Raw genomic sequence first — 57671 nt, 5'->3', positions numbered from 1 at the left:
TGCAGCGCGTTGGATTGCCCGCTGATGTAAAATGGCGGTTTCCACATGAATTTTCCGGTGGTCAGCGGCAACGTATTGCGATTGCCCGCGCTTTGGCTGTTAACCCCAAACTGTTGATTTGTGATGAGCCGACCAGCGCCCTGGACGTATCCGTTCAGGCGCAAATTTTGAATCTGCTCAAATCACTGCAGAATAATTTAGGACTTGCATTTTTGTTTATTACCCACAATATCGCTGTTGTAGAATATTTGGCTGATGAGGTTGCTGTGATGTATTTAGGAAGGATCGTTGAACATGGACATATTGATGAGGTAATTGGTTGCCCCAAGCACCCTTACACTCAGGCACTGCTGTCGTCTGTTCCGCAGATCAAATCCGATCCCAATCGGCAAATTATCCATTTAGAAGGGGATTTACCGTCGCCAGCCGCGCCGCCTGCCGGCTGTCATTTCCACCCACGTTGCCCTAAAGCGATGGCCATTTGCCGAGAAACCTATCCGCCTGTCAGTGCATTCAGTACAACGCATACTGCCCATTGTTTTCTTTATCCACAGGAACAAGGTTCTGAGAATTATGAGCATTAATAACGAAGTGGCGCGCCGCCGGACATTCGCCATTATTTCACACCCGGATGCGGGTAAAACCACGCTGACCGAGAAACTGCTGATGTACGCCGGAGCCATTCATATTGCCGGCAGTGTTAAAGCACGCAAAGCAAGCCGGCATGCGACTTCGGATTGGATGGAAATTGAAAAGCAACGCGGCATTTCGGTCGCCAGTTCGGTCATGCAAATGGAATACCGCGATTGCGTCATCAATCTGCTCGATACGCCCGGTCACCAGGATTTCTCGGAAGATACCTATCGCGTACTCACCGCCGTCGATGCGGCATTGATGGTCATTGATGCCGCCAACGGCGTGGAAGCGCAAACCTTGCGCTTGCTGGAAGTTTGCCGCGCACGCAACACGCCGATAGTTACATTTGTGAATAAAATGGACCGGGAAGTCCGCGAGCCGCTGGATCTGCTTGACGAAATTGAACGCACACTCGGGATGTCTACGATACCCTTTACCTGGCCTGTCGGCATGGGGCGCAACTTCCGCGGGGTATGCGACCTGCAAAACAATTGCATGCGATTATTCCAGCCCGGAGCGGATCGGGTCGGCAATGAAGAGGAAGTAATCACGGATTTTGATGATCCGAAAATGCACGAACGCTTTGGCACCGATCTGTCCACCGCATTGCAAGCCATGGATTTAATCAAAGGCGCCTCACCGGCTTTTGATCACACAGAATTCCTTGCCGGCAAACAAACGCCGGTTTTCTTTGGATCCGCGATCAACAACTTTGGTGTCCGGGAAATCCTCGATGCTTTGGTCGATCTGGCACCCCCGCCAGAATCCCGCAACGCCATTCAGCGTGAGGTACTGCCGGATGAAAAGAAATTCTCTGGTATGGTGTTCAAGATTCAAGCCAATATGAATTTGGCGCATCGTGATCGCATTGCATTTGTGCGAGTTTGTTCCGGACATTTCAAACGCGGTATGAATTTAAAAGTCGCACGCAGCGGTAAAGATATCCGCACCAGTACGGTGGTATCCTTTTTATCCCAACGCCGCGATATTCTTGAGGAAGCTTATCCCGGTGACATCATCGGCATACCCAATCACGGCACGCTGCAACTGGGCGATACCTTAACCGAAGGCGAAATTTTACAATTTACCGGGCTGCCCTTTTTTGCACCGGAAATTTTTCGCACCGTGGAAATTGCCGATCCGCTGCGCAGCAAACAACTGAAATTAGGCTTGACGCAATTGGGTGAAGAAGGCGCCATTCAAGTATTCCGGCCGCACTTGGGAAATATGTTGTTACTCGGTGCTGTCGGCACATTGCAATTTGAAGTGGTGACGCATCGTCTGCAACACGAATACGCCGTCGCGGCGCGCATTGCGCCGGCCAAATACCAGTTAGCCCGCTGGATTACCTGTGACGATCCGCGCGAATTGCAGCGGTTCATTGAAGCAAATTCGCACCGTATCGCCTATGATGCCGTTGATGCACCGACCTTCCTGGCATCCTTCGGTGCAGAATTAAGTGTTGCACAAGACAACTGGCCTGCCATCCGCTTTCATAAACTGCGCGAACATGCCGGCCTGGTTTTTCAGAGTCATATGAATGGATAATGACAAAACATGGTGAAATGGACATGGCTTTTTATATCACTGATCTTTCTAACTTCATCTACACTCGCCAGTGATATAACCCATTCCGCTGCTGAAAAATCAGCCCGGTTTGTTATCATCGGCGACATGCCTTACACCGATGCGGAATATGCGCTGCTGGAGCATCCCGATGGCGCAATCGCCACCGCCATTAAATTACTCAATCCCTCAGTGCTGATTCATCTGGGAGATTTCAAAAAAGGCCGGTTAAGCTGCAGCGATGAATTATATAAAGACAGTTACCGGCAGATCGCGCATCTCAATCCGCATAAAACAGTGTATACCCCCGGCGATAACGATTGGACCGATTGTGACCGGTTCAACATGTCGACGCGCTACGACGAATTGGAGCGGCTCAACACTTTACGTCAGATTTTCTTTCACCAAGACCAATTTCAATTAACCAGAAATATCCCCGGTCTTATCCGCCAGGAAGGCTTGATTGAAAATGCCTTATGGAAAATTGGCCCCGTCGTTTTCGCGACATTGCATATACCCGGCACCAATAATGGCAGAAATGAAATTCTTCGCAGCAACCTCGAAGCGGCATTGGATGAAGCGGATTATCGCGACCTATCCAATGAGAAATGGTTACAGCAATTATTTGCAGCGGCAGAATCCGCACAAGCGGTGGTGATTGTTTTCCATGCGGACCTATTTGACTTCGATCATGACAAACCTGCTTGCTCAGCCGAGAATCGCACCGAATGCGATGGCTACCGGATGCTGCGTGACTTGATCAAAAGCACCGCAACACAATTTAAAAAACCAGTTCTAGTAATTCACGGCGACACATTGGCCTATTGCCTGAATCAGCCGTACACCGAAATTCCCAATCTTTGGCGGCTCAATGCATCTGGGGATTACAAATACATCGATGCCAGCCAAGTCCTATTCGATCCGGAGAATAAAGCGATGCCTTTTATGGTAACCGGCTTGCTCGACCAGAAACCTGCACCGGCAGTTTGCGACGATAGTATTTTCGGCTTCGTCACTCAACCACCACTCATGAAGTAGGAAGGATTTCTATCATGATTTTCAGCATGACTGGCTACGCCATCGCAATCCAGGAAACTCCCCACGGATCTTTCACCCTGGAAATTCGTTCCGTCAATAACCGTTATCTGGATGTCCAGTTCCGTTTGCCGGATGATTTTCGCAAGCAAGAACCCGCGATGCGGGAACTGCTGGCCACTCAGCTCAGCCGCGGCAAAGTCGAATGCCGCCTGAATTTCTCCCCTTCCACGCAAGCTGAAAGTGATCAGCAATTGGATAACGCGTTATTAGAAAAGCTTCTGTTATTGCAACGTACGATCAAAACACACCACCCTGCCGCACCATCGCTCACCGTAGCGGAAATCCTGAAATGGCCAGGCATGCTGGGAAACGACCATTCCCCCATAGAGGAATCCGGTGAAATTGGCATAGCGCTATTGCAAACCGCGTTGGAAGATTTAAAAGCTGCCCGGATACGCGAAGGCGACAAACTTAAAGCTATTTTACTGGAACGCCTCAACCAGATCCGCCAGCTCCTGATCGCCGCATCCCCCCGCATTCCCACACTGATTGCCGCGTTTGAGGAAAAACTGCGCACCCGCTTGGAAGAAATTCTCGGCACTCAGGAGGATGAGCGTATCCATCAGGAAATCTCTCTGTTCGCCGGAAAGATTGATGTGGATGAAGAGCTGTCCCGCCTGCAAGCGCACCTGGATGAAGTGGAGCGTATTCTGAATAAAGGCGGCTCCGTTGGCAAGCGGCTGGATTTCATGATGCAGGAACTACACCGCGAAGCCAACACCATCGGCTCGAAATCGGTGGATCTGGAAATATCACGGATTTCGATGGAATTGAAGGTAATTATCGAGCAGATGCGCGAGCAAGTTCAGAATATTGAGTGATGAGGTTGAATCCGTATTATAAATAAATTAAGGGATACCATGGCAAATGTAACTATTAATGTAGAATATCGCATTATTTCAGAAGCCTAATACCAATTAGGGCTACGCTTACTATGAAGAGGAAAACTACTCCCTCAGCTTTCGACAGATTACGTCATCGTTTCCCTCCTATTCCTCTTTACCGGTCAGATCTAGAGGAAATCATCCGAATCGCGAACGTACGAGAACTTACTGTACGCTTATCGGACGACAAACACGAATTCGAAAGCATCGATGATCTCAAAGAGAACCAAGGAGACCGAATCAGGAAATTATCGATAATCATTAGCCCCGAGAACTCCTTTCTTTTATCAGTTGATGTAGAAATAAATGACGATGGTATTACGTTGATAACCTCAAGAGATGACAAGCTCCTTCCTATATGGCATGAAATAAAGGAAATCATCGAAAAACGACTTCCATGGTATGCACGCTTCATGCGACCTATAATATGGATTTATACTTCAGCGTTCGTCCTCTGGCTCACCCCAAAGCCAGAGCAATTGACAGAAGATCTTGAATGGTTAACTCGATTGGGGCATGCGGTAGGGACGCTTTCTTTTTTGCTAAGCATGATTTCTCTTATATACTTGCAGACTAGCAAGGGTATATATCTCCAGCGACAGCACGAGGTGAAAGGTATCTGGGATCGCTATGGAGAGAAAGTCATTCTATTAATCCTTGGCACAGTTCTAGGTGTCTTCGGAAAAGTAATTTCAGACAAACTGCTGGGTCAGTGATGTGCATCCAGTTCATTAATCCACTACACCTTCAAAAATAGCAGCGCAGACAACCCCCGTATGGCGCAATCCATATTCCCGTGTTCATTCTAACCAGGAAAGAATCCGATGTTCTGGTAAAGTTACTGCTTGAATAACATGCGTACCGTGCTATCATGCTAGCATGATAGTTTCCTTCAAAAATCAAGCAACCGAAGACATTTTTAACGGGAAAAACTCCAAGCTAGCCCGTAACTTACTCCCGCAATCTTTGTGGAAAGTGGCTTTCAGAAAGCTGGATCAACTGGATTCAGTTTTGTTTTTGGAGGAATTAAGGATACCACCCGGCAACTATCTCGAAAACCTGTCAGGTGACAGAAAAGGGGAATTCAGTATCCGTATCAACGATCAATATCGGGTTTGCTTTAAATGGAGTGATTCAGGCCCCCATGATGTTGAAATTATCGATTATCACTGATAGAGGTCTTGTACTATGCGCATCCCGACCGATAGAGAACCCACCCATCCCGGTGAAATGCTTCGTGCTGAATTCTTGGAACCAATGGGCATCAGCCAGCGAGAATTGGCAGAAGCTATCCATGTTCCGTATCAGCGTGTCAATGAGCTGGTCAATCAAAAACGGGGTGTCACGCCGAGCACGGCGTTAAGATTGGCGAAGTTTTTCAATATCTCCGCAGATTACTGGCTCAACCAGCAAGCCCGCTGGGATTTGTATTGGGCGCAACAATCCGAAAAGGACGATATTGATTCTATCTCAGACTTTAATCAAGTAAAGAAATTGGCTTAACAACACGCTCAAATACATTCACTGCGCCGGATGCAGTAAGCTTCGGCAACACCTTTGCGCATCCTACCGATTGATGCCAGTCTATCTACCGCACGCCTCACAGAGAATACAGAAATCTCCATTCTGTTTTGGAATCCTTACAAAAAGACCTTGATTGCTGGCTCTATTATTTCAATGACTAAAGAACGCAGCAAGGTAAAATTTTCTAATGGAAAAATCCTAGATTGGTTAAAGTAACGGGGGTGCTGATGGAAAAAAGAGTGTTATTGAGTGCGCTGGCTGATGAAGTCGAAAGGGGAAAGTTATTCTTCTCTACCTCAGCGACAGCTACTCTCCAAATCAAAAAAGTGCTTGAGGACCCGGATTGTGATCTCGATGCCGTGACTCGGCTAATCCAGGCAGATCCACTTTTATCGGTGAAGATTGTGGCGGTAGCCAATTCTGTCGTTTTTAATCGTTCCGGAAAGAAAATCACCAGCGTGAGTTCAGCGATTACCCTTTTAGGACTTCGTACCGTTCGAAATTTGGCTGTGGCCGTAATTACGCAACAACTTGTAGGAACGCAATCAAAAAGCGAATTGGTTGCCCAGTTATGGAAACATTCAGCCCATGTGGCAGCACTCGCCCAGATAATCGCTCGTAGAATTACCAATCAGGATCCTGATACTGCAATGTTTGCTGGAATTATTCATGAAATTAGCTGGTTCTACTTATTATCCCGTGAAAAAGCTTATCCCGGCTTGTTTGATGGAAACATCGCCAACTCATGGGTTAGCGATGACGATTTAGACGAGGAGGACGAGCTTGCGTGTGAAATGAAAATTAGCGCGGCCATACTTAGTGCGCTTTCAGTTCCGGAATCCGTGGCAAAGGCAATAGCTAATCTCTGGCAAGGTTCTTTAGCTTTTCCACCCGCCACGCTGGAAGATACCTTACTGCTTGCTGATCAATTGGCTGCGGCAAAATCACCTTTTGCTCCGGCTCAAATTCAAGCCGATGAGGATTTCTTTACAAAGATCGATCGCTTAGCCAATCAAGAAGCACTGAACGCCATCCTTGCAGAATCGCAAGAAGAAGTGAAATCGCTAACCGCTGCGTTGTGTGTTTAAGACTTGGAACTACGCAGAATATGCACACCATCAAACTATCGTTGATTCTTCAGGTACTTACGTTAATAGCTCCAGCGCAGGCATATACACCAAACCTAAATCACGCGCCACCGCTTCATGCGTCAACTGTCCGCGATAAACATTCAGCCCGTTGCGCAAGTGCGGGTCATCTGTCAGCGCTTTGCGATAGCCTTTATTGGCCAGTGCCAGAACAAATGGTAATGTCGCGTTATTCAATGCAAAAGTAGAAGTCCGCGCGACCGCGCCGGGCATGTTGGAAACACAATAATGCACTACGCCATCCAGAGTAAAAACAGGATCGGCGAGTGAAGTGGGTCTGGAAGTGGCAAAGCAACCGCCTTGGTCAATCGCAACATCGACCAGCACAGCGCCCCGATTCATGCGGCTGACCAGTTCACGGCTGACCAATTTCGGCGCTGCCCCGCCCGGAACCAGCACGGCACCGATGACCAGATCGGCAGCTGCCACATATTCTTCCACGGCATCCACCGTCGAGAAAACGGTGTTAATTCTTGAGCCGTACTGAAAATCCAGTTGCTGTAGCCGATGAATGGATTTATCCAGCACAGTCACATGCGCTTCCACGCCCATTGCGACGCGGGCAGCATTGGTGCCGACAACACCGCCGCCAATGACCACAACACGGGCGGCAGGCACACCGGATACACCGCCGAGCAACATACCGCGGCCGCCTTGATCCAATTCCAATGCATGTGCACCCGCCTGAATCGCCATGCGGCCGGCCACTTCACTCATCGGCGCGAGTAACGGCAAACCGCCGAAGCTATCGGTGACCGTTTCATAGGCTATGGCGATACACCCTGAATCGATTAAGCCTTTAGTTTGTGTAGGATCGGGTGCCAGATGCAGATAAGTGAATAATACCTGTCCTTCGCGCAATAGTGGAATCTCGGATGGCTGCGGTTCTTTAACTTTGACAATCAAGTCGGCTTTGGCGTATATCTCCTGTGGCGTCTCGACAATCTCTGCGCCTGCACCCAGATATTTGTCATCGCTTAAATCAATCTGGAACCCAGCGTTCTTCTGCACCATCACCTGGTGGCCATTCGCAACTAGCTCACGCACCGCCGTTGGCGTCAAACCCACACGGGATTCATGAATTTTAATTTCCTTAGGCACCCCGATACGCATTTGACCCTCCATTACAATTCATTAATTAATTCCGCCATTGACGCCAATATCCTGTCCAGTGATCCAGCGGGCCTCATCACTGACCAGAAACAACACAACCTGAGCAATATCATCCGGTTTGCCAAGCCTGTTCAATGCCGCCATCGCCGTCATGCGTTCAATTTCCGCTGCAGTTTTTCCTGCGCGGAATAGTTCCGTATCGACCGGACCCGGCGAAACGGTATTGGCCGTAATGCCTCTTTTTCCCATTTCACGGGCGAAAACCCGCGTCAATTGCTCGACGGCGGCTTTAGTTGCGGCATATGCGCCGTATTTCGGCAGCATCAGGCGCGTCACCGTACTCGAAATATTCACCACGCGCCCATGATCGGCGAGTTTTGTTGCCGCTTCGCGCAGCGTATAAAAAACGCTCTTGAAATTCACATCAACGATACGGTCGAACTCATCATCCCGGATTTCGGCTATTTCCTTAAACAGCAGTATTCCGGCGTTATTCACGAGGATATCGATTTGCTCAAAATGTTCGGAAGTCGCATCAAATAACCTACGCACCGCATTCGAATCACTCACATCGGTTTGCATTGCCATGCACTTGCCGCCAGCATCGAGAATTGCACGACATACTTTATCAGCAGCTGATTTATTCTCAACATAATTAATGACTACTTTTGCCCCGGCGTTGGCTAAAGTAAGCGCTATTTCCGCGCCGATTCCCCTCGATGAGCCAGTAACAATGGCGACTTTTCCATACAGTGATTTCATGAGCGGCGCCTAATAGCTTTATAGGATAAAAGATTTACTTTGATACCCCATGGCTTTTCAGTACTTTTGCGATATCTTGGTGGTCTCTTTTTTCTGCCCAACTTAAGGCATTGTCACCCTGCTCATTTTTGATACCGGGATCTGCGCCACTGTGAAGCAATAACGAAACCGCATCCAAATGATTCCCGCGAACCGCCATCATCAATGCAGTGGTCCCGTTATCTGAAGTTGCGTTGATATCGGCTTCCGCATTCAAAAGTAGCCGAATCGTATCCGCATGCCCGCCAGATGCGGCATAAAGTAAAGGATTCCATCCGCCATGATTAATCTCTGCCCCTTTGATATAGAACTGCTTCACCATTTCAGTTTGGCCTTGATAACTGGCCAGCATAATGGCTGTTTCACCCAGTCTGTTGCGGATATTGAGCTTCGCACCGGCATCAATTAGAAGCTGTGCCAATTTCAAATTGCCGGTCTTTGCAGCAACCATAAGTGACGTGTACCCTTCTGCGTTGAGAGCATCTGGGTTAGCGCCTTTTTTAATTAATTCGGATACTTGTGATAGATTATCTTTGTCGACAGCCCAGAAAAAATCATCTTGTACACCGGCAATAACTTTTGTAGATAGGAAAAAAATAATCGCTGCAAATAAAATTGATAAAAATCGCGAATTAATTGGTATGTGATCCATTTCTGTTCACTTTAAATAAATTAAAAAAATTATCAGTAGTTGCAACTGCAATTTCCTCCACTTTCGTGGACCGCAATTGTGCTATTTCTTCGGCCACATGACGCACATATGCGGGCTGGTTCAGCTTGCCACGAAAAGGGACCGGCGCAAGATAGGGTGAATCTGTCTCAATCAGCATTCTATCTAATTGAATATTCTTCGCGACTTCTTTTAATGCCAAGGCGTTTTTGAATGTCACGATGCCCGAGAATGAAATATAGAAATTCATTGCGATCGCTTGTTGTGCAACTTCCCAGCTTTCAGTAAAGCAATGCATCACCCCCCCCACTTCATCAGCTCCCTCTTCTTGCATAATCCGTAGCGTATCCGCAGCGGCTGAGCGCGTATGAATAATTAAGGGTTTATTCGCTTTTCGTGCTGCGCGAATGTGCTTGCGGAAGCGTTCTCGCTGCCATTCTAAATCTCCAGTCAAACGAAAGTAATCCAAACCGGTCTCACCAATGGCAATGACCTTGGGATGGTTGGCGAGATCCGCCAATTCGTTAGCTTCCGGCTCTATCTGATCTTCATAATCAGGATGCACGCCAACGGAGGCAAACAAGTTTTCATGTGCTTCGGCTAACGCCCGCACGCGAGGAAAATGCGGCAAATTAACACTCACGCACAGTGCGTGTGTTACTTGGTTCTCCTGCATTTTGCGCAACAATTCGTCGAGATTTGCTGCAAGATCAGGAAAATCGAGATGACAATGCGAATCGATGAACATATTTTAAAAGATCTTCAAAAAGTTAGTGTGCCCCACGCAGTGCATCAGCCCAGCAATTCGGTGTTTCAAACAATCGCACTTGCTCTAATCTGAGATGATTACCGTAGCTATCTTGGTAAGCTTCATCTAAAATATCAAAAGCTATGACAGCCAGATTCTCTGCTGTTGGTTGAACATCCAGCACGACCGTTTTATGACCTTCGAGTGATTGCAAAAATTGCAATACCACCGTATCACCCGAATAAACCAGAAACGCATGATCCCATTGATCAACCAGTACGGATTTGGCAATACGTTTCACTTCTGAAAAATCCATGACCATACCTTGCTCAGCTACGCCTTCGTCGGAGATAATGTTACCCGATAGCGTAATTTCGATCATATAGCGGTGGCCATGTAAATGACGGCACTGGCTGTTGTGTGTCGAAATGCGATGACCGGCATCGAATTCTAGCTTGCGTGTAATTAACATACGTACAATTTTAATAGCGCGAAATAAATATGTGGAATTGTAACATTGCAATCCGATTCTGAACGATTGAATACGACTGACCACAGTCGCGATAGCGCTGGACTCACTTATGTATATCCAGTGATATCAAGGCGTGCGGGCGGTGTTTCAATCGGTATAAACCTTAACCCGAATAATGCATGCAACTGGCGCTGTGTTTATTGTCAGGTGCCGGATCTTAAACGGGGTTCAGCACCAAGGATTGACTTAAATAAATTAGAAAGTGAATTACGGTCTTTTTTGCATGAATTAGTGGACGGCGATTTCATGCAAAAGCATGTGCCGCCGGAAGCCAGAAAAATTCACGATATCGCCTTGTCAGGCAATGGTGAACCCACTAGCGCGAAAGAATTTGAACAAGTCATCGAACTGATCGGCAGCATCCTGAAGGATTTTAATGCGCTCAAAGATATAAAGCTTGTATTGATCACCAATGGCAGCTTAATTAATCGACAGCCGGTACAAGCAGGATTGAAACGAATGGCTCAGCTCAATGGAGAGGTTTGGTTTAAGTTTGATCGCGCACTCGCTGAAGAAAGGCAGCGTATCAATAATACAAGTATCAGCTTAAAGAAAATTCACCATCACCTGCAAATTGTCACCTCGCTTTGTCCCACTTGGCTACAAACCTGCGTATTTCAAATCAATGGAAAACCGCCCAACGCTGATGAAATCGACGCTTATCTTAAATTCATTAAGAGTCTCAAAGATGAAGGGATGCCGCTTAACGGTATCTTATTGTACGGAATCGCGCGTCCATCATTACAACCTGAAGCACCACAACTGTCTCAAGTGACTGAATCATGGTTAATCGCATATGGTGAAAAAATTAAAGCGCTTGGCCTGACTGTCAGACTTAATCCATAAGCATTTCAGTCGAACTGTTGTTCACATTCGCCGCAATCAGTAATTAAAATTTTTCTGTCACTATTTTACAACACAATATATTTTCTTGATATTGATCAATACCCATCATTTATATAATTGATATTAATTATATTTGGGTATAACACATTAAGAAATTAGATTTTCCCCAGAGTAAATGCTGATAATGATATTAAATTTTAGCTTAAAGCTAAATTGTTATCGCTTATAATGCTGGCCTAGATTATTTAAGAAAACAATGTCCTACCTTAAGAAGTGTTTTGCTAAGAGAAAATAAGCTGAAAACCTTTTCTAATACAGCATAACTCTTAAATCTCAATGTTAACTTTCATACAACAGGAGTTCCGTAATGAATTCATCAAGCATTTTTCCTTTTTCAGCAAAGTTTTTCGCTGAATTAAAAGTGCATTGGGTAAAAAACTCGCAGCAATGGCTATTTAAAGTTGGCTTATGCTGCTTAGGATTGATGTGTCTGGCCTTTCAAGTGCAGGCGCAGACGCAAGCTCCGGCTCCGGCAAATACAAATCCGCCTGCAACAACCACTGCAGCGGCTGCAACTGGGGTCAGTGCACCCAGTGGTGCTGTTGACATGTCAAAAGTTCCGCCAGTTACCGCTCCATCGCGCCCTGGCTTATTTCTGTTGCCGCCAACCGGACCAGGTTATTTTTCACTGTGGGATTTGATCACCGGTAATAAGCGTGAAAAACCGCCGGTTGCCCCTTATGCACCATTTGCACTGCTGACTACTCCCGCATACGACATTGATTTCCGCTACCTGGATACCCCAGGGCATGAAAAAGATATTTTTGACCCCGTCAAAAGAATGCATCTCGGCAATGACTGGTTGCTTTCTTTTGGTGGTAATTTTTGGTACCGCTACACGCATGAAACGGATAGCCGTTTAAATGCAGCCGGTACTAATAATGACTTCCATATGTTGCGCACACGATTCCACGCGGACTTATGGTACAAAGACAAAGTACGTTTGTTTGCAGAAGGTATTGATGCGCGTGCATTCGGCTCCGAATTGCCTCCGCTCGTCACGGATAGAAATCATGCAGACATACTCAATCTGTTTACCGATATAAAAGTTGCCAGTGTTAATAATGGCCCAGTTTATGTGCGTGTCGGCCGTCAAGAATTAATGTACGGCTCACAAAGATTGATTTCTACGCTCGATTGGGTCAACACCCGCAGAACATTCCAAGGTGTCAAAGCTTTCTGGCGCACGCCGACATGGGACGTTGATGCATTCTGGATGCGCCCGATGATTATCGAAAAAGGTAATGTTGATAACTGGGATACGCAACAGAATTTTTATGGCCTGTGGGCTACCAACAAACCGAAACCCGGTCATTTAATTGATCTCTATTTCCTCAGCCTGGATAACAATAGAAATCTTAGTTCAGCCAATGTGTTAACAGGAAATATTCTGCAAGGAAACTCAAACCTTCATACTCTGGGTGGCCGGTTTGTTGGAAATTTTGACAATTTATTATACGAATTGGAAGGTATGTATCAGTTTGGTCAACGGTCCAATTTGGATGTTTCCGCCTTTGCAGTTGCGAGCGGCGTGGGTTATCGTTTACCCTTGCCGATGAATCCACAAGCCTGGATACGTTATGATTTCGCATCCGGCGATAGTAAATCCAATGATGGCAGAAGCAATACATTTAATCAGCTCTTCCCGTTCGGTCACTACTACATGGGTTTCCTGGATCGTGTAGGACGTCAAAATATACATGACATCAATGCACAATTCACCTTGCATCCAATGCCATGGTTTACGTTTATTTCCCAGTACCATAGATTCTATCTGGCGAATAACACCGATTATTTATATAACGCTTCTGGCTTAGCCACCATGAGAGACCCAACAGGCCAATCAGGCAGTCATGTCGGCGATGAGATCGATTTTCGTGCGAACTTCCATGTAAATCGCCATCAAGATGTACTGGTTGGTTATTCAAAACTGTTTAGCGGTAATTATCTAGAGAAACAACGGCCAGGAATCTCGGCTGATCTTTTCTATGTTCAGTACAATATACGTTTCTAAGCTTATGTAACTGAATTAAACAGCGGTATAAACGACAACGGCAGCCAAATTAGGCTGCCGTTGTCGTTTGAAACCCGCAGCAACTCAGGAATCTTGTGTAAATTTCTTTCCGTTTAACATTTCAACCAATGATATTTTGAACTCTGAATGCGCATAATCCAATTGAGAATAATTGTATCGCTCAATGCTGACACTTTACCGGCATCCCGACACTGGCAGCCAATTGGATAACGAGCCTTCGTCCTGTAATACGCCATCCGCTTTTTTCATGTAATACACATGATTATCCGTCGAAGATATGCCCAGATAAGCTTCAGTTTTAGCGTAATAACGATAGCTATAAAAGCTCGAAACCTCTGTAGCAGCACCTGATGGAGCAAACAGATCAGGATATTTCCCTTCTGCCCAAGTAAGGAAGCATTCGACATTTGCCGCTGATGACTGGTTGATAAATTTATTTACGATGGTACGGCCACCAGAAATAACCAGACTCGGATATTCCAATAATTTAAATTTCTCAAATGGATTACCTTGCACAGCAATAACATCGGCCGGTGCACCAGGTACCAGAGTGCCTAGCGGAGCGAAACCCAGATGTTCTCCGGCTTTTGAAGTTGCTGCCTTGAATACGTTCACAACGTCGGTAAAATCAATGGATGCGCCACTTGTTAAGTGCAGCATCATATGAAATTCTTCCCCATTAATCCCCCAGGGAACATTGTCGTGTCCAATTTCCGAGCCGTAGATAAATTTTGCGCCTTTGCTCGCCAAACTCATCGTGTTGGAATGAATACCCTTTTGCGTCGCGGTATCCACACAAGAAGCAAGCGTATCAATCGTGGTTACGAAAGTAATCCCTTGATCAACAGCGCGCTGTAACAAACTGTCATTGATTTCGGCGCATGGAATATGCGCAAATTCATCAATCCCTGCATCAAGCGCCCGTTCAAAACCAGTATTTTCACCGGCGTGCACAATGACCCGCTTACCCAGCGCATGGGCTTTCGCTACAATCGCGTTCGTAATATCCTGCGATAGCATAGGCCAAGGCGTAGGCGGTACAGGACCATCGTGCGGCTGCATCCACGGTGCGCCAGTTTCTCCGCCGGGTTCCAATGCAATCTTGATGGCTGTTGCTCCGCCTGCAACAAGATCAGTGACAACTTTCTCGGCCTCGGTTGTTGATGCAACGTGAACACCAATTTTGTCATAGCCGCCATCGCCGCCCCCAAATATATTAAGCGGATATCCGTCGACAGCCTGAATAATCGGTCCCGCACTCAGTAATCGAAGTGTACCCTGACCGCCTTCAGGTGCCATTAGTGGGCCGCCGGTATCCTGCACGGTGGTTATTCCATGCTCCAATACCGCATTCTTGTTTACGTTCTGGAATGTGATATGTGCGTGCGACTCGATAAACCCCGGTAAAATCGTTGCATCACCCAGGTTGATCTGATTGGCGCATAGTCCGCTTAACTCAGTCAAAGTGTCTACTTGCTTAATCTTGTCGCCCTCAATAAGTACCGCCATATTATCTAGCGGAAAATTAATGCCATCAAACAACCGGGCTGCTGCCAATATTTGGCAATCAGGCAGTCCTGGCGCCCCTGCTGTGCCGGTGTGATCTTCGCCTTCATGCGCGAAAACGCTGCAGCTGATGCCCTGCCATAGGATCAGTGAAATCACCAGATGCTTTTTGTTAAAGTTGCGGTTTCCGTTTCTCATTTTTTCAATTGATATCCTTTAGATTTAACTCTTTGGTTCTAGCTATTAATTCCATTTCTAATTTAGAAATCATAGCAATAACAAGTATTACCTATATAAGATCAGTATCTTATGCGCTTTATCTGCTCACATTCGAAGTGGCTTTGCATTATAGAGACGGGCAATCACTCTAAAAATTGCGACAAATTTTCACACCTTGGAAAAACCGGAAGGAAGGATAAAAATCATTACAATTGCAATCGTTTTTAATGTGGCGGATTGTGTGTTAAAGAAAGATCGACGATAAGTATTTGCTTAAGCGATAAGCATTGTGGGAAGGGGATCTTATATCAGGCATAGGAGATAAGTAGCGCAACACAAGACCCCTCTCTTGCAAGTAAACCGAGAGCTGTTTTACAGTATTAACCGTTCAATGGCTAAATCGTGCCGCGGCGTCTGGCGCTGAAACCCAGCAAGCCTAATCCTGCCAATAGCATCGCGTAGGTTTCTGGTTCGGGTACGACTGAAACCATACCCTGAACGCCGTAGGTTAAGTCACCCCCAACTCCCCAGGTTCCCAAACCGGTCTGTTGGCTATAATCCGTGCCACCCACAAATATCGAGTAAAAACCAGGCAGTAGGTGAAAGGTTTGTGTAACTACGCCGTCAGCAACGCCGTCACCCCAAGGAAGGAGGCCGGCTAAGCTGCCGTCGTAGGCAGCTCCCATAAAGGTAAAGACAGTGGGAGAAAGCGCCAGCGGATCGCTATCGTTGGTGATGCTCCAGCTTTCCAATGCTCTAAACGAGCCCTCGGTGTTGCCAGCACCAGCTATCGTATCGCGGATGAGAGTTGATCCGACTGCAAAGTCGTGATCCGATGCCAGAGGAAGTGGTCCGGGATTTTCCGCTGTGTTATGGGCGAGACCCTGATACAGCGAAAAGCCGGGGTTAGTTATTGCGCCGCCAGTGCCGGTTGCCGCGCCCCGAAACGAGATGCTGACATCATGTTCGTCCTTTAACTCAAAGCGGTAAGCCCGTGTCTTGTGGCTGTCGCCCCAGTCGGCATCGGTGCCATCGACCCAGCCGAAGTTACCGGTAGCATTGGCGCCCGTGCGTGTTGCCGTATCCCCGATATTGGTAAAGCTGCCGAAGTCACGGCCGGTGGGGGCATTGGCGCCGTAGCCGATATGAGCCATGGCTGGCAGCGAGGTCATGCCAACGAGCAACAGTGCATATTTGAATGTATTTTTCATGAAAGACCTACTAAATAAAATTATTATAGAAATAGCACAAAAATATTTTGCGCCTTACGTGATAGAACGCATTAATTGCGTTTAACACAACAGTAGTATTTATCAAACTGCACCATGGGTCAATGTGACAAATTGTCGCATATAATTGATTATAAATAGATTTTACAGAATAGCTCAACCCCAGTTAAGCGATATTGACTTAACTGGGGAATAGGCGGATGAAAATATAAAAAAGTAATTGCCTACGGCATAGAGACAGGGATTTATCTGTTATAAATTAGAGCTTTCCGGCACTATTTTAAATAGCGATCAAATGCTTGCAACGCTTCTTTTCTTCCCTCGGCTCCAACAGCTGGAATCAACAGGAATTCATCTGCCGCAAGCGTTTCACTAATGGTGTTGGTCTCAGTAATTGCTACGTCATTTCCTACGTGGCCGTGGGGAACAGTCAACTCAGGATGATCAAACGGCGCTCTTTCAAAGCGCACGCGATCATCCGTTAAGGTTTTAAGAAAATTAAGCAAGTCCTCACGTTGTTCCGCTGAGAAACGCACGTCAACCAGAGCAAAAATCTTCGCAAATTCTTTTGGAGGCGTTTCAAAATTCCCACCCCGGATATAAAACTCCAATACTTCATCCAATGTAGCCATGCCGCCGTTATGCATATAAGGTCCTGTCAATTCAATGTTCCTTAATGTTGGAATTTTGTATGAACCCTTAGCGGCACTCAAAAATCGCCTTCGATCCGGCTTCTCTAACTCTGCCAAAGCTGCATCAACCGTTGGAATAAATGTGCCTGCTGGATTAAAGCAATTAGCGGTATCCTGCGTTTGCCTTTGTATTCCATCCGCGCGTGTAAATAGTAACGGATGGGGTATGTCACGATCGATTGCAATGGATGTATCCAAATCACAGGGCCGTACATCTGCTACATAGGGATCAACAATCCCGTTTTGATTGCCTGCTAAAAGCTGCATATATTGATCGGAGAACGATAACGGATTGCCGAATGGATCGATACCACCCAAGCCAATATCGTTTTCTACTGGTGTCACACCGGTACCGGAAAAACCAGTATCTTGAAACATCATGCCGCCGTTTAAAGATAAAGCGGTTACAACGTTCGTGGTGCTGACTCGAAAACTGGAATTCCCGAAAGCATGCGGTTTGAGTTTTTGTAAAATACCGTTCGTCACAACCGCTGATGAAGTAAAGTTGGGGCCAATATGACAAAGCGCGCAATGCGAATCACGGAAAACATCAATCCCGCGCTGCGCCGATTCGCTTAATTCAATGGGAATGCCGTGCTCATCAACAGCACTCTGATCAAAAGGAGAATCATCGGAGATCAAAGTCGACTCATACATTTGAATCGCAAGCGCAAAGAACATAGAAAAATTTGATTCTATTTGCGTATAAGGTGCGGCATGCGTCGCAGAGCTGCTGGGTGGCGGAGAGCCAAATTGGTCAGAGCGGGTATAATCCCAGTATTTGGGATTGAATGCTTGCATGACTAAGCGATAGTAACGTGTATTCAAACCTTTTTTTAAATTATCTTTAGTACTGAATGCTAGGCTGCCGAGTACGCTATCGTTCCAGTGCACGTTCTGTTGTTCCAGTGGTCTGCGATTCAGCAATTTACGCCCCAGATCGGTAAAGGTGCGCCCATGGCAAGCCATTTCAGTGTCATCCATAGGCGGAGCAATCGCCTGGGAAGCAAGCGCGGAATTGATGAGCCGTAAGCGTTGTTTGGTGACGGTACCATTGCTGTTTCTTACCCAGACGCCAGCATCGGGATCGCGGTCTCCCCAAGGACTGCTACCGTTAAAAATATTGTTGGCACGACCGTCCCAGAAATTACGAAAATTAAAAACGGCATTAATGACAGTCGGTGTATTGCGCACTGCAACTTTACGCAAGCCTTTTGCCCCGACATGAAAAACCGGGTCAGCGCTACGATCACACGTGTCGTTCTTTTCCGCAAACCATTCGACATCCCGATAAGCACCGCCAAAAGTGCCCGCGGATGAAACGACATCATCGCTGTTATAAATTGGAACACTGGTGGGATTCATCGGATCATCGATTTGATAAAATGGGAAGTCATTTTTTTTCAGAGCGGCATTGGGTCCGCGCGGGGTTCCAGCGCGACCAAGCGAGAACTCCTTAGGCAAGTCGCTGCCTCGACCGATTGGCGCAATCTGATTCTTAGTGCGCCGATCTGCGCCGGCATTAAAATGGCAAGTGGCACAGGCCACCCCATCGCTCCCGACATTGATATCCCAAAACAAGGCCTTGCCGAGTGCAATCGCTTTTTCCTTGTTAATAATGATGGGGTCAGGGCCATCCAGCAAGCCGGGCACTTCGGGAACCGGCGCACCTTTCAGTGTCATGGGAATAGGTCCGAAACCGTCAGCCTGCAAGATCGAACCGGTAAAAAAAGTGAGACAGCACACTTTGGTTAAGGTACTGATGATTTTTTTTATATTGATTAACATGATAATACTCCTCACATTCCTCGTTACTCGGCGTGAACGTCAAGGAACATCAGAATGTTTATACGTTTTTTTGAGTACGTGCTGATAGTTCTGTTAAGCATGATTCGTAGCAATGCTGCTTGAATCCTTATAGCAAACCGGTTAAATTAATTCTTCCCGGTAGAAAACGGAGCGATTCTGTAAAACGCCCCGTTTTTGCTATCGCTTTACTATTAATTAAGCGGCAGTCCTATTCAACGCATTGTGCTGTTTATTCATGCGCCAGCCAACGAGGCCCAAGCCGACCAACAGCATCGCGTAGGTTTCTGGTTCAGGTACTGCGCTAACAGTCAGGCCATACACCCCACCGGCAGAAGTATGATCAGTACCACCAATATATACAGCATACCAACCCGGTGCCAAATCATTGAATTCGAGTGTTACAGAATGTGCGCTCGTGCTACCACTCACACCATTCTCAAAAGTATTTGTCAGGCTCACGTCATTCGCGCCGTGGACAATACTCTCACCCCAGCCAGTCGTTCCAGCAGCGTGGGAGGGGCCGGAAACTGCGTAACCCAGGGTTTCCAGCACATTGCCGCCTTGACCATTCGCCATCCATAGCGTACCTGAATCCCCCATTACCCCTACTGCATTATTTGAATGTGGCGTACCAAATCCTGCCAAACTTATTTCTCCACCGAAATCCGTAGTTCCACCGTCAAATTCCGTTCCACCGGTTGCCCAAACCGTGAGACCTGGAACAAAACCTGAATCTCCAGAAACGGTTACAGTGACATCGGCTAAGTCATGGTTATTAAAAGTGAAATAGTCAGCCGTGTGAGCCCAAGCGGAATAGCTTAGACTGGGATTATCTGCATAGGAGCTCTTCAGGCCAGAATTAGCGGCGGAAATGCTGCCACCCACAAAAAGATCGTTTCCAGCAGTCCAGGCTTGAAATCCCACTGCATTAGCTGCGTATACATTGGTGCTAACCAGTGTGGCAACAGAAATAATTGCTGCGGAAACCAGCGTGTTTGTTTTCTTACCATATGAATTTTTTCGCATTTTCTTTTCTCCAAATATTTGAGACGCTACTTAAAAGATTAGACAGCGCCATAGGCTGCTTGCAGAATTAACAAGAGAGCTTCTGGCGTCTCATTAATGAATGATGATCTGGAGTCGATTGGGTGATTTTGTAACATTCCGGTTCCGGCTCCAGTTACTCCCCATCATTCGTGAGAGGCAACCCGGCCATCTCAATGAAGAGATCCGTTGGCTTTCCGGACTTACTTTGCAGTAAGGGTGGCATTAACTTTGTGAAGGGAATTATCCTGAAATATGCAATATAAACAATGCGACAAATTGTCGCGCGGCATTTTGTCACAGCATTGATAGGCTGATTTCAAAGTATGATTCTTAACAAGAAAATCAAAGAATTCCTAATAGGTAATATAGGTTTAATGGCCATCTGACGGCATAGCCAGAAGTGGAATAAGCTGAAAAAATAGGAGAAACAATCTCACGAAATATTTTGTGAAATCGCTTATAAAGGGTTCAAAACACAACGACGCGCTATTTCATATCCAATCCGAAAGTGCTTTGTATTGAAATAGCGTTCTGAAGCAATAAAATAATCGTTTTTCCCATCACGGAGGAAGATTCGGGTGGCCAATCTATTGTGGCGAAACGCAGAAGAATTAAAAATGATTGACAATTATTTCACCGCCAGAAATCACAAGATCAGGATATTCAAGATGCTTCAGACTGTGCATTGGATTGCCTTTGATTGCAATAATATCGGCAGGGGATCCAGACTGTAAGGTACCTAGCAGCGGCATGCCCAAGTGCTGGCCTGCCTTTGATGTTGCAGCACGCAAGACATCCACTAACTCCATTCGTGCCATCTGCATTAAATACATCAGCTCTTGTACATCGATACCCCAGGGAATATCCGGATGTGCAATTTCTGCACCATATAAAAATTCACCGCCCAATGCTGTCCATGTAACAGCATTGGACACCACGCCCGTACATTTTGACAAGGTGTCGATAGTGCTGACGATTTTTACATTCTGTGCTACTGCTTGTCTTAACAACGGTTCAGGGATAGGGTCACAAGGTATATGTGCCCATTCGTCAATCCCGGCATCGATTGCGATTTCCACACCCGTTACTTCCGCGACATGAGCCGACACCTTGCGATTATTTTTGTGCGCTTCATCGACAATTGCTTTCACAGTTTCCTCTGATAACAATGGCCATTTTGGTTTTGCATGTGAAGCTTTATGTGCAGGCTGGTGACGCGCATGTCCATGTGCTTTATCCGGCTGATCATGATGCGTATGACCGTGGTGAGAAGACCAAGGCGCGCCCGCCTCTCCGCCAGGCTCCAGAGCGATCTTGATCACGACAGCGCCTGCTTCAATCAGGTTGCGAACAGTTTGCCGCGCTTCTTCTGGCGTGGAAACAGCTATTGCAATACCCGTGGCACCAAGTTTTACAATTGGATAGCCCTGAGGTACGGTAATGATCGGACCGGAAGTAAGCACGCGCAAGCTGCCAGTGCCGCCATATGGCTTGTGTACCGGTCCACCCAAATCCCGGATGGTTGTGATTCCATGTTTTAGCACAGTATTCTCTGGAACATTCTGGTAGGACAAATGCGCGTGCAATTCGATAAATCCCGGCAGGACGGTCGCGTCACCCAGATCTATGATCTTCACATTGTCATTGTTATTGGCGTTAAATGATTCGCGTGGCGCAATCTGCGCTACTTGCCCATTCCTTACCAAAATCGATACATTGGTTCTGATTTCATAACCGTCGAAAACCCGAGTGGCATGAAGCAGTATCGGCATGGATACTTCTTCAGCAACGCATGGAAAGGGAGAAAAGAGGAATACAATAAGAATAAAGTACTTGGCTTGGACAGAGAATCCGGCAAATACAGGGTTGATTATCTGTTGTAGCATTTGATTTCCTTAGATTATGAAAAAAATTAGAATTTAGCACTGACCGGGCTCAATAAAACCTGTGAGCACGCAAAGTGCGGCCATAAGAAAAAAATCACCCCAAACCGACTCGACCAGTTCTTCTTTATCCTGCCCGGTTTTGTAACAACAACCCCAGAATATTCCGGGGGCTGCATTGCTCCGGTCTTTTGGGTGCTTAGCATCTTCCTGAAAACCGGTGAAGTATCCGCTGCGAATAATTGCGGTAATCTGTCGATGCGCATAAATGCGCCACTGCTCTCCATCGGGCGTGAGGCGAGCCAGTGAAAGCATAGCGAGCGATGCAATGACAGTTGCAGAAGGATCACAGAGTTGCGATGGATGATCAAGCCGGTTTGGCGGCAAGAGATCCGGACGGGAATGCCGCCAATATTCACAGGCAGTCGTAGCATAAGTTAAATAAGGCTCTCCCCATTGTGCCGCTGCCCGGCTCAATCCCAGCATAGCCCAAGCCTGACCGCGTGACCATGAACCCGGCTGACCTGTTGGAATTAAGTTGTATCCGTTAAACTGCGCGTGCGCGTGAAATGCACCATTACTCTGGTGGAATGCTGCCAGTAGTGTATCGGTATGGCGCTTTGCGATGTCTTCACAGGATTTCTGTTTATTGCTGCATAAAAGCTGGATGAGGCTGGAAAAATTATCGATCGAAATCTGCCGGTTGCCTTCTTTGCTACCGCCCAATGCGGTTCCCAGCGGAATACCATTCATCAAAGGATCAAAACCCGATACCAGCGCAGCGACAGATACTTTTGTCAGCGCGCGTGCATCGGCGTCACGAAACCAGAGCTCCCCTAGAGATGCGCCATACCAAAAAACCAGACTCCGGTTACCGGAGTCGATGCTAATTTTTGAAACCAAATTTTTGCAAATAGCCGATGCTTTGCGTTGATCAAGCGCTGATTCTGTTATTTTGGAGCGCAACCACCAGCAGGCCCCCCAAAACCCTCCAATCCACGAACCGCCTGAGGAAACACGCCACGCATTGGTATCTCCCGGTGAATAAAGAGGAAAATCGTTCAAGCACTTGTCATTGATGTTATCCATACGGTGAAACAGCAATTCAATGGCAGTGATCATTTCTTTCGGATTCAACAATTGATCGTCTGTGCTACAGGATAGGGTCATAAGATATCTCTCGCTCAAAATGCAAAATTGAAATCAACCAGGAAGTTATTCGCATCACTTTTACCTGAATAGATACTTTTCATGACATCGCCGCCAAAAGCATGGCCGAAATAAAGCCGCCATGAAAACTGTTTGCTATAGGTATGCATAAAACTGATGTCAACCAGCTGACCGATATCGCTATGACCGCCGGAAGCATTTCCCGAATAACCGAAAGCGCCAGAGTTCAACGCCGCACCCAATCCACCGTAGAGAAGATCGTTGGAATTGGCCAGTGATAACTGATGCAGGTTAATGTTCACCTGTGTCTTTGCCATAGGCGATGCGATGAACTCAATAAAAGCATCTTGTATATTCATCAGGTTGTAGAACGGGAATTTGGCGTAAAGACGTCCGCTGGGAACTGCAGAAAAGAAAGTTTGGTGTTTGCCGTCTTGCGCATTCCTATCGCCTGAACTGCGATAGTACACGGCACGTAACCAAGGCTTGAACTGAAGTTTTGTCCATTGATAACCGGCTTCCGCGGCAATCGCCCAGGCTTGATGAGATTGATCAGTCCAGTGACCAAATTGATACGCTCCCCATAATAGTCCATCGATACTGCCTGATTCCGTTTGATGAAGCGTCAATAAGTGTGCGCCTAGGGTATGAATATTTAATTTCTCTTGACTGAGTGAAGGTCTTGCAGTTGACGACCGATTGTCGATGACCTGCGTATCGCGCTGATCATCATAATTCATATAAAACAAACGGCCTTCCGTTCCTGGCAATAATGAATCTTTTTTGCTGGTAAGCGCTGCATAAAGAATATTGATATCACTGATTTGTTTTTGTCCCTGAATGGTGAGATTACCTTGAGTGGGGCGAACCCCACTGACTGTCACATTGGACTCAGGCCGATCATAGACAACTGAGAAACCATCAAAACTACGTCCGACATAAATCGCATTAAATCCGCCGATGAGACGTTTTGCGATACGTCTTCTCTTCAATCCATCGAATTTCTCATTTCCAGAGTCATATTCCATACCCTCTATCAATTGGAACCGGCCCGTTTTCACGAAGGCACCTGGCAAGCCCAGCTCATTCAACTTAAAGTTAAGATAGCCTTGTTTCAGAAAAACGTTACTTGCGTTCGCCGATTGATTGGCTAAAAAATAGGCTGCACCCAGTCCTAAAGGACCGCCTGAGGAGGAAATCGCATCATTGGGAAGACCATAAAGACCGCTATATTGCGCTTGTGCGAAACCATCTACATAGGGCGTAGACAGCATCGCCCCGAGTCTCGCGCGTAACACCCACAAATCATACGAATTATTAACCGCCGGATCTGGCCTGAAGTAATTCCATGATTCATAACTGCTCATAAACTCACCATTGATCCGCAAATATTGATTAATCTGACCCAGTGGTTTTGTTTCGCTCGTTGCTGAGGCAGTGTCGACTGATAAAAATGTAGCCACGGTGAGGTAAAAAACCAGAATCTTTCGATCTATTGCAAATAATTGAGTAACAGTGCCAGGGCAATCGGGCTAAAAGAGGCTTGAAAACAGAAACAAGATGAGGTATTAGCTTTATCATTTTGATTTCAAATGATAGAGAAACCGATAGCGTCAATTATCCATCACTTTTCAAGCATTGAAGACCCGAGAGTAGACAGGCAAAAGAAACACCAGTTACAGGATATATTTTTTATCGCCTTATGCGCTGTTATCTGTGGGGCGGACAATTGGGTGGCTATTGAAGAATTTGGCAAAGCCAAGATAGACTGGTTCACTAAATTGCTTGGTTTGCAGCATGGGATACCCGCGCATGATACCTTTGGAGATGTTTTTGCAGCGATAGACAATGAACAGTTTGGCGAGTGTTTTTCCAACTGGGTGTCTGACTTAGCCAGTCTGACTGAAGGAGAAGTCATTGCAATTGATGGTAAATGCTTAAGGCGTAGCATTGATAAGGCTTCAAGAAAGGCAGCTATCCATATGGTCAGTGCATGGGCGCAGCACAATAGCCTGGTCTTGGGTCAGGTTAAAGTGGACAATAAATCCAATGAAATTACGGCCATTCCCAAGCTGTTATCGCGACTGAATATTGCAGGAAGTGTGATTACAGTTGATGCCATGGGTTGCCAGAAAAGAATTGCTCAGCAGATTATTCAACAAGGTGGCGATTATGTCTTGAGCCTGAAGGGCAACCAGGGTAACTTACATGAAGATGTTGCCACGTATTTTACCTCGCAGTTATCGCCTGAAGCCGCCATGGTGACTGTTGATGGGGATCATGGACGCATTGAAACACGTACTATCTGTGTGACAGATGAGATCGCATGGTTAAAAGAACGTCATGCTTGGGCAGGACTACAAAGTATCATTGCGGTTACAGCAACAAGAGAATCAGAAAATAGAATCACCGGGGAAACGCGTTATTTCATCAGTAGTCTGAGCGCCAATAATCCGGCTAAACTGGAACATGCTGTTCGCGCTCATTGGGCTATCGAGAACAATTTACATTGGGTGCTTGATATTGCTTTTGATGAAGATAGCAACCGGACACGCAAAGGCCATAGTGCAGCCAATCTTGCCACTATCAGACATATTGCTTTAAACCTGATAAATAAAGAAAAAATATCAAAAGTCGGTGTAAAAATAAAACGATTAAAGGCCGGTTGGAATAATGATTATTTGCTCCGCATTATTGGAGTAATTTAAGCCCGATTGCCCTGGTAACAGTGCCGCATTGGATTGCCATCAAATAACCATTCAATTTCTGCAGTAATACTACAAATAAGAAACTGTTAAATTGTTTCAGGAAAATTACTTGATTTATCGACATAATCCCGTTTAAATTATTTCTTTGTGCTACTTTCTTTTCAATTCCAAACAAAACTTAAATAACCATGGAACATATAACCTCAAAAGACGGCACGCCGATTGCCTGTTGGCATTGTGGTACTGGAAAGCCGCTGTTACTGGTGCATGGCACAACCGGGGATCACTCCGCATGGGTATCAACACTCGCTGAGCTGCAGCAGCACTTCAATGTATGGAGCATGGACCGGCGCGGCCGCGGCCAGAGCGGTGATGTCAACAACTACACTTTGCAGCGCGAATGTGAAGATATCGCCGCTGTCGTTGATGCGATCGGTGGCAGCGTCCATCTTCTCGGGCATTCTTTTGGCGGACTTTGTGCTTTGGAATCTACGCTTATGACTTCAAACATAAATAAACTCGTCCTTTATGAACCATCGATTTCACTGACAGGAAGCGACTGGTCGACGGAACTTGAATTACGGCTGCAAAAGCTGCTGGATAATGGGAACCGCGAAGAATCCCTGTTACTATTTTTTCGTGATCTGCTCAAAGCACCCAATCAGGAGATTGTTGCGTTGCAAGCGGGATCAAATTGGCCAATCCGAATTGCCGCAGCGCACACTATTCTGCGCGAGTTGCAAAGTATCGATCGCTATGTTTTTAAGCCACAAAGATTCCATTCGTTGCAAAATCCGGTTTTACTCCTGGTCGGTGGAGACAGTCATCCGCGCCGCTATGCTACTGCAGAGACACTTCAGCAAAGCTTGTCCAACAGCCACATGGGCATTCTTCCCGGTCAGCAACATAGCGCTATGAGAACGGCGCCGGATTTGTTTGTTCATGAGGTGATAGAATTTCTTAAAGCGACATAGCGATCAACAATTAAAACAGGACAATCTACAGTTACGTTAATGCTTGCACTTTATGCCGGCGCACCGATGCCAATATCACTGTCATCATACAAGCGGCACACAACACGCTGATCAACGCTCCCCAACTCAACAGTAAATTACCGGAATAACCGGACAATGCAGCATATAGTGGAGGACCCAGCGCAAAACCAGAAAAGAAAGCAAACGAAACATAGCTGGATGCAGTCGTCACTGGACCGAAGGCCGGGTCTCTAATCAACATACTCATTGCTATCGCATTAGTCCCCACTGCAGTCAGACCAACGCCAACTGCACCTACCCATAAGCGCCAGTGACTTTCCGGATCTGTATGCATGGTAATCGCCATGGCACAAGCGGCAATCGCGATAAGGCCGAAAAGCAGCAATGATTCATCCTTGAGCTTAGCGCCCATCGGCGTCAGCATGATTCTGGAGAACATTCCCATGATCCCGAAAACAGCAATAAGCATATCGGCCCAAAACAGCGGCATGCCATGTTGTGATGCAAAGGTTGGCAAGAAAGTGACGAATGCGGAGAGTGCTATGCCGACGCAAAACTGAATACCCATTAACCACAGCAATAATGAAGTTGGAGCTGAGAATGTCAGCCCATTACCTGCTCTTGTGTGTTGCTTGGGAATAATAAAAAGTGTCGTAATCACAAATAACACAGCCACTGGAACAATGATGCTAAATGCAGTACGCCAGCCATAATGAAACGCGATCGCAGGTAACACCAAGCCAGCAAAAAGTGCTGCAAGCTGAACGCCGGACTGTTTAAGTCCTACTACTCTGGCTTTTTTCTCGGATGGAATCTGCTGTGCGATGAGTAAATTGGTGACCGGATTGGCAAGTGCCTGTGCGATCCCGCAAATCGCTGCAGCTACGACTAAGCCATAGAAATTTTCAGCCAGTGCAATCAGCGTAAAAGCGGCTGCGATGGCATAAAAAAGTACCAGCAATGCGGATCGTGAACCGATGTAATCGACAATAGCGCCAGCGCACAGCGATAAAACGGCTGCCAAACCAAATGAACTCATCACCAGATAACCTAACAATTCCGGCTCGAAATGCAAATCCTGACTCAAGAGTGGTCCGAGTGTGCTGGTGGCATATAAGATGAGCATGGGTAATGTCATCGCGAATACCAAAACAATCTGCAGCAGACGTTCAACAATTGCTGAATTCGGTAACTTACTGGAAGCTATTGACATAACGGGTGACCTGAAAAGAAAATCTCATCACTATTCAACTGATCCATTGGAATAAAATCAGTCAAACGGATAAACAGTTTGTTGTTGATAGTGATTAATGAGTCGGCGCCCTACCGAGCTGATCAGCGATTCATCATTCCCATCCAAAATACGGGATGTGCGCGCTATCCTATTGATCCCGTAAAGCGGTGTTAAATCGCTGAGACCTTCGGCGCCATAGAGTTGCATCGCGCAATCCGAAGCAATGCATAATGCACGTGAAGCGGTCATTTTCGCGACATTAATTGCGATTTCATTGGGATTCTGCGCATCAACACCGCGTGCAGCAATGCGGATGAGTTCGCGTGCACTCACAATCGCCTGAAAAGTATTAAAGATATGCTGGCGCACGAGTTGCTTGTCAGCCAACCGGCTAAATTTTCCCTGTATTGAATGAATACGAGCACCCATTAAATCCATACATCGTTGCGCCAGTCCAATCCAGTTCATGGCACGCAACAGCCGGCCTAACCCAAGCCGTTTGTTCATTAAATCAAGACCGCTTCCATATGCGCCTAATAGATTATGCTCAGGCACTTGCACGGCAGTGAAAGAAATCTCTCCTTGACCATACGAATGTCCCATCATCGTGAGTTGCCGCTCAATTTTGACTCCCGGGGTATCCATCGGCACGATAATCATTGAAAGTGCGCTGTTTAGCGTGGTATCTGCTCCGGCAGTCCGAACTAAAACAGTCATAAAAGTAGCCCGGTCTGCGTTGGAAATAAACCATTTTCTGCCATTGATATGCCAGCTTCCATTAGACAGCTGGGCAGTAGTCGTAATAAGGCTTGGGATCGATCCGCTGTGACCAGGCTCTGTCATGCCGTAACTCGGTATGGCATTTTCGGTCACCATGGATTCCAGAAATTGCCTGCGAATCGCTTCGTTACCGAATTTTAAAAGCATATGCGCATCAAGCGCAGTATGGCTGCCAAAGATTGTTTGAGAAAACTCCGTCCGTCCTTCCTGCTCTGCAACGATTAAATAATCTTCGAGAGAAGCTATTTTTCCGCCATGCGATAACGGATAAAACAAGCCACATAATCCAGCCAATCTCGCTTTATTCATCAAATCAACCTGCAATCGAAGGGAAACCTCTCCCGTTTCTGCTAACAGCGATTCGTTCGGAATAATCACTTCATCGACAAATGCACTCACTTGGCGCGCAAGTGACCGGGCTAATTCCGTATGTGCTGATTTTCTATTTTGTTCCCGCATTAATACGTCCTTGCCGTAAGATCCACTGTATTCAGCGTTGTCGCATTACGCCTGAATTGTGTCATCTCCAGCTCAGCAATAAGCTGTTTTTTATCAACTTTTCCTGCCGGACCCAGCGGCAGTTGCCTTAAGTAGCGCAAATACTCCGGCAGCTTGTTTTTTTCCAATCCTTGATCAAGCAAATAGCGAATGAATTGCGCTAAGGATGGCCGTTCTATTCCGTCGCGCATGACCAGACAGAGGCAAATCCGATGACCTAAATCTTCATCAGCAACCGGTATGCAAACAGCGCTGACAACATTCGGGTGGGATGCAGCGATATTTTCAATTTGCGCAGGACTGATGTTGACACCCCCTCGAATAATGATTTCCTTTTTCCGCCCAGCTAGCACCAAATACCCATGGTTATCGATAAATCCGAGATCTCCGGTATATACCCAACCTTCCTTGTCACGGTAAAGCGCGTCCAGTTCTGGATTATTCACATATTGCATCGGCGTTATGGGACCTCTGGCGGCTACTTCACCGATGCAACCGTGCGCCACTTCCTGCTTGTAATCATCGACAATTCTGATCGAACAAACATCCGGATTAGGCCGCCCGGTCTTATGCAAAATGATTTCCAAACTATCCTCGAGAGTGGTATGGCAATTAACACCATCCGCCGAGCCGTACAGGCTGATAAAGCCGCATTTAAATGCTTCGGAGCATCGGCGAATCGAAGCTTCATCAATTTTTGCCCCGCCGCTGATGATTGCGATCAGACTGGAGGTATCTGTTTCTGCCAAGACCGGATCTGCAGCCATGCGCTGAAACATGGTGGGAACTCCAAAAATATGCGTGGGCTTAAGCTCCGCAATGGCGCGAATAGCAATAGCGGCATCGAATTGCCGCAGAACCAGTACCGATCCGCCTAACCAGGATAAAATCCCGAATGTTGCGGTAGAACCAAACGCTGTTCCTAATGGCATCAAATAAAGCCCCCGGAAGGTACTGCCATCCGGGTGGATGCGTTGCAGAAAACGCCCTCGCCCGCCAGCCAATGCATTGTGAGAGTAAGCGATCCACTTGGGATCTGATTCTGTTCCCGAGGAGATTAAGAACCGGACCAGAGAATTGGAGTCGATTGCTGGCAATTGACTCGATTCAATCGGCATGGATTGAAATAGTGAATCCAGAGTATGCCAGCCATCCCGTGCTTCACCGTCGACAATAAGAATCCGCAATGACAGTAAAGTCGGTCTTAACGATTCGATGAGTTCGCATAAATCCATTTGAACGAAGTTTGGCTCAACAATAATGACACGGGCATCACATCGTTTTAATAGCGATTGAATATCGAGGCGTCCGCGACCCGGCGGGAAAGGCGCAACAATTGCGCCCAAGGCAGCCGCCGCCAGATCAATCGCACAGTGATACCAACTATTACTAAGCTGATAGGCAATCACATCTCCCGCAACAACGCCTAAGGCGCGTAAGCTGGCAGCCAAACAGGAAACCTTGTGTTGCAACTCCGCGTAAGTTATCGTTTGATCCAGAGAAATTACCGCTGCCTTTCCAGGATTCTGCTGCACATGTTCGCAAAACAACGCGTACAAAGATTTGTTTGGGTAGGCGCCATTCTGTATCCACTGATTGCGAATTTCACCAGGAACTAAATCTATAATGCCCGAGTGATTCATCGAAAACTCCAAGGAGAAGCAACTTTGGTATAAGATCCTAGAGACAAGCGTGATCTAAAGTGCGTGTTGTTATGTAAATCTGTAAGATTTTCAATTACAACGGCGGCTGGAACATCAACTCGCTGCAGGATTGCAACCCATTCTTCCGCAGTTTTTATCAGGAATAACTCACTCAAGCGCAGCTCAAGCTCTAATGGTTCACTCTCCGCAATAATGCCAAGCGTTTTGATGCATCGCTGCATTGTTTTGTCGTCACAGCACTCGATCGCAATTTTCCCCTGCCGGGTAATATAGACCGCATTCAGTATGCTTCTTGAAATTGCATTGATATCGAAGGAATGATGCCGCTTTTGAAAGTCATCGGCACACAAAAATGTAGCAGCACTCAGTAGCGACGAAGTCACTTTGGCTCCGGTATTATTCATACAGCGATTGAGCAAGGCGATGGTAATGCCTTGGGCTGCAATGACACCACCGAGCACATCCAGCAAGGTAAATAACGATCCGCCTTGAGTCCCGCATGTTTCGGAAATTTTCTGCGCTACACCGGAATAGGCTTGCACCATAAAGTCAGTGCCCGGTATGGCATTCAATGGAGAAAATATGCTCTCATCGGTTGTCCAACCGGCTGCATAGGCGTAAACCAGGGCTGGATTCAGATCCAGCAAATCGCAATAATCAAGATTTAATTGTGCAGCTTTGTTGGGGGCCCAATTGTGCAGAAAAACATCTGCATATCGAATCAGCTCTGTCATCTCAGCCTGGCCCGATGAAGATTTGATATCAATTTCACGAACTGTTTTCAGCCGGTTGATGGCATCGAAACGGGCGGAACAACCTTCCGACATCGGCGGCATTCCACGTAACGGATCTCCGCCTGGGGGCTCTATCCGAATAACTTCAGCACCCAATAGCGCAAGCAAGTGCCCCGCCAATGGACCTTGAATACGACGGCACGATTCAACAACCCTAAGCCCGCTGAGCGGGAGCGAATTGCTGGCCGGTTTTGCCTGAACATTATTGCGGTCCGTTTTAAAATCAAATGTCCACGGTCCCTTAAGCCATTCATATTTGAAATGCTCATCATCGAGCCTTTCGTCTATTTTTCGTACCGGGAAAATAGACATGCCCGTATTCAAACATAAAACCGCAATTTGCTGATACGTTACTTTGGAAATTGCATTAACCAGTTCATTGGGAATAGGCGCGATAGCTCTGGCGTAGCGCAATAAAAAAGCAGTCCAGCCTTTACCTGCCAAGGCTGAGTTAACACCCAGCCGAGTCCAAAACTTTAGCCAAGGATCAGCGCTCAGTGTTTCGAGTTCAAAGACAACACCATCCGAGGATACGAAAGGCGGTGCTGCTGGATACACAACACTTTCCGGCAATAAGCGCTCGGGTGATTCTGCCGCCGTTGCGTCAGCAATATATTGGATTCCACTAAGTAGGGCTGCAGATGCCATGGAAACACAGCTATTCGATACGCTGAGGCCTCGCAATTGACCGATTGCAGCAGCAACACCGCCCTGCAGTGCCAGCGCGGCAGTCAACGTTGAAACATAATTCAATCCCAGCGGTTGAGTTTTGCCGCTTGCACGCCCATGTACCGACATAATGCCGCAAGCTGCTTGCATGATATTTTCGGAGAAAGCAGCCGGTTGATCACTGTCATCCCATCCAATCACTTCGCAAGTGACCGGTGAGGTATAGGGTGTCTTGAATGCAAAAGACAGCATTGCATTCGTCGCAGGATGATCACTGCATTCAATTTCCATCCCTAATGTACTGGATTGGTAAAGCAACGAAAATGCTGTCGCAGCAAAATGAGCAGCTGGATTTTTTAATGACCCCGCGATAACGCAATCATTTAATGGTTTATTCATGGCTATCGATACTGTTATTTATTTGTGTGAACCAGATATAAAATCAGCTTATCCTCCGGCGACAGCAGGCAAAATGGTCAAGACATCACCATCTTGCAGGCTTGTTGCGAGACCGTCACAAAAACGGATGTCGTTATCGTTCACATAGATATTGATAAAACGATGAGCGGCCCCTCCAGCAATCAGCTTTGCTTTGATGCCCGGAAACTGTTGCTCCATTTCATCGATAACTTCAGACACTCTGAATCCGCCACTCATATTGATGCGTTTCTGATCATTCGTAAGAGGCCTTAATATGGTTGGAATAATTACTGTGATTGACATCGTTTCACCTTCTTTGAATAGCTTATGTGGTTTAAAAAACATGAACCCAGTGGGTGGTTCGAATGGAAAGTTATGCAGGAATTAATCTATTCCGATTGATTCTATAATTGCACAATCTGTATTTTTTCTTGCGCTGGTGTTAGGCAACCATCTGTAATTCCAACTCAGCTTGATATTGATGAACTATCCGGACTCTTTCTTCAATGATCATCCGGTCGACAATGCGGAAGCTGCGGATTTCCTCTTTATAGAGAAAATTCGTCGGAATAATGACGTAATGCGACTGGGGTTCGGTTGCAAATTCAACGTCAGTATGACTCGGATAAGCTTGAGAATCAGTGTGTGAATGATAGATAACAATGGGCTCTTCGCAGCGCGCATCCATCTCTTTCCAAACCTGAAGCTGCTGCTGCGGATCAAATTGGAAAAAGTTATCCGATTGCGCCATGTTTCGCATTGGTATTAGACGCAATGGCAGATTGGATCCTGCGGGACCAGCAATGACACCACAGGTTTCAATTGGATGGTCATTCAATGCTTGAGTGATCATGGCATTAACCAGCTTAGAATGTATCGTCAACATAATTTCTAATCTCCTAAATATAAAAAACTTATGCTTTATCCATAAAATATGTCTTCTTTTCCAAAGAAGCATGACCCCTAAAATTCAACGAGAACGATTATTTCTGGTTGCCAAAATCCAGAGTAACTTTTTTGTTTAGTTGCTTACTTAATAGGTTGGCAGAGACTGATCGACATCCTTGATCCACGCAAGAATTCCACCGTCTAAACTTTTCACGTTGGTAAAACCATATTTCTGCATTTCAACAAGCACATCGCGAGAACGCATCCCCATTTTGCAATGAAGAACAATGAAGTCCTCCTTATTCATTGTGGACAAAACTTCTTCCGACATTATTTGGTTTTTTGGAATAAGCGTAGCGCCTTCAATATGAACGATATTCCATTCTTCGATCCCGCGAACATCGATGAGTTGTACATCGGCACCTTTTTCTTGTATGGCTTTTAACTCTCGCGCACTGATCACAGGGACATTGGTGCCGCTATCATGGGTTGGGCGAGGAGCTACACCACAGAATCTTTGATAATCGATCAATTGAGTGACCGGGGTCCGTACCGGTGCCTGGTGTAGTGGAATAAACCGGTAGCTCATGTCCAAAGCATCGTAGACTGCCAGCCGCCCCAACAAAGTTTCACCGATTCCGGTAATCAATTTAATTGCTTCTGTTGCCATCATGGCGCCAATCGATGCGCAAAGAATGCCCAACACACCGCCTTCTGCACAGGATGGCGCCATTTCTGCTGGAGGCGGTTCGGGATACAGATCACGATAGTTCAAACCCTTTCCGCCGGGTGCATCTTCCCAAAATACGGAGACTTGTCCCTCAAACCGGTAAATAGATCCCCATACATAAGGTTTTCCGGCCAAAACACAGGCATCGTTCACCAAATAGCGTGTAGCAAAATTATCTGTGCCATCCACAATCAAGTCATACCCTGAAATAATCTTTCCGGCATTAGTAACTTCAAGGCGTTCACTGTGAAGTTGTACACGAACATATGGATTCAATTCATTGATCGAGTCCCGCGCACTCTCAGATTTCAATCGGCTGATATCGGACTGGCCGTGAATAATCTGTCTTTGCAAATTAGACTCATCCACCACATCGAAATCAATGATGCCCAATGTGCCCACACCGGCAGCTGCGAGATAAAGCAGCGTAGGAGAACCTAACCCCCCGGCACCGATTACTAAAACCTTACTGCTTTTGAGCCGCTTTTGACCTTCCAGACCCACTTCAGGAATTAATAAGTGGCGGCTATAGCGTGAAATCTCATGTTTACTCAACTCTTCTACAGGACTAACTAATGGCGGTAATCGCATAAAATCTCCCTGTTTGCTCTAAATTCATTACCTTATTCATTGAGCAGCGTAATTCACTTGCTACTCCGGCAGGTCAAAATTTACTGGCTTATGTTTCTAGTATCGGTGTGTGCTTCTCGATAAAAAAATCATTCGCTGTAATTATTTTGTGTGAAATTTAAATTAAACGAATGCAGTTGGGAATGTGACAAATTGCCGCGCGGCATTTTGTCGCAGCAGCGAAGGGCTTATTTCAAGGTGTAATTCTTCAGAAGAAAATACGATAATTCCATATGAAAAGAATGATTTATCAGCAATTTATTAGCATATCCTGGGATGGAATAATGCTGAAGGGACGGAGAAAAATCTCGCTGATTTTTTGTGGGATCGCTAAAAATTCGTTATTGAGTGTTCAAAATATAACGGCACACTATTTCAAAATAAAGTCCCGCACGATTTTAATCTGCTCGTCATCCATCAGCATCGGAGCATGACCGACACCGGGCAATTCGACGATTCTGGCTTTTGCGCCACGCACCTGCATTTGTGCAGCAGTTTCAGCCGTTAATATGTCCGACTCGATGCCACGTAAGACCAGAGTAGGATTAACTAACTGATCCCATTGTTCCCATAAATCAATGTCCTTGATTTCACGATCTATAAAGCTGATTGCAATTCTTGGGTCATAGCGGAAACCGTAGGATCCATCGGCATATTCACGTGCACTGTGAATAGCCATATGATTCCACTGCTCTTCAGTTAATGGGCCAAAGGACGCAGAAATCACTTTCATATACTGTTTAAATTCCTCGAAACTAGCAAAACGCGGATCTTTACCTACATAATCAGCAATTCTTTTCAGGGCAACCGCAGGAATCAATGGGCCAATATCGCTCAGTATCAATTTGTTGATTGCAAAAGGCAGATTCGGCTGTATCGCCAGAATCATTCCGATCAATCCCCCCATCGAAATTCCCACCCAATCCAGTGTAATCTTTGTTTGGTATTGCGCCTGGATATGAGCCACTAATGCCATCGCGTCTGAGAGGTATAGCGGGTAATAATCATAGTCATGCGCATGCGCCAGCCAATCACTTTGACCTCGTCCCACGACATCAACAGAAATCACCCTACAATCCGATTGTAGGGCACGTGCAAGATAATCGAAATCACGGCAATTACGTGTTAACCCATGGACGCATATGACAACATGCGGATTCTGCGGATCCCCCCAATCGGTATACGCAATATAATGTGGATCTCTCTGCTTACCATCGACCGATAACGTAGGAACAAGTAATCGATTTACTAATATTTTCATCGTTTATTTTTGCGCTTATAACAAAATAGGTTAAAACGAAATGTAATGTTCATATGCCCAATCTTCACATAAACCTTGCCTATCGGATACACGGTATGCAAAAATTTTTAAATTCCAAATTGATTACCGCCTAGAATGAAAATGCAAATTCGTAACTATAACTTGAATAGAAACGAAATATGAAATTGTCCGAACTCTATTGGCATCGTATCACCCCATTACACTTTTTGTTATGGCCATTGAGTGTTTTCTATGGGCTGTTCTTAGCTCTAAAAAAACTATGTTACTGGCTGGATATTTTGCCTTCGGTCAAGCTTCCAGTGCCAGTCATTATTATCGATAGTATCAGTTTCGATGATGGCGGCAAAACGCCTCTGCTGCTTTGGCTGGTTGATTACTTACTGACACATGGCTTTTCACCGGGCATCATTACACGGGGCAATTATGATAACCCTGGAGTACCCAAGGCTGTAACCCCCACCAGCGATCCCATGAACGTCGGTGGAAAAACATTTTTATTAGCACAACATTGTGGAGAATCATGTCCCGTCTGGGTCGGAAATGACAGAGCCGTGGTTGCACAAGCGCTTCTAAATACGCACCCAACATGCAACGTTATCATTTGCAATGACGGCATGCAGTATTATCGTCTTGAACGGGATATAGAGTTAATTGTCGTTGATTTTAGCGAACAGAGCTTCGGCAACGGTTTGCTCTTACCTGCCGGTCCTCTACGTACGCACCTTAAGTATCTGGGGAAATCCGGCATTATCGTAACAAACGGAAAACAACATCCTCATACTGATACGAGCAAATGGGGAAAAACCTACAATATGAAGTTGATCAATGAAATTGCCTATAATGTGGTTGACCCGGCAATCCATCAACCGGTTTCAGATTTTAAAAGCAAACGAGTACACGCCGTTTCAGACGCGGATAACTCCCGCTGGTTTTTTGATTTTGTACAGAAAACCGGCTTAAATGCAGAATTACATTCGTATGCAGAGAATCATCGATTTATTCAGCAAGACATTCACTTTGCTGAAGCCGATGTCATACTCATGCCCGAAGAAAATGCATTACAGTGCCAGGATTTTGCAGGCAGTAAACTTTGGGCTTTACCCAAAAAAGCTTGGGTAAATAGCGAACTGCAGGCTATTTTACTGAAGAAACTTGGAAATCAAGCTGGTCTACACAATCAACAATAAGCAACCACCGGCTAAAGCCGGCGGCGGCGGGTTTGAGTTGTGGACTGTAAGTCTGGAGACATGTTGTTTAGTCGACGTTTCTTATTCCGTTTCCATTTTGGAATTATCGTTTGGATTTGCATTTGGCTCAAAGTAAAGCGCCAAGTATTATTCGATCATCTTTTCCGTCATCTGTTTCAGATGTAGCACAAGAATACCCGCGTGCCCCAAAATACCCGTCCCGGTACTTCTTCAGGGAAGATTGCATCTCGAACTTGAACTGCAATTTAAAATTGCAAGCCTTATCTTTTTCATAAATAAATATTTCGTCAAGAATTCTAAAATTCTCTTAATTATTCCCCTAGCTTTCCGTAACACAAACAAGCCCGAGATAATAAAAATCTTTAACCTAATTTTAAAGTTACATTCTTCATATTATTGAAATATTTTTTCAGCTTAGAACTAAACTTTTGTGATCCACTGTCGTAAAAACAACGGCAAGATGAGAATCATATAAGCAAGCTGACTTGCTAATCAAGAATCAAAGCAATTCTGGTAGTACAAAAAATATAGTTTATTCACGGAGAAAAAGAATGCCTGACAAAAATATGAAATTCTTGGTAGTGGATGATTTCTCTACTATGCGTAGAATCGTTCGCAACCTTCTAAAAGAACTTGGTTTTGTCAATGTTGATGAAGCTGAAGATGGCGCAGTTGCACTTCGTAAGCTGCAAGATGGAGATTTTGACTTTATTGTGTCGGATTGGAATATGCCCAATATGGACGGATTGACCATGCTGCAGAATGTGCGCGCCAATGAGGCATTGAAAAAAATTCCCGTACTGATGGTAACTGCCGAAGCTAAAAAAGAAAATATCGTAGCTGCAGCTCAAGCTGGAGCAAGTGGCTATATCGTAAAGCCTTTCACTGCGGCCACACTTGAAGAGAAATTAAATAAAATTTTCCAGAATATGGAAAGCAAAGCCTCTGTTTAAATCTACATTATCTCTTTTCATAACAAACTACCGAGTCCAAAATGAATACAAAACGTCTTATGAAAACAAAAGCTGATGATGCTTCTCCAGAAACGACCAACGCAAAAACTAAAAAATCCATTAAGTTAGCTGATACGTCACTCACACCTGCAATCAATGATATTGATGAAAATGAATTAATAACAGCTGATAAGAAAGTTATTGATCAGATTGGGCAATTGACCCGAAACTTACACGATAGTTTGCGGGAATTAGGGTACGATAAACGCCTGGAATCGATTGCAGCTGAAGCACCCGAAGCGCAGGACAAGTTATCCTATATTGCTACCAAAACTGAGCAAGCAGCTGAGCGTACACTCAATGCCACTGAGGTTGCCATGCCTATTCAGGAGAAGCTTTCAACAGACGCAATTCATTTATCTGAACAATGGAAACAGGCTCTTGAGATGCATCAATCTAGCCCGGATACAGAAAAATTCAAAACATTATTAATTGATACACTTCAGTACCTCGATAAGGTTCCTGAACAAACTAACGCAACGAATACGCAATTGCTAGAAATCATGATGGCACAAGACTTTCAAGATCTGACAGGCCAGGTAATCAAAAAGGTCACGCATATGGTGCAGAGTCTGGAGAAAGACCTTATTGATCTATTACTTGCAAATGTTCCATCCAAGAAAAATATTGCTGCAGATGAAGGACTCCTCAATGGGCCAGTCACCAACCCAGAAAAACGAACCGATGTCGTATGCGATCAAGACCAAGTTGATGATTTACTTGCGAGTCTTGGATTTTAAGTGCACGCCCCAATCAGATTACTGTATCCTTCCCCTTACTAGAGTTTTGCCGGCAATGTCGCGCGAAACTCTAGAGCATTCTTTAAATGTACTCTCAAAATACATAAGAAAGTTATTGAATCTCATTTAGACCATCAATTTAAATTTCCTCCACAAACTGACTTATCATCAATAGTGTTTTTATTTCCAAGTCTGTTCCACAAACAGTTATTGTTACTCTCACGCGAAATATTTTCTAATATCATTAGATGCTGTGCGTATTCGTCAGCTGTTGCTTCAATGATTTTTGTTTTGAAGCTATCTAATTTATCCAGAGCCTGTTGAACCGGCTCAACATATTCTAACTCGATAAGTAGACTCTCTTGCCCGCGTGTCATAGCCAGATAAACTTCAGCTAATAACTCTGCATCGAGTAATGCACCATGCAGTGTACGCCTTGAATTGTCAATATTGTAGCGCTCACACAGTGCATCCAGGTTATTCCGTTTGCCGGGATGAAACTCTTTCGCTAATTTCAATGTATCTGTTATCGACAAACAATAATTGTTCAGCGTTTTCAGATTGATTAAACCTAATTCGTGATTAAGAAATCCAACGTCGAATGGTGCATTATGAATAATGAGTTCGGCATCACAAATGAAATTCAATAATTCTTTGGATATTTCATGGAATCTCGGCTTGTCTTTAAGAAATTCGGTTGTTAGACCATGTACTTGTAAAGCTCCTTCATCGCTCTCACGTTCGGGATTAAGATAATAGTGAAAATGATTATCTGTGAATTGCCTGTTACATAACTCGACTGCCGCTATTTCTACAATGCGATGCCCAAGCTTATGTTCTAACCCCGTCGTTTCAGTATCCAACACAATTTGACGCATAGTATAAAACCTCTAACTATTTTGTAATTCTTCGGAAGTAATCATTTCAACTCCACGGTTAGCCAGTTGATCCGCTCGCTCATTGTCAATATGACCCGAGTGGCCACGAACCCAACACCATTCAATTTCATGTTGCTGCACTAAAGAATCAAGCAGCCTCCAAAGATCCTCATTTTTAACAGGCTTTCTATTGGATGTACGCCAATTACGCACTTTCCACGAATCCAACCATTGACTGATACCTTTCTGGACGTATTGTGAATCTGTATGTAAATGCACTTTGCAAGGGCGCTTTAAAGATTCTAAAGCACGTATTGCGGCAAGTAACTCCATGCGATTATTGGTGGTTAATTTTTCACCACCGAAAATTTCACGCTCACGACCGGCGTATCTCAGCAATGCCCCCCACCCTCCGACACCTGGATTTCCTTTGCACGCTCCATCCGTATAAATCTCAACAATTTTTGAGTCTGCCATAATTTTTTTATTACTTGTTCAAATCATCCATCTGATTGAAATTCTTTGGTGGATGCTCATTGCTAGAGATTTCGTTCATTTTTTGAGTTGCCGGAACCATTCTTTTCTTGGGATCAAGACAATTTTTCCAACCCGGTTTGATAATCCGCATACCGTGCATATGCTTAATTGCATGCAAGAAATACACCCCCCCTGAAATTGGCCACCAACGGTCCCCTGCTGCTTCCATAAAACTAAATCTCCGGCGCCATCTTTCTTGCTTAAATGGGGGCGTATAACAACTTAGCCGACCACCCGCCATCTCGAAATCTAGTAATTTCAGCCAATCCTTAAGTCGCGATAATGCAATAAAATTCCCATTCCAGGGAAACTCACGGCGTGTAGATTTTAAATAATGACAGGCTCCCCAAAAACTCAAGGGATTAAAACCTGATATTACGATATGACCTTCAGGTATTAGAATTCGGTGCACTTCACGTAAAATTTGATGTGGATTGGTATCAAACTCAAGAACATGTGGCAAAATCACCAGATCGACACTGCTACTCTGAATCGGAAGATAGCCAGCTGCAGCACGCAAGGAAGCTTGACTCTCAAGTCCTACAGAGAAATGCAAAGGCATTCTGTTCAGGCGCAAAAAATTAAATTGAGGCCAACCTATCTGCACGGCATTATAGCCAAAAATGTTTACGGCAACCTGATCAAAATAACGCTGCTCGTGTTCAATCAAATATTGACCGAGAGAGGAATCAAACCATTGTTGAACATTTTGCTCAGACATCATTACTAATTATTCTCACCTGAATTTATAGTTTCTTTTAAATCGCTTAAGCACATCAACTTTATAAAATATATTACATAGGAATTTCATGCTGAATGTTCATCCGATACCCGCTTTTAGAGATAATTATATCTGGGTAATTCACAATCAGGCACATGCTGCTGTTATAGATCCCGGTATCGCATCTCCTGTTATTGAGTATCTCCGGTCTAAAAAATTGCAATTAAGTGCAATTCTGATTACCCATCATCATGATGATCATACAGGCGGTAATTCTGAATTGCTTCAGTCATACGATGTTCCCGTATATGGACCACGCAATGAGTCAATTGCAACAGTGTCTCATCCTCTACGCGAGAGGGATCAAGTAAATCTTGAAGCAATATCGCTTAATCTTATGGTACTAGACACTCCCGGACACACTCGGGGACATATCGCCTATTATGGGTCAAATCCATTTAATATGGTATTTTGCGGTGATACACTTTTTGCTTGCGGCTGTGGACGAGTATTTGAAGGAACTGTACAACAAATGTATCAATCATTGCAGAAACTCTCTCAACTACCTGACGATACGTTAATATTCTGTACTCATGAATATACATTAGGAAATATTCAGTTTGCAAAAGCTGCCGATCCTGAGAATGCAAGACTCATTAAGTTCGAAATTGCAGCACAGGAATTACGCAATCGGAATATTCCGACCATCCCTACAACGCTTACTCTTGAAAAGAAAATTAATCCTTTTATTCGTTGTGAACAGTTGGGAATTATTAATAGTACTCAAAATTATTCTGGAAAATCACTTTCAAGCCCTATAGAGATTTTCACTGTATTACGTGAATGGAAAAATAACTTCTAAAAGAAAGTTCAAAATGAACTTTAAGAAAACTTTATTGATATTTTGGCAGGAGAAACGACAGGAAATTTTCTAAGTCAACTTCAACAAAAACTTTTTCTGTGCACAGAAAGGAAAGCAATTTGGCGCACTGATTGATAACTAGTTCGCCAAATTGCCCGATTTCAGAAAGCTTACTATTGGCTATAAGCCATTACTCAACTATTATTTACTTGGTTTAGCCGCACGTAACACTGGGTAATACTGAGTAAAGACCATGTCTTGTGCAGCGTTTGCTTTGTGACAAGCTGCGCATGCATCATCAGCTTGAAGTATGCCTTGTTTAGCATCGTAAGATTCAAAACCAAAAAATGCCCAATTTCCAGGTTTATCTGCAAAACGTTTGGAATCTTTCACCATTGCAGCAATCCCATTAAATTCACCTGGGAAATATCCATTTCCGCTGGCGGCCTCTTTTGAACCTACGCTAGTTAATTCTTTAACGATAACAGTCCCATCACGGAATTCACCAGTTTTCTTCCAATGGTTCCAACTTGTTGGATCAATGTACACATTATGAAACTCAGGAAATGCAGGTTTTCCATCATTCATATCTTTTGGTGTAACGGGCGCTCCCACAAAAATCCATTCGCGATAATCTTTTGGAGTAAGCAACAAATTGTCTTTAGTGAAATGACCAAAATTATGGTCTTTGCCGTGTGCATGATGAGCATCGGAAGCAATTACTGGGCTTGCCAGTGCAATGGATAACAATACTGGTGCAATACCACCTAATAACGTCTTTTTAAACTGTAACATAATAAGCCCTTAAAATAGTTAAAGAAACACAAAGAAAACAGCAATAGCATGTACTGCCTTCTTCTTAATGTTAGTCAGACATATTATCTTCGTCAAGAGGTAATCATCTCTTTGTGATAGCAACAAATGTAGCAATTCAATCAGCCCCTTTTCTAGGCAACAAATTACTATCAGGAATTATGCATGATGAAGATTTACGTGATGCCTTGCACCCTATTCGAGCGATGCAGGTCATACCCTAGCGCGTGCACCCTAGGTATTTATACGCCTATTTTCAATGCGATCCTTATTTGATTGATAGTTGTCAGTGAACCAAGCCTACGAACTGGTTGTTAATAAAACATCCTTTCAGGAAAAATCTATTCAATAACAAGACTAAACTATTAGTCAGAATCTTAGAAACCTATACCAACATAACCACCAGCTGTCAGGCCATCAACATTCACACCATCCTTTTTGCCACCAGTCACATGATAACGAGCATCCAAACCTACATAAATATCTTTCCATATTCTATAATCGACACCCCCGGCAAACATAACCCCTGGGATAAAAAATGAACCTGACTCACCTGGTGGGCTTATGATGTGAATGCCTAAACCGGCTGGGATAATCCAAGGCCTGATCCGCGATCCTTCCAGAAATTTTATTTTTGGCGATGCGTATATAGATAGTTGTGTTATCGTTACATTTCGAGGATTCAACGCACCACCAATCAGCGGAGTTGGACTATTGGCAAGTGCATTCCCGTGCACGTGAGAACCGAATTCTTTATACTCGAACATCAGTTCTGCAAGAACATTGGTCTTCGGCGCTAATCCCCATGCATCTTTGGTTAGATTAAAGTCAAAACCCGCACCAACATACCATGCATTTTTGTCAGGTTGTTCCTGTGCTCCGGCAGGAACAACGGTGCTTTGTATGGTCATTCCGTTGCGATGTTGAGAACTGTGCGCAAAGCCGCCACGGAAGAACACCATATGACCTGCATTTCTATCCTGAGATTCAGTAAAATTTGATTTTTGTCCAATACTTTCAACTTTCTGTGTCACTTGGTTCGATTGAGATTTTACTTTCTCCAATTCATTCTGAATCACTTGCAATCGACTCTCCAGTTCTTTAACGCGATCCGCTGTTGCATCTTGCGCTAAAGCGTGTGGTAACGTCATCCCAATCGTACATAAAAATGTACTTCCAGCAATTATTTTATTAACAAAATTCCTCATCCAATACTCCTCAAGTTGTAAATATTTTCCTACATATATGCGAACTCTTTAATTCGACAGCCTTAAGGAAACATTGAGAATGAATAAAATGATTTTTATAGGTTATTTCACTTGAAATAGTATTTTATATAGAATTTCATGATTCCAATTTGATAATAAAAGTAGGAAAACATGAACATGTAATGATAAAAACCATATCAAAAAATAAGCAATGGTTTTTCGATTCTCATTGCTAAAACATGTATGCCCATATTTTGGTATACATGAATGAGGTTGTGCATAAACAGATAACCGATCAATTATTTGTTTTAACGTTAAGCTATCCTGCGATAGCAAATCACTTAGCAATTTTCTGACAAGCAATTTTGATCTATCAAACTTCAGAATAAGAACAAAAAAGCTGCAATGTTTATGCAATTTACCAGCTACCCATTATTCTAAAATTAGTTCTTAGAAATTAAGATCGCCAGTTTGTAAATTATGCAAGGGAGAAAAATATGCTGAGTATTACGGATGATTACCGCATTGATGCTGTGCTTGCTGGCAGTGACATTCGCTGGGATCCTGCCGAAGCTGGCAAACCGGTAGGATTGACTTTCAGTTTCATGTCAGAACTTCCGGTTTATGCTGATCCGGCTCAGGACGGCAATCACTTCAGCACTATGACCGATGAGCAGAAGATTGCGGTTCGAGAGATTTTAACCACGCTTTCTTCCCAGTTCGACATTACTTTCACAGAAGTAACCGATTCTACGCAATCCTATGGCCAACTCCGGTTCGGCAATAATGCACAAACCACAACAGTCGGCTATGCCTATTATCCAGATAAATCAATTGGTGATAATGCAGGAGATCTGTACATCAACAACACACCGGAAGCCTCACAGACAAACCATGTCGTCTATGGCACCAATGCCTATTCGACACTGATTCATGAAATTGGACATACCCTCGGACTTAAACATCCTGGCAATTACAATGCAGCAGCTTCGGGTGGAGACACCAACGAAGGGCCCTTCCTAACGGGTGTAGAAGACTCTGAGTTGTATAGCATCATGTCTTACACACCGCAAAATCAGGGGCTTGAACGGATCAATCTGGCACCATACGATTACGCTGCCTTGTCCTATCTATACAATGCAAAACTGCTTAATTCAGGCGATAATTCATACGCATTAACAGAAGAAAGTGGCCAAGTTGTCCAGACAATCTATGATGATGGGGGTAATGATACGCTTGATGCATCTGGGATAAATACGCCAGTAACACTCAATCTCAATGTTGCTGCACCTGGCACACTCAGTTCCGTTGGTCTTACGCCAGATGGACAAGCCGCGGAAAATAACTTGTCACTCGGATTGAATACATTAATTGAACGCGCGATTGGCGGCACTAGCAACGATAAATTAATTGGAAACAGTTCCAGCAACACGCTAATCGGTAACAATGGCGATGACACTTTGGTCGGACAACTGGGCACAGATACGATGACTGGTGGCGAAGGTTCGGATATTTTTGGTATAGCCAATGTGGGTAATTACATTTTTCAAGATTTTATTCCGGGAGTGGATAAAATCGGATTCGATATTCAGCTAGGCATTCAGAATTTTGCGCAATTAACTCCCTACATTAGCGGTATCGATATCCAAGGTGATGATGTCGCGGTGCATTTTGTAGGCGATGCAGCCAGCATTACATTTATCGGCGTATTACAACAATCCACAGCATTATCAGCGGCTGATGTGATATTCCAGGCTTTGTAATTTGTACTGGCTCAGATCTGAGCCAGTACAAATGATCAATCCAGATAGATCCCTTCCCTATTGCCCAATCGGATCGACACGGAAAGTCTCTCCACAATTGGAATTGCTCTGTGCCGGTGCATTGACAATCAGTTTCTCAAGATCAGCGCCCGGGGTTAGATCAGCAATCAAGCTCAATTGAATTTCCACCAGCATCCCCTGATCGCAGTTAAGCTTAATCCGATCACGAGCGGCAGATCCCAGTACCGCAGCGATCCGGTTGAGAAAATCTTCGGTACGAACTTGCTGGCCAATCCTGCGATTCATAAAATAAGCCATACCGGAATCATTAAACTGGCGGGCCAAATCTACAGACAAATCAAAAAATTCTTCTATCGACTTGGCGGATTGGCAGGTACCATGTTTATGCCATTCATGGCGCTCAAGGCAAGAACCTGCTGTCACACTAGGCATGACCTCCGCTAATGAAGCTTGCGAAGTTGGATTTAATTTAATCTCCGGATAATCACAGAAATTTTGTTTCTGAGCTTTGACATCGCCGCAAAAGGCGTAATGCGTGTCACAACTTTTTTTATTAGGCCATAAGCCGTGCAAGGTGAAATGTTTGGCCTGATATACCTGCGGGTCGGTGATTTTACATTCAGGCTTTTGTGGTTTGGTTTCACAGAAAGCGGGTTGCCATGACAGTGCGAGAACATGACTATCCGCCTCGCCAGTAATACTACAACTACTGCTGTTTCCATTGTCTCCCGTTCCCTGCCCGCCGCTCAGTTGAGCATCACCACAGTCAGCGCTAATCCAGCGCTCCTTGGGATTCGCAGTAGGCAGAATAACCCGGTACCAGCTAGCATGATCTGGTTTATTCGCCTCGATAATATCGTATTTTTTATCCGCCAGAATCTGCGTATTATCTGGATTGGTTAATTTATTCTTTGAAACATAGGCGGGACAGGATTGCTGCGCAGAGAAAATACCTAAGGTTTTGGCCGCTGCCGAATGGGCATAACCGATTATCAATATAACCAGAAAAACCTGAAAAAAAGTGCTCTTTCGTAGAAATATCATTTCCTTATCTCCTGTGTAATTAGGCAAGTAAACTATTAAAAAAAGATCAATATTATTCCTCGAAACCTTCCGAGCAATAGATTCATTATCAAGCTTGCACTACAATTTATTATTATTCAGGTTAGTTTGGATTAACTATGACATTTGTCACACTGAAATCTGTTACTCCTCACGTTCAAATCCCTTCTTAATACCAGCAATCGATGCTGACTAATCATGAATTCTTTCAGGCGCGCTTAATGCTTATTAATAAACACCGAATCTCTCGGGAGTGTAATGAACCATGTCTTGTTCCAGCCGATGCAGCTTTTCCTTCATTTGACTTCCAATAAATAACTGAGGCTCTGAGGGAATCAAATTTTCATTGCGCTCGCGTTGTGTGATTTTCGTGATGGCCCGATTAAAACTCTCAATGAACTGATAGGGCTTATCTTCAATATTCTTAAAAAGTGCTTCGCCAAAATATGTGTACTCATTTTCATGAGAACAGCCAAATGATGTTTTGTCCGATGCTGCGGCAGTGAAAACCAGGCTGTATTCGTTCTGGAGTGCCTTAATAAACCCGCCTGAATAACACGCTGAAATCAGAATAACTCGCCAGCGTATACCGGCATTGTCCAGATAAGTCTTGATATCTTCCGGGCGGACAGCATTAAGATCAAGCGGCCACATTTGCACTGAAAGTTCATGATCCATAGATCCATGACTGGTCAGATACAGAAAGACAACATCTTCATCACGATTCATTTTATTGCCTAGATGACTCAATGCGATTCTCAGGTTTGTTGAGGATGCTAGTGGTGTCGTATTGATCGTTTTCAGATTATTAATAATACAATAGACCGCCCTGATGCGCCCAAACGCTCACTCATAACACGCTGCACATGGCCAATTTCCCGCATAAACACATCCTGAGTGGCATCAGAACCAAATCCTACAAAAAAAAGATCGGACACTCCATCAATGCCAGGTTGAATGGGGTCTAAGGCATTATTCAGAAGCATAGGCTGGTTATAGTAAACATGCTCCTGATTAACATCATATAATGCATCATCAGAAAACGCCGCCATCTCGTTGGGATAGTCATAATCTTCATACCAGAAACTGAATGATAGATTAGCCAATGGAAAAGATGCTGCCATCCAAAGCATAACAATCAATGCCGCTTTAAGCTTTTGTTGATCCAATAATTGCAATGCAATGTAAAAACAAATGGCTAAACTCCATAGCATAAAAATGACATATCCAGCCGCAAAGATTGTATCGGGCAAGTCAGACAAACCGGCAAAAGAAATCAGATAACGAAATGGCAAGACACAGTAAGTTATAACCAGAAACTTGAGCAAATCACTCTGTTTACCGGTTAACTTTGTCAGTACAAACCCCACCAGAAGTACAATCAACAACTCAATACTAAGAAATCCCAGACCAAACAGGTCGAAAACGGGATTGCGTGTCATAACATAGGAAACAATCAATGCGGTAAGACCATAAAAACCCAGGAGCAAAATGAGCTGATCGTGAGAAACTGTCACCTGTTCCAGCACATTGCGACGAAAGCCAAGCAACCTGATACCGCAATAAAGATTCAAAATTAAAGCCTGGAACTCTTTGATTACCGCAGATTGCCTCGATTCTTTGGGTATGCTTGCATACAAATCCATTTTTATCTCCGAGTTAAGATTGGCTGATACTGCATTGTAAGAACGGCATCAATTCGGATGATTGAAGGTATCGTTTCAACTGTCACAGCAATCTTTTTAAGGGCATTTCCGTCAAGGCCTATCCAAGCCGATTACCCCGGGAATCGAAGAGATACGATGAGAAAACAGCTTCAACTTACAATTCTCCGTGGATTTGCTGCAATGATAAGTCCACGATCCTGATAGCAAACTTTTTAGATGGCTCATTGAAAACCTCGCCACGCAGGTATCAGGAATTTAGTATGGATATGGGAGAACGTTTTTTTCTTGGCTAGCAGTCATCCGATTAGCAGTAAGCGATGGATACAACTGCTGCTGACTAAATGGCCGACTCCGAACGGCAACATGGCGTAAGCACTATTCTTGTTTTCCTGAAACTTCGAAGATACTTGACCGCCTGAATGGTTATTGAGCCGGCCATTTATTAATGAGATTAGAGTATACATTGCGCCCTGCCCCAATTTAAGGAATCTCTGATTAACTCACCGACGTCATTCCGAACGTAGTGAGGAATCATCATAACTGAAACGTAGAATCGCTTAAATAAGCATTTTCCTTATTTTTAATGTACAAATCCGATAGCTTCGATGAGCAGTACGCTGGTTTTCTTCTTTGACGAATTGAGGCGATCTTAAGTCGACTCCCCTACTGGTCTATGGTCTACCTTGATAATCAAAAAAACTGAAAGGCGTTGGATACAGTTTAATCGCAATGTTATTGAATTAATGCATAACCGCGGTCAAAGGAGCAACAAGGCGAGAAATTAAATTGGAATTTGAAAACCATAGCATCCTTTCTACTTGGCCAAAGGCCAGCCGATTAACAATACTGTGATGGTAACAACCCCCGCCACGATATTCATCGGTATCCCTGCTCGCAGGAAATCGGTGAATCGATATTCGCCCGGACCATAAACCATCATATTCGTCTGATAACCCAAAGGTGTCGCGAAGCTGGCGGAAGCCGCCATCATGATGGCGAACACAAAAGGTTCATTATTTAAACTGGCTTTCTCGGTGATCTCCAGCACAATGGGCAGCATTAAAAGCGCTGCGGCATTATTGGTAATGACTTCGGTTAATATTGAGATGGATATGTAGACCAGAATGAGTAGAAGCCAGGGTGTGCCGCCGCTCAAATCCACGATATTTGCCGCAAGATATTTGGCTACACCAGTTTTTTCCAAAGCCATACCCAAGGCAAATGATGATGCAATAGTAATGATAACCGTCAAATCAAGACTTCTTTCTGCCTGATTGGCAGAACAGCAGCCCGTAATAATCATCAGGCCAGCACCGATCAATGCCGCATTCAGCATGGTAATAACATCAAAGCTTGCCGCTGCAATAATACCGACAAGAATTGTCCAGGCAAGATACGCCCTTTCATGACGCGGCGCTTCAGTGTTCAGATCATTAATCAGCAAAAAATCCTTGTTGTAACGCTGGCGGCTGACAAAAGCCGGTCTTGCTTCCAGCAATAACGTATCACCGGCCTGCAATATGATGCTTCCGAGATTGCCTTTGATGCGTTCGCCATTACGCGCCACAGCCAATACCGCTGCGCCATAGCGGGCACGGAAGCGCGCATCGCGAATGGCATGCCCCAGCGCCGAACAATGCGGCGACACAACGGCTTCGATCAAACGCCGTTCAGCATGCTGCATGGTGAATGTTTGAGTTTGCTCTTCCTCAGTCGACGGAATAATCCCATTAATGCGCATCAAATCTGAGATCGCATCGGTATCACCGGCAAATACCAACCGGTCACCACCTTGAAGCACTTCTTCGGGTGAAACAACGGTAATCGCCGTTCCATTTCGATCAATCTCAATCAGGTATACGCGTTGCAGGTGCCTTAACCCGGCTTGCTCGATAGTTTTGCCGACTAAAGGACCATTCGGCGCGATGGAAACTTCCAGAGTAAATTCGCGTAAATTGGAAAAAACCTGGCCTTGAGTCCGCTCTGGCAGCAATTTGGGAAAGGCTAGCCACATTAATAAAAAACCGGCAATGGCAACAGGTATACCAACAGCGGTAATCGAAAACAAGGAAAACCCGGATTCACCGGTCAACACCTGATATTGGCCGTTGACGATCAGATTGGTACTGGTTCCAATCAATGTAATCGTGCCGCCCAGAATCGCCGTATAACTCAGCGGTATCATCAGCTTCGAAGGCGAAATCCCAATCTTGCGCGACCAGCTATAAATAGCCGGAATCATGGTGGCAACCACCGGAGTGTTGTTGAGGAAACTGCTGAGGAACACAACCGGAAAGAACATCCGGGAAATTGCCCCGCGTACTGTTTTCGGTCTGCCTAACATAGTGGTCACTAATAAATCGATCGCGCCGGAGGCATGCATCCCCGCGGCAACCACAAACATACCCGCAACGGTAATCAAACCCGAATTACTAAAGCCGCTTAACGCATCGTTAGCGCTCAAAATCCCGGATACACTGAGTATCGTCAGCGCCCCGATCATGATTAAATGCGGGCCAATCCGGGTAAAAATAAGTGTCGCCAACACAGCGATGCATAAACTCAGTGCAAACCAGCCTTGCCATTCCATAGTTTTACACTCCTGAGAAAAGATTCGAAATATACAGCAGTTACTGATACGGCTATAAATAATTAATTATTATAATGATATGTCTACAAATTATATGCAGCCATGCAGACAGATTTAAATTCCAAGAGGTTTTTCCAGTTATCAGCTAAACTTGCTTAAACTTAGAAATCACCGTTGACCGTACGCGTGGGTAATTGACGGCACGATTTCAATAAACTTTTGCACAATTGATTTTTTCAGAACACGCCATGCGGAAACCCCAATGCATAAAACCCTTATTTCATTTCTATCCGGCCTGAGTTTAACAATGGCAACTTCCAGTTTCGCGCACCAACACATCCGCCCCGGATTATGGGAAATCACCACGAAATCGGATTTATTGGCGCTGGTGCCGCATATTCCCTCGGAGCATATGCAACAACTCAGCGACCTCGCCCGCCGCTATGGCCTCAAACTGCCCCAAATAGAAAATGGCGCAGCCACGTCAAAAATCTGCATCACTCCGGAAATGGCCAAACAGGAAATCCCCGCCTATTTTTATGAAAACCGTTCCGGCTGCACCGTCCAGAACGCAAAGCGCATCGGCAACAGCTACGAATTGGATCTGGTCTGTAGCAACCAGCATTTCCAAGGTAATGGAACCGCACGAGGCACTTTTAGCAGCCCGGAAAGCTTCTCGGGAAATACCGAATTCGACAGCACCGTCGGCGGCACGCCGGTTCATGCATTGGCTGAAACATACGGCCGCTGGGTCGGAGAACGCTGCACCGCAGTCAACCCGTTGCAGTGATTGGAAGTTGTCTATCGCCCACGCACACAAAAAACGCATGGGTTCGACAACAGCTTCTCCACACTACTATCCTTCGGGAAAATCGATTTTTTCACAGCCGTTAACAGGTCAAAGAATCGCAAAAGATTCCTCACTGCGTTCGGAATGACACTAAACCAAAAAAATAGGATGCATTAAGCAAAGCGCAATGCACCAAGAACAGTGGCGAACGAAACTACAGTAATGACGGATTACGCTGCGTTAATCCATCCTACAAAAACCACAAAACCACAAATCACAAAGAATCAAAGCACAAAGAACAAAATGACAAAAGATCAAAAAGCCCTGGCGATACGAAAACCCAGGTCGTTGTCGGCTTCATCGGAGCCGGTCCTGACACGGTTAGCCGATCGCAAGCCCTGCGGATCGTAGAGCCACGAACCGCCCCGAACCACCCGGCGAGTACAATCTCCGCGATTGGCTTCTTTCCACGCCGATCCGTCCGCTGGCGTGCCTTGATAATTCTTATGCCAGCAGTCTTCAGTCCATTCCAAGACGTTGCCCAACAGATCAAACAAACCGAAATGATTTTCTCCAAAACTGGCAACCGGTGCGGTATAAACATGTCCATCGGAACATTCCGCCAGCGTCCAGTTAGCGTCAGCATTCGATTTTGCTTCTTGACCCAAACCATTGGCGTAATCGCATTGCTTGCCGTCCTGATAAAAGCGTGCTGTTTTCGTTCCCGCCCGTGCCACATATTCCCATTCCGCTTCGGTTGGCAAGCGGTAAGCCGCGCCCGTGCGGTGCGACAGCCATTTCACATAGGCTTGGGCATCATCCCAGGAAACGCAGACCACCGGATGGGCATCAGTTTGAGCAAATCCAGGATTCTTCCAGTTATGCTCCGGCAATTGTTCCGGTTGTTTTTTCTCAGCATTCCACACAGTACAACCTTTGCCGTTCTCTTCAGCAGTCGTGCGATGATTGGTTTCTTGAACAAATTGTTTAAACTGCCCCACGGTAATTTCACAGCGGCTGATGGCAAAGGGGTTTGGAATTGAAACTAAATGCTGCGGGCCTTCATCCGATTGACGATCTTTTTCGTTTTCCGGTGATCCCATCAAAAATCGATCTGGACGAATTGCTACCATCGCAGGTGCCAATTTGGCCTCGGTGGCATAGCAAGTTTGCGCTAATTGCTGGGTAACCGCTTTTTCTTTGGCATTTTGACCACCTCGTAGCAAAACATCCTCACTGGCATGGATTCCCTGAGAAAAAATCAAACTCAGCAGCAGCGATAAAAAGCGGCAGCTTCGTAACACCGAGCTGCCCCTGGCCGAACACAGCAAATTCTTTGGCTGGTAAGCATCGTAGGGTGCATTCAGCGAAGTGCAATGCACCATTTCTCTGTTCAATGTCATAAAAAACCGTCCTATCGCTTAAAACGCAACCAACAAAGTAACCAAAAATGGTTATGACGGATAACGCTCCGCTTATTCGTCCTACATAAAGCTAAACAACCCGCAAACATCAAAAGACCCCATTGTGTCATTTCGACCAAAGGGAGAAATCTTGCGCCACCGCAAAAGATTCCTCTCTGCGTTCGGAATGACAGCAAACCCAAAAATTAGGGTGCTATTCCGCATAGCGCAATGCACCAAGCAGCGGAGCACGAAACCAAATCTATGACGGATTACGCTGCGCTAATCCATCCTACAAAAACCATAAAACCACAAATCACAAAGAACAAACCATCAAAAAGCCCTGGCGATGCGAAAACCCAAACTGAAGTTGGCAGCAACGGTGAAGTTCCGGTTACGGTTAGCCGATCGCAAGTTCAGTGGACCGATGCTCCACGAACCGCCCCGAACCACCCGGCGATTACAATCCCCGCCATTGGCTTCCTTCCACGCCGAGCCATCTGCTGGCGCGCCTTGATAATTCTCATGCCAGCAATCCTCCACCCATTCCCACACGTTACCTGCCGTGTTATGCAGGCCGAATGCATTGGGGTTAAATGAATCCGCTGGTGCAGTCTGTTTACCATCCCATTCACTGCCGCAACCAGCGCAGTTTGCATAGATTTTGCCGACGTCATTACCCCACCAGTATGCCGTTTCGCTTCCAGCCCGTGCGGCATATTCCCATTCGGCTTCCGTTGGCAGGCGGTATTGCTTACCGGTTTTGTCCGACAACCATTTAACATAGGCTTGCGCGTCGTTAAAGCTCACATTGATTACCGGGCGTTTGCCGCGCCCCCAACCACCACCACTGGGTAATTGCCGCTTGGTGGCGTTGGCAAACGCATCGTATTCGTCAAATGTGACTTCATATTTGCTGATTTCAAAAGCGTAGGTGATGGTGACTTCGTGTTGCGGATCTTCGTTAGAACTTCGACCAGCTTCGGTTTTAGGCGAACCCATTAGGAATTTTCCGGGTGGGATACGCACCATTTCTGGCTCAAACGGAAGCCGGGATTCTTGTGCTGCGCGCAACTCATCATTAAATCCTGCACCGTGTTGATACGTGCGGTTAAGCTGTACTTGAATAGTACCTGCGGATAAGTCTGTTGACGCCATCACGTTGATCGCTGCGCCATACGTCAGCCAAGCCAGACTGCGTGTAATCCGTACGGCAGCAGCCTGCCCGCCGCGCGCAAAATGGATGGTGTTGATCGTCGTGGCATTGAGGGTATCCGATCCGATGGATACGGGAAATTGAGCGGTTTTCAGCTTGCTTTGCAGCGCTTCCATCAGTACTTGCGTATCTTCGCGGTGGTTGAGCGTGACGCGCCATTGGGCATTTTCCTGCGCCATTTGGTTGCGTTGATAGTCGATGAATGCGTGCTGGCCAACGTAATGCCAGGCCGCGTATAACGTACCGGTGCCGAGCAGCACCCAAAACAGCAGGATTAAGGCCGGGCGCAGAATCAGCGATTGATTGGTTTTAGGCAGCAGCTTAGCCAGAGCTTGTGGAATACGGAAATCCAACAAGCCCAGTTTTCCGCCCAGCAGGATATTGGCAAAAATCGGGTCGTTGATCGCATCGTCCTGAGAGAGTGCGCGCAAGTCATCGAGCTTTAGTTTAAGTTGCAGCTTAGGCGGTGTTCTGACTTCAAGGCTCAGCGAATTGGGGCTGTCCTTATCGGTCAGACGGTTGAATAAGCGCTGCCAGGCAGTGGCTATTTGTTGCCTTTCGTCACGGTCCATGCCGAGTAGGAGGTATTCCCGCAGCCAATCCGGCAAATGCGCATGCGTCAACCACGGCAAGCGGCTCAAGCGCGCCAGCCGCTGTTCGCGCTGCGGTAGCGGATCGGCTGTACTTAAGTTTTCAAATAGCAAATAATCCAACGCGCGTGTCAACGCCCAGTGCGGCTTTGGAAATACCGCCACTGCGCGCAACAGACGCAAACCATCGGCATGCAGGAATTGCTCCAATTGCTGCACCAGCAAGTCAAGATTCGCACCATAAGGCGGGCGCTCACCGAGCCAGGCATCGGGTTCGGCAGCGATCAGCGCGGGCAGCGGCGATGGATCCGTTTTTTGTAACATCAGCTTGTGCGGTTGCGGCGTGGTCAGATGCTCGACCAGTTGCGGCAGGTTGTCTTGCGCCAGCGGCAGCATCAGAAAGTGGTGCTGCGCCAATAGTGCTGCGTGTGCGGTACCGGCATCGCGCGGGTGCAGCCAAACTTTGTCCTGCCAAGGCGACAAATCATCGAGCCAGGTGCGAATCTCCCCGCTATATGGATGAAACAGAATCGCTGTTTCGCTGATGATCAGTAAACGTGCGGCTTCGTGCCGCGCCACCAGTTGCTGCAGTTGGTAGTAGCTAGCTTTGCTGTCGTCGTCATGCCAGCGCACCAGCCAGCGCGGATCGTCGCGAAAGCGATAAGTGTTGATTGGCAGTCCGAGTGCTTTAAAGCGCTTCTCCAGTTCTTCCGCCAATGCCGCTTGCTGGTCGTTGCGATGCTGGCTGCGCACCAGCAGTAAGTGTTCAGGAGAAACACGGCGATTGCGGTACACCGGTTGGAAAAAACCACCGTTGCGCGCGGTGGCTTCGATGGTGGCGGTGATATGCAGGCGATTCGTCGGTACCTGCCGCGCTGCGTGCAATTCGCGTAATGCCTGCTCGGCCTTGGCGCCGCCAAAAAAGGGTTGCAGTAAGCGATCAAAGCGAAAATGATGCAGCAGGTCGTCAACCGATGCGGTTTGTTTGCGCAAAACCGCGTTGCGTTGATAGCGCCAAGCCAAAATCAACAGCACCGGCAACCAAGGCAATGCGAACAACGCCCAGCCGATATTGCGCACGATACTTTCCCATTCTAATCCCACGTAATCCGGTTCCGGTTGCGGCCGGGGCGCGATGTGATCGACGATGGCAACGGTTGCAGTGGCCGGTTGCGGTTTGCGTCGGGGAATCGGCTGTGACGGTTTTTCAGGGATTTTTATGGTCGGCGGCGGCGGTGGTTTTGGCAGAAACCAATCCGGTCCTTTGACCAGCAACACGGCGATCACGCAGACGATCAGCGCGATGCCGCCCATGATCCAGATTTTTTGCGTTTTTTGCGCGGCTTCTTGCGCTGCAACGAAGGCACTGCGGCCTGGTGAGCTGATACGGTTTTCCTTTGCCAGGGATGATTGGCTTTCACCTTTTAGCCATTGTTCAAACAACACCGGAAAACGTGCTTGATCTTGCGGATTGCGGCAAAACAGGGGCCTCAGCAGCGGCGCAAGATCGCTCGCATCGTGGGGCAATCTTCCTTGTCGTTCAAGACGCTCCAATAGGCGAGCCACCGACATCCAAACATCGACGCCGTGCGCCATACCCTCGGCACGCAGCAACGCACCCAATCCATCGATGCGGGAATAAAATTTGCGGCTATCCACGGATTTAGCTTAGGATACCGGTTGCGCTTTCCAGCCGTCGATCAAATTTTTGATACGCTCCTGGTCTTCTTTGTGTTTCAGCAACGTCACACTGGCGCTGGTGGTGAACACATCGAGCCATGCGGTATTGGTTAAATGCGGCGTCTCTGCTAACCCTTTGCCGCGCTTTTGCAGTAGTTGCATCCAATTCAGCAGTTCCGCGATGGAGGGCTGTATCTCCAGCCGGGCTTCGTTACGCAGATAATGGAAAAAAGAAATACCGGCTGCCCAAACGCTTTTCTGCGCATTCGGCACGTGCTCTTCCGTTTGGATTTTGATGCCCAGCCGTTTCTCGATAATCTCTTCGATGGTGACATTGTCGTCAATTGAAGAACCGTTGCTGTTGCTGGGTTTGCTGCGGAAAGCCGGCAATTCTAAGTGGT

At 45.7% G+C, this 57671-nt stretch carries 50 protein-coding genes and 1 riboswitch (2 of these 51 cut by a window edge); of the genes, 18 read left to right on the top strand and 32 right to left on the bottom strand.

Going from position 1 to position 57671, the window contains the following annotated elements; translation table 11 throughout:
* The 7 genes from NIT79A3_RS08230 to NIT79A3_RS08195 form a co-directional block, all read left to right on the top strand.
* Positions 1–584, top strand: the end of a protein-coding gene (locus tag NIT79A3_RS08230; RefSeq protein WP_013965751.1) for an ABC transporter ATP-binding protein. Its footprint begins 1495 nt before the window's first position; the window shows 584 of its 2079 coding nt (coding positions 1496–2079); its start codon lies off the left edge, out of view; its stop codon occupies positions 582–584.
* Positions 574–2184, top strand: coding sequence for a peptide chain release factor 3 (locus NIT79A3_RS08225; protein ID WP_013965750.1), 1611 nt, complete (start codon positions 574–576; stop codon positions 2182–2184). Before NIT79A3_RS08230 ends, NIT79A3_RS08225 begins: the two co-directional genes overlap by 11 nt.
* A 9-nt stretch (positions 2185–2193) precedes the next feature.
* Positions 2194–3240: a metallophosphoesterase gene (locus NIT79A3_RS08220; RefSeq protein WP_013965749.1), complete on the top strand. Its 1047-nt coding sequence runs from the start codon at positions 2194–2196 to the stop codon at positions 3238–3240.
* A gap of 14 nt (positions 3241–3254) precedes the next feature.
* Positions 3255–4121, top strand: coding sequence for a YicC/YloC family endoribonuclease (locus NIT79A3_RS08215; protein ID WP_013965748.1), 867 nt, complete (start codon positions 3255–3257; stop codon positions 4119–4121).
* Between the two features lie 942 nt (positions 4122–5063).
* Positions 5064–5357 carry a type II toxin-antitoxin system RelE/ParE family toxin gene (locus tag NIT79A3_RS08205; protein WP_013965746.1) on the top strand — a complete coding sequence of 98 codons (294 nt, stop codon included), beginning with the start codon at positions 5064–5066 and terminating at the stop codon, positions 5355–5357.
* Positions 5358–5372: 15 nt separating this feature from the next.
* On the top strand, positions 5373–5687 hold the full coding sequence (locus NIT79A3_RS08200; RefSeq protein ID WP_013965745.1) for a HigA family addiction module antitoxin: 315 nt from the start codon (positions 5373–5375) through the stop codon (positions 5685–5687).
* Between the two features lie 224 nt (positions 5688–5911).
* Positions 5912–6796 carry an HDOD domain-containing protein gene (locus NIT79A3_RS08195; RefSeq protein ID WP_013965744.1) on the top strand — a complete coding sequence of 295 codons (885 nt, stop codon included), beginning with the start codon at positions 5912–5914 and terminating at the stop codon, positions 6794–6796.
* 57 nt (positions 6797–6853) lie between these two features.
* On the opposite strand, the gene ald is transcribed toward NIT79A3_RS08195, so the two are convergent.
* From ald to queD, 5 genes are read right to left on the bottom strand one after another with little or no spacing between them, the layout of a single operon-like run.
* Positions 6854–7969, bottom strand: coding sequence for an alanine dehydrogenase (ald, locus tag NIT79A3_RS08190; RefSeq protein WP_013965743.1), 1116 nt, complete (start codon positions 7967–7969; stop codon positions 6854–6856).
* A 21-nt stretch (positions 7970–7990) separates the two neighbouring features.
* A complete protein-coding gene (locus NIT79A3_RS08185) occupies positions 7991–8731 on the bottom strand; it encodes an SDR family oxidoreductase (protein ID WP_013965742.1) in 741 nt (246 codons plus the stop codon).
* 34 nt (positions 8732–8765) lie between these two features.
* Positions 8766–9422 (bottom strand): ankyrin repeat domain-containing protein, encoded by a 657-nt coding sequence (locus NIT79A3_RS08180; RefSeq protein WP_013965741.1) that lies wholly within the window; start codon positions 9420–9422, stop codon positions 8766–8768.
* A complete protein-coding gene (locus NIT79A3_RS08175; protein WP_013965740.1) occupies positions 9403–10188 on the bottom strand; it encodes a TatD family hydrolase in 786 nt (261 codons plus the stop codon). The genes NIT79A3_RS08180 and NIT79A3_RS08175 overlap by 20 nt, the downstream gene beginning before the upstream one ends.
* A gap of 22 nt (positions 10189–10210) precedes the next feature.
* Positions 10211–10660 (bottom strand): 6-carboxytetrahydropterin synthase QueD, encoded by a 450-nt coding sequence (gene queD / locus NIT79A3_RS08170; RefSeq protein WP_013965739.1) that lies wholly within the window; start codon positions 10658–10660, stop codon positions 10211–10213.
* Between the two features lie 45 nt (positions 10661–10705).
* On the opposite strand from queD, the gene NIT79A3_RS08165 reads away from it, so the two are divergent.
* Both NIT79A3_RS08165 and NIT79A3_RS08160 read left to right on the top strand, forming a co-directional pair.
* Positions 10706–11566 carry a radical SAM protein gene (locus NIT79A3_RS08165; RefSeq protein WP_013965738.1) on the top strand — a complete coding sequence of 287 codons (861 nt, stop codon included), beginning with the start codon at positions 10706–10708 and terminating at the stop codon, positions 11564–11566.
* Positions 11567–11933: 367 nt separating this feature from the next.
* Positions 11934–13640, top strand: coding sequence for an alginate export family protein (locus NIT79A3_RS08160; RefSeq protein WP_013965737.1), 1707 nt, complete (start codon positions 11934–11936; stop codon positions 13638–13640).
* A 195-nt stretch (positions 13641–13835) separates the two neighbouring features.
* On the opposite strand, the gene NIT79A3_RS08155 is transcribed toward NIT79A3_RS08160, so the two are convergent.
* Positions 13836–15365, bottom strand: coding sequence for an amidohydrolase family protein (locus tag NIT79A3_RS08155; protein WP_013965736.1), 1530 nt, complete (start codon positions 15363–15365; stop codon positions 13836–13838).
* A 416-nt stretch (positions 15366–15781) separates the two neighbouring features.
* A complete protein-coding gene (locus NIT79A3_RS19455) occupies positions 15782–16138 on the bottom strand; it encodes an FxDxF family PEP-CTERM protein (protein ID WP_348225756.1) in 357 nt (118 codons plus the stop codon).
* A gap of 249 nt (positions 16139–16387) precedes the next feature.
* Between NIT79A3_RS19455 and NIT79A3_RS19450 the strand changes: the two genes are divergently transcribed.
* Entirely contained in the window at positions 16388–16615 is a 228-nt protein-coding gene (locus NIT79A3_RS19450) for a hypothetical protein (protein WP_348225755.1), read from the top strand.
* Between the two features lie 275 nt (positions 16616–16890).
* Here NIT79A3_RS19450 and NIT79A3_RS08145 read toward each other — a convergent pair whose 3' ends face one another.
* From NIT79A3_RS08145 to NIT79A3_RS08125, 5 genes are all read right to left on the bottom strand, one after another.
* Entirely contained in the window at positions 16891–19095 is a 2205-nt protein-coding gene (locus NIT79A3_RS08145; protein WP_013965734.1) for a cytochrome c peroxidase, read from the bottom strand.
* Positions 19096–19311: 216 nt separating this feature from the next.
* A complete protein-coding gene (locus NIT79A3_RS08140; RefSeq protein ID WP_013965733.1) occupies positions 19312–20142 on the bottom strand; it encodes an FxDxF family PEP-CTERM protein in 831 nt (276 codons plus the stop codon).
* 173 nt (positions 20143–20315) lie between these two features.
* A riboswitch (cyclic di-GMP riboswitch) is annotated at positions 20316–20394 on the bottom strand.
* Between the two features lie 380 nt (positions 20395–20774).
* The gene (locus NIT79A3_RS08135; protein ID WP_013965732.1) at positions 20775–22049 is read right to left on the bottom strand and encodes an amidohydrolase family protein; all 1275 of its coding nucleotides are present in this window, start codon (positions 22047–22049) and stop codon (positions 20775–20777) included.
* 33 nt (positions 22050–22082) lie between these two features.
* On the bottom strand, positions 22083–23216 hold the full coding sequence (locus NIT79A3_RS08130) for a hypothetical protein (protein ID WP_013965731.1): 1134 nt from the start codon (positions 23214–23216) through the stop codon (positions 22083–22085).
* 14 nt (positions 23217–23230) lie between these two features.
* Entirely contained in the window at positions 23231–24583 is a 1353-nt protein-coding gene (locus tag NIT79A3_RS08125) for an alginate export family protein (protein WP_348225754.1), read from the bottom strand.
* A 225-nt stretch (positions 24584–24808) separates the two neighbouring features.
* Here NIT79A3_RS08125 and NIT79A3_RS08120 point away from each other — a divergent pair, with 225 nt between their 5' ends.
* Both NIT79A3_RS08120 and NIT79A3_RS08110 read left to right on the top strand, forming a co-directional pair.
* Positions 24809–25924, top strand: a complete 1116-nt coding sequence (locus tag NIT79A3_RS08120; RefSeq protein WP_013964816.1) for an ISAs1 family transposase — start codon at positions 24809–24811, stop codon at positions 25922–25924.
* A 188-nt stretch (positions 25925–26112) separates the two neighbouring features.
* Positions 26113–26898 (top strand): alpha/beta hydrolase, encoded by a 786-nt coding sequence (locus NIT79A3_RS08110; protein WP_013965729.1) that lies wholly within the window; start codon positions 26113–26115, stop codon positions 26896–26898.
* A gap of 31 nt (positions 26899–26929) precedes the next feature.
* Here NIT79A3_RS08110 and NIT79A3_RS08105 read toward each other — a convergent pair whose 3' ends face one another.
* The 8 genes from NIT79A3_RS08105 to NIT79A3_RS08070 all read right to left on the bottom strand — a co-directional run bounded on the left by NIT79A3_RS08105 (position 26930) and on the right by NIT79A3_RS08070 (position 36487).
* Positions 26930–28132: an MFS transporter gene (locus tag NIT79A3_RS08105; RefSeq protein ID WP_013965728.1), complete on the bottom strand. Its 1203-nt coding sequence runs from the start codon at positions 28130–28132 to the stop codon at positions 26930–26932.
* 57 nt (positions 28133–28189) lie between these two features.
* On the bottom strand, positions 28190–29392 hold the full coding sequence (locus NIT79A3_RS08100) for an acyl-CoA dehydrogenase family protein (RefSeq protein ID WP_013965727.1): 1203 nt from the start codon (positions 29390–29392) through the stop codon (positions 28190–28192).
* Positions 29392–31074, bottom strand: a complete 1683-nt coding sequence (locus NIT79A3_RS08095; protein ID WP_013965726.1) for a class I adenylate-forming enzyme family protein — start codon at positions 31072–31074, stop codon at positions 29392–29394. Before NIT79A3_RS08095 ends, NIT79A3_RS08100 begins: the two co-directional genes overlap by 1 nt.
* Entirely contained in the window at positions 31071–32957 is a 1887-nt protein-coding gene (locus tag NIT79A3_RS08090) for a CoA transferase (protein WP_013965725.1), read from the bottom strand. The genes NIT79A3_RS08095 and NIT79A3_RS08090 overlap by 4 nt, the downstream gene beginning before the upstream one ends.
* 48 nt (positions 32958–33005) lie before the next feature.
* Positions 33006–33281: a MoaD/ThiS family protein gene (locus NIT79A3_RS08085; RefSeq protein ID WP_041360770.1), complete on the bottom strand. Its 276-nt coding sequence runs from the start codon at positions 33279–33281 to the stop codon at positions 33006–33008.
* Between the two features lie 139 nt (positions 33282–33420).
* The gene (locus NIT79A3_RS08080) at positions 33421–33864 is read right to left on the bottom strand and encodes a M67 family metallopeptidase (protein WP_013965723.1); all 444 of its coding nucleotides are present in this window, start codon (positions 33862–33864) and stop codon (positions 33421–33423) included.
* A gap of 147 nt (positions 33865–34011) precedes the next feature.
* Positions 34012–35187, bottom strand: a complete 1176-nt coding sequence (gene moeB / locus NIT79A3_RS08075; protein ID WP_013965722.1) for a molybdopterin-synthase adenylyltransferase MoeB — start codon at positions 35185–35187, stop codon at positions 34012–34014.
* A 409-nt stretch (positions 35188–35596) separates the two neighbouring features.
* Entirely contained in the window at positions 35597–36487 is an 891-nt protein-coding gene (locus NIT79A3_RS08070; RefSeq protein ID WP_013965721.1) for an alpha/beta hydrolase, read from the bottom strand.
* Between the two features lie 179 nt (positions 36488–36666).
* On the opposite strand from NIT79A3_RS08070, the gene lpxK reads away from it, so the two are divergent.
* The 3 genes from lpxK to cheZ all read left to right on the top strand — a co-directional run bounded on the left by lpxK (position 36667) and on the right by cheZ (position 39469).
* Positions 36667–37695 carry a tetraacyldisaccharide 4'-kinase gene (gene lpxK, locus NIT79A3_RS08065; protein WP_013965720.1) on the top strand — a complete coding sequence of 343 codons (1029 nt, stop codon included), beginning with the start codon at positions 36667–36669 and terminating at the stop codon, positions 37693–37695.
* A 572-nt stretch (positions 37696–38267) separates the two neighbouring features.
* Positions 38268–38669: a chemotaxis response regulator CheY gene (cheY, locus tag NIT79A3_RS08060; RefSeq protein ID WP_013965719.1), complete on the top strand. Its 402-nt coding sequence runs from the start codon at positions 38268–38270 to the stop codon at positions 38667–38669.
* A 41-nt stretch (positions 38670–38710) separates the two neighbouring features.
* Positions 38711–39469, top strand: a complete 759-nt coding sequence (cheZ, locus tag NIT79A3_RS08055; protein ID WP_013965718.1) for a protein phosphatase CheZ — start codon at positions 38711–38713, stop codon at positions 39467–39469.
* Positions 39470–39603: 134 nt separating this feature from the next.
* Here cheZ and dnaQ read toward each other — a convergent pair whose 3' ends face one another.
* Genes dnaQ through NIT79A3_RS08040 form a run of 3 tightly spaced genes read right to left on the bottom strand, consistent with a single transcriptional unit; the run spans position 39604 to position 41608 of the window.
* Entirely contained in the window at positions 39604–40347 is a 744-nt protein-coding gene (gene dnaQ / locus NIT79A3_RS08050; protein ID WP_013965717.1) for a DNA polymerase III subunit epsilon, read from the bottom strand.
* 12 nt (positions 40348–40359) lie between these two features.
* Positions 40360–40824, bottom strand: coding sequence for a ribonuclease HI (rnhA, locus tag NIT79A3_RS08045; protein WP_013965716.1), 465 nt, complete (start codon positions 40822–40824; stop codon positions 40360–40362).
* Positions 40825–40834: 10 nt separating this feature from the next.
* The gene (locus NIT79A3_RS08040) at positions 40835–41608 is read right to left on the bottom strand and encodes a methyltransferase domain-containing protein (protein ID WP_013965715.1); all 774 of its coding nucleotides are present in this window, start codon (positions 41606–41608) and stop codon (positions 40835–40837) included.
* An 85-nt stretch (positions 41609–41693) separates the two neighbouring features.
* Here NIT79A3_RS08040 and gloB point away from each other — a divergent pair, with 85 nt between their 5' ends.
* On the top strand, positions 41694–42467 hold the full coding sequence (gloB, locus tag NIT79A3_RS08035) for a hydroxyacylglutathione hydrolase (protein WP_013965714.1): 774 nt from the start codon (positions 41694–41696) through the stop codon (positions 42465–42467).
* A 201-nt stretch (positions 42468–42668) separates the two neighbouring features.
* Here gloB and NIT79A3_RS08030 read toward each other — a convergent pair whose 3' ends face one another.
* Both NIT79A3_RS08030 and NIT79A3_RS08025 read right to left on the bottom strand, forming a co-directional pair.
* Positions 42669–43262 (bottom strand): cytochrome P460 family protein, encoded by a 594-nt coding sequence (locus NIT79A3_RS08030; RefSeq protein WP_013965713.1) that lies wholly within the window; start codon positions 43260–43262, stop codon positions 42669–42671.
* A 395-nt stretch (positions 43263–43657) separates the two neighbouring features.
* Positions 43658–44488 (bottom strand): porin family protein, encoded by an 831-nt coding sequence (locus NIT79A3_RS08025; RefSeq protein WP_013965712.1) that lies wholly within the window; start codon positions 44486–44488, stop codon positions 43658–43660.
* A 497-nt stretch (positions 44489–44985) separates the two neighbouring features.
* Here NIT79A3_RS08025 and NIT79A3_RS08020 point away from each other — a divergent pair, with 497 nt between their 5' ends.
* The gene (locus NIT79A3_RS08020) at positions 44986–46251 is read left to right on the top strand and encodes a M57 family metalloprotease (RefSeq protein ID WP_013965711.1); all 1266 of its coding nucleotides are present in this window, start codon (positions 44986–44988) and stop codon (positions 46249–46251) included.
* Positions 46252–46308: 57 nt separating this feature from the next.
* Here NIT79A3_RS08020 and NIT79A3_RS08015 read toward each other — a convergent pair whose 3' ends face one another.
* The 4 genes from NIT79A3_RS08015 to NIT79A3_RS08005 form a co-directional block, all read right to left on the bottom strand.
* Positions 46309–47316 carry a ribonuclease T gene (locus NIT79A3_RS08015; RefSeq protein ID WP_013965710.1) on the bottom strand — a complete coding sequence of 336 codons (1008 nt, stop codon included), beginning with the start codon at positions 47314–47316 and terminating at the stop codon, positions 46309–46311.
* 246 nt (positions 47317–47562) lie between these two features.
* Positions 47563–48096 (bottom strand): C13 family peptidase, encoded by a 534-nt coding sequence (locus NIT79A3_RS17885; protein ID WP_348225764.1) that lies wholly within the window; start codon positions 48094–48096, stop codon positions 47563–47565.
* 38 nt (positions 48097–48134) lie between these two features.
* The gene (locus NIT79A3_RS17880; protein ID WP_049785358.1) at positions 48135–48980 is read right to left on the bottom strand and encodes a hypothetical protein; all 846 of its coding nucleotides are present in this window, start codon (positions 48978–48980) and stop codon (positions 48135–48137) included.
* Between the two features lie 835 nt (positions 48981–49815).
* The gene (locus tag NIT79A3_RS08005; RefSeq protein WP_013965709.1) at positions 49816–51591 is read right to left on the bottom strand and encodes an SLC13 family permease; all 1776 of its coding nucleotides are present in this window, start codon (positions 51589–51591) and stop codon (positions 49816–49818) included.
* Positions 51592–51853: 262 nt separating this feature from the next.
* On the opposite strand from NIT79A3_RS08005, the gene NIT79A3_RS08000 reads away from it, so the two are divergent.
* Positions 51854–52381 carry a DUF3617 domain-containing protein gene (locus NIT79A3_RS08000; protein WP_013965708.1) on the top strand — a complete coding sequence of 176 codons (528 nt, stop codon included), beginning with the start codon at positions 51854–51856 and terminating at the stop codon, positions 52379–52381.
* 314 nt (positions 52382–52695) lie between these two features.
* On the opposite strand, the gene NIT79A3_RS07995 is transcribed toward NIT79A3_RS08000, so the two are convergent.
* The 3 genes from NIT79A3_RS07995 to NIT79A3_RS07985 all read right to left on the bottom strand — a co-directional run.
* Complete coding sequence (locus tag NIT79A3_RS07995; protein ID WP_013965707.1) at positions 52696–53784, bottom strand: formylglycine-generating enzyme family protein; 1089 nt, start codon at positions 53782–53784, stop codon at positions 52696–52698.
* A 333-nt stretch (positions 53785–54117) separates the two neighbouring features.
* Complete coding sequence (locus tag NIT79A3_RS19110) at positions 54118–57249, bottom strand: formylglycine-generating enzyme family protein (protein WP_013965706.1); 3132 nt, start codon at positions 57247–57249, stop codon at positions 54118–54120.
* Positions 57250–57258: 9 nt separating this feature from the next.
* A protein-coding gene (locus tag NIT79A3_RS07985; RefSeq protein WP_013965705.1) for a MoxR family ATPase crosses the window boundary here: on the bottom strand, positions 57259–57671 show its final stretch. 748 nt of this gene lie beyond the right edge of the window; the window shows 413 of its 1161 coding nt (coding positions 749–1161); its start codon lies beyond the right edge, outside the window; the stop codon is at positions 57259–57261.

Source organism: Nitrosomonas sp. Is79A3 (assembly GCF_000219585.1).
In the GTDB taxonomy this organism is placed as follows: Bacteria; Pseudomonadota; Gammaproteobacteria; order Burkholderiales; family Nitrosomonadaceae; genus Nitrosomonas.
The sequence above is the reverse complement of the archived record's forward strand: the minus strand, read 5'-3'. Positions and strand labels throughout refer to the sequence as shown.

Coding starts and splice junctions, on each gene's coding strand:
- NIT79A3_RS08225 (WP_013965750.1), top strand. CDS start 574: ATGAGCATTAATAACGAAGTGGCGCGCCGCCGGACATTCGCCATTATT.
- NIT79A3_RS08220 (WP_013965749.1), top strand. CDS start 2,194: ATGGTGAAATGGACATGGCTTTTTATATCACTGATCTTTCTAACTTCA.
- NIT79A3_RS08215 (WP_013965748.1), top strand. CDS start 3,255: ATGATTTTCAGCATGACTGGCTACGCCATCGCAATCCAGGAAACTCCC.
- NIT79A3_RS08205 (WP_013965746.1), top strand. CDS start 5,064: ATGATAGTTTCCTTCAAAAATCAAGCAACCGAAGACATTTTTAACGGG.
- NIT79A3_RS08200 (WP_013965745.1), top strand. CDS start 5,373: ATGCGCATCCCGACCGATAGAGAACCCACCCATCCCGGTGAAATGCTT.
- ald (WP_013965743.1), bottom strand. CDS start 7,969: ATGCGTATCGGGGTGCCTAAGGAAATTAAAATTCATGAATCCCGTGTG.
- NIT79A3_RS08185 (WP_013965742.1), bottom strand. CDS start 8,731: ATGAAATCACTGTATGGAAAAGTCGCCATTGTTACTGGCTCATCGAGG.
- NIT79A3_RS08180 (WP_013965741.1), bottom strand. CDS start 9,422: ATGGATCACATACCAATTAATTCGCGATTTTTATCAATTTTATTTGCA.
- NIT79A3_RS08175 (WP_013965740.1), bottom strand. CDS start 10,188: ATGTTCATCGATTCGCATTGTCATCTCGATTTTCCTGATCTTGCAGCA.
- queD (WP_013965739.1), bottom strand. CDS start 10,660: ATGTTAATTACACGCAAGCTAGAATTCGATGCCGGTCATCGCATTTCG.
- NIT79A3_RS08160 (WP_013965737.1), top strand. CDS start 11,934: ATGAATTCATCAAGCATTTTTCCTTTTTCAGCAAAGTTTTTCGCTGAA.
- NIT79A3_RS08155 (WP_013965736.1), bottom strand. CDS start 15,365: ATGAGAAACGGAAACCGCAACTTTAACAAAAAGCATCTGGTGATTTCA.
- NIT79A3_RS08145 (WP_013965734.1), bottom strand. CDS start 19,095: ATGTTAATCAATATAAAAAAAATCATCAGTACCTTAACCAAAGTGTGC.
- NIT79A3_RS08140 (WP_013965733.1), bottom strand. CDS start 20,142: ATGCGAAAAAATTCATATGGTAAGAAAACAAACACGCTGGTTTCCGCA.
- NIT79A3_RS08135 (WP_013965732.1), bottom strand. CDS start 22,049: ATGCTACAACAGATAATCAACCCTGTATTTGCCGGATTCTCTGTCCAA.
- NIT79A3_RS08130 (WP_013965731.1), bottom strand. CDS start 23,216: ATGACCCTATCCTGTAGCACAGACGATCAATTGTTGAATCCGAAAGAA.
- NIT79A3_RS08125 (WP_348225754.1), bottom strand. CDS start 24,583: ATGAGCAGTTATGAATCATGGAATTACTTCAGGCCAGATCCGGCGGTT.
- NIT79A3_RS08120 (WP_013964816.1), top strand. CDS start 24,809: ATGATAGAGAAACCGATAGCGTCAATTATCCATCACTTTTCAAGCATT.
- NIT79A3_RS08110 (WP_013965729.1), top strand. CDS start 26,113: ATGGAACATATAACCTCAAAAGACGGCACGCCGATTGCCTGTTGGCAT.
- NIT79A3_RS08105 (WP_013965728.1), bottom strand. CDS start 28,132: ATGTCAATAGCTTCCAGTAAGTTACCGAATTCAGCAATTGTTGAACGT.
- NIT79A3_RS08100 (WP_013965727.1), bottom strand. CDS start 29,392: ATGCGGGAACAAAATAGAAAATCAGCACATACGGAATTAGCCCGGTCA.
- NIT79A3_RS08095 (WP_013965726.1), bottom strand. CDS start 31,074: ATGAATCACTCGGGCATTATAGATTTAGTTCCTGGTGAAATTCGCAAT.
- NIT79A3_RS08090 (WP_013965725.1), bottom strand. CDS start 32,957: ATGAATAAACCATTAAATGATTGCGTTATCGCGGGGTCATTAAAAAAT.
- NIT79A3_RS08085 (WP_041360770.1), bottom strand. CDS start 33,281: ATGTCAATCACAGTAATTATTCCAACCATATTAAGGCCTCTTACGAAT.
- NIT79A3_RS08080 (WP_013965723.1), bottom strand. CDS start 33,864: ATGTTGACGATACATTCTAAGCTGGTTAATGCCATGATCACTCAAGCA.
- moeB (WP_013965722.1), bottom strand. CDS start 35,187: ATGCGATTACCGCCATTAGTTAGTCCTGTAGAAGAGTTGAGTAAACAT.
- NIT79A3_RS08070 (WP_013965721.1), bottom strand. CDS start 36,487: ATGAAAATATTAGTAAATCGATTACTTGTTCCTACGTTATCGGTCGAT.
- lpxK (WP_013965720.1), top strand. CDS start 36,667: ATGAAATTGTCCGAACTCTATTGGCATCGTATCACCCCATTACACTTT.
- cheY (WP_013965719.1), top strand. CDS start 38,268: ATGCCTGACAAAAATATGAAATTCTTGGTAGTGGATGATTTCTCTACT.
- cheZ (WP_013965718.1), top strand. CDS start 38,711: ATGAATACAAAACGTCTTATGAAAACAAAAGCTGATGATGCTTCTCCA.
- dnaQ (WP_013965717.1), bottom strand. CDS start 40,347: ATGCGTCAAATTGTGTTGGATACTGAAACGACGGGGTTAGAACATAAG.
- rnhA (WP_013965716.1), bottom strand. CDS start 40,824: ATGGCAGACTCAAAAATTGTTGAGATTTATACGGATGGAGCGTGCAAA.
- NIT79A3_RS08040 (WP_013965715.1), bottom strand. CDS start 41,608: ATGATGTCTGAGCAAAATGTTCAACAATGGTTTGATTCCTCTCTCGGT.
- gloB (WP_013965714.1), top strand. CDS start 41,694: ATGCTGAATGTTCATCCGATACCCGCTTTTAGAGATAATTATATCTGG.
- NIT79A3_RS08030 (WP_013965713.1), bottom strand. CDS start 43,262: ATGTTACAGTTTAAAAAGACGTTATTAGGTGGTATTGCACCAGTATTG.
- NIT79A3_RS08025 (WP_013965712.1), bottom strand. CDS start 44,488: ATGAGGAATTTTGTTAATAAAATAATTGCTGGAAGTACATTTTTATGT.
- NIT79A3_RS08020 (WP_013965711.1), top strand. CDS start 44,986: ATGCTGAGTATTACGGATGATTACCGCATTGATGCTGTGCTTGCTGGC.
- NIT79A3_RS08015 (WP_013965710.1), bottom strand. CDS start 47,316: ATGATATTTCTACGAAAGAGCACTTTTTTTCAGGTTTTTCTGGTTATA.
- NIT79A3_RS17880 (WP_049785358.1), bottom strand. CDS start 48,980: ATGGATTTGTATGCAAGCATACCCAAAGAATCGAGGCAATCTGCGGTA.
- NIT79A3_RS08005 (WP_013965709.1), bottom strand. CDS start 51,591: ATGGAATGGCAAGGCTGGTTTGCACTGAGTTTATGCATCGCTGTGTTG.
- NIT79A3_RS08000 (WP_013965708.1), top strand. CDS start 51,854: ATGCATAAAACCCTTATTTCATTTCTATCCGGCCTGAGTTTAACAATG.
- NIT79A3_RS07995 (WP_013965707.1), bottom strand. CDS start 53,784: ATGACATTGAACAGAGAAATGGTGCATTGCACTTCGCTGAATGCACCC.